The organism is Burkholderia cenocepacia (assembly GCF_900446215.1).
GTDB lineage: Bacteria > Pseudomonadota > Gammaproteobacteria > Burkholderiales > Burkholderiaceae > Burkholderia > Burkholderia cenocepacia.
On the sequence record NZ_UAQZ01000001.1, the window covers coordinates 1094162 to 1150670 of the forward strand.

General features: G+C 67.2%; 54 protein-coding genes (2 of these 54 cut by a window edge). 21 read left to right on the top strand and 33 right to left on the bottom strand.

The genetic code is table 11. The features are described 5' to 3' along the window. From shc to DTA15_RS05110, 4 genes are all read right to left on the bottom strand, one after another. On the bottom strand, positions 1 to 866 hold the 5' end (the start) of the coding sequence (gene shc, locus DTA15_RS05095; RefSeq protein ID WP_006482092.1) for a squalene--hopene cyclase. Its footprint begins 1108 nt before the window's first position; 866 of the gene's 1974 nt are visible here — the first part of the coding sequence; its start codon is at positions 864 to 866; its stop codon lies beyond the left edge, outside the window. A 12-nt stretch (positions 867 to 878) separates the two neighbouring features. Next, the gene (gene hpnE / locus DTA15_RS05100) at positions 879 to 2132 is read right to left on the bottom strand and encodes a hydroxysqualene dehydroxylase HpnE (protein WP_012493654.1); all 1254 of its coding nucleotides are present in this window, start codon (positions 2130 to 2132) and stop codon (positions 879 to 881) included. A gap of 13 nt (positions 2133 to 2145) precedes the next feature. Continuing rightward, complete coding sequence (gene hpnD, locus DTA15_RS05105) at positions 2146 to 2994, bottom strand: presqualene diphosphate synthase HpnD (RefSeq protein ID WP_006485179.1); 849 nt, start codon at positions 2992 to 2994, stop codon at positions 2146 to 2148. 258 nt (positions 2995 to 3252) lie between these two features. Next, positions 3253 to 3585 carry a hypothetical protein gene (locus DTA15_RS05110; RefSeq protein WP_006480205.1) on the bottom strand — a complete coding sequence of 111 codons (333 nt, stop codon included), beginning with the start codon at positions 3583 to 3585 and terminating at the stop codon, positions 3253 to 3255. A 191-nt stretch (positions 3586 to 3776) separates the two neighbouring features. On the opposite strand from DTA15_RS05110, the gene DTA15_RS05115 reads away from it, so the two are divergent. Next, positions 3777 to 4661 (top strand): alpha/beta fold hydrolase, encoded by an 885-nt coding sequence (locus DTA15_RS05115; RefSeq protein ID WP_006485162.1) that lies wholly within the window; start codon positions 3777 to 3779, stop codon positions 4659 to 4661. A 19-nt stretch (positions 4662 to 4680) separates the two neighbouring features. On the opposite strand, the gene DTA15_RS05120 is transcribed toward DTA15_RS05115, so the two are convergent. From DTA15_RS05120 to DTA15_RS05130, 3 genes are read right to left on the bottom strand one after another with little or no spacing between them, the layout of a single operon-like run. Beyond that, the gene (locus DTA15_RS05120; RefSeq protein WP_006485173.1) at positions 4681 to 5619 is read right to left on the bottom strand and encodes a GGDEF domain-containing protein; all 939 of its coding nucleotides are present in this window, start codon (positions 5617 to 5619) and stop codon (positions 4681 to 4683) included. Beyond that, the gene (locus tag DTA15_RS05125; protein WP_006496234.1) at positions 5616 to 6242 is read right to left on the bottom strand and encodes a chemotaxis protein CheC; all 627 of its coding nucleotides are present in this window, start codon (positions 6240 to 6242) and stop codon (positions 5616 to 5618) included. Before DTA15_RS05125 ends, DTA15_RS05120 begins: the two co-directional genes overlap by 4 nt. After that, complete coding sequence (locus tag DTA15_RS05130; protein ID WP_011548759.1) at positions 6235 to 6603, bottom strand: response regulator; 369 nt, start codon at positions 6601 to 6603, stop codon at positions 6235 to 6237. Before DTA15_RS05130 ends, DTA15_RS05125 begins: the two co-directional genes overlap by 8 nt. 470 nt (positions 6604 to 7073) lie before the next feature. On the opposite strand from DTA15_RS05130, the gene DTA15_RS05135 reads away from it, so the two are divergent. Beyond that, positions 7074 to 9323 (top strand): hybrid sensor histidine kinase/response regulator family protein, encoded by a 2250-nt coding sequence (locus DTA15_RS05135; protein ID WP_012493655.1) that lies wholly within the window; start codon positions 7074 to 7076, stop codon positions 9321 to 9323. Positions 9324 to 9383: 60 nt separating this feature from the next. Here the strand turns inward: DTA15_RS05135 and DTA15_RS05140 are convergent, their stop codons facing one another. Continuing rightward, on the bottom strand, positions 9384 to 9938 hold the full coding sequence (locus DTA15_RS05140; protein ID WP_006485152.1) for an NADPH-dependent FMN reductase: 555 nt from the start codon (positions 9936 to 9938) through the stop codon (positions 9384 to 9386). Between the two features lie 368 nt (positions 9939 to 10306). Between DTA15_RS05140 and DTA15_RS05145 the strand changes: the two genes are divergently transcribed. Both DTA15_RS05145 and DTA15_RS05150 read left to right on the top strand, forming a co-directional pair. Beyond that, entirely contained in the window at positions 10307 to 10906 is a 600-nt protein-coding gene (locus tag DTA15_RS05145) for an RNA polymerase factor sigma-70 (protein WP_006485145.1), read from the top strand. Beyond that, positions 10884 to 11099 (top strand): zf-HC2 domain-containing protein, encoded by a 216-nt coding sequence (locus DTA15_RS05150; protein ID WP_006485156.1) that lies wholly within the window; start codon positions 10884 to 10886, stop codon positions 11097 to 11099. Before DTA15_RS05145 ends, DTA15_RS05150 begins: the two co-directional genes overlap by 23 nt. A 137-nt stretch (positions 11100 to 11236) precedes the next feature. Here the strand turns inward: DTA15_RS05150 and arsC are convergent, their stop codons facing one another. Continuing rightward, the gene (gene arsC, locus DTA15_RS05155) at positions 11237 to 11593 is read right to left on the bottom strand and encodes an arsenate reductase (glutaredoxin) (protein ID WP_006485155.1); all 357 of its coding nucleotides are present in this window, start codon (positions 11591 to 11593) and stop codon (positions 11237 to 11239) included. A gap of 1021 nt (positions 11594 to 12614) precedes the next feature. On the opposite strand from arsC, the gene parA reads away from it, so the two are divergent. Beyond that, positions 12615 to 13277 carry a ParA family partition ATPase gene (parA, locus tag DTA15_RS05165; protein ID WP_006480195.1) on the top strand — a complete coding sequence of 221 codons (663 nt, stop codon included), beginning with the start codon at positions 12615 to 12617 and terminating at the stop codon, positions 13275 to 13277. Positions 13278 to 13300: 23 nt separating this feature from the next. Further along, entirely contained in the window at positions 13301 to 14362 is a 1062-nt protein-coding gene (locus DTA15_RS05170) for a ParB/RepB/Spo0J family partition protein (protein ID WP_006485146.1), read from the top strand. Positions 14363 to 14454: 92 nt separating this feature from the next. Here the strand turns inward: DTA15_RS05170 and DTA15_RS05175 are convergent, their stop codons facing one another. After that, complete coding sequence (locus DTA15_RS05175) at positions 14455 to 15822, bottom strand: replication initiation protein (RefSeq protein ID WP_006480193.1); 1368 nt, start codon at positions 15820 to 15822, stop codon at positions 14455 to 14457. A 1804-nt stretch (positions 15823 to 17626) separates the two neighbouring features. On the opposite strand from DTA15_RS05175, the gene DTA15_RS05180 reads away from it, so the two are divergent. After that, positions 17627 to 18808, top strand: a complete 1182-nt coding sequence (locus DTA15_RS05180; protein ID WP_006485168.1) for a DNA-binding protein — start codon at positions 17627 to 17629, stop codon at positions 18806 to 18808. A 136-nt stretch (positions 18809 to 18944) separates the two neighbouring features. On the opposite strand, the gene DTA15_RS05185 is transcribed toward DTA15_RS05180, so the two are convergent. The 3 genes from DTA15_RS05185 to DTA15_RS05195 all read right to left on the bottom strand — a co-directional run bounded on the left by DTA15_RS05185 (position 18945) and on the right by DTA15_RS05195 (position 21197). Then, positions 18945 to 19964 carry a tyrosine-type recombinase/integrase gene (locus DTA15_RS05185; protein WP_006485171.1) on the bottom strand — a complete coding sequence of 340 codons (1020 nt, stop codon included), beginning with the start codon at positions 19962 to 19964 and terminating at the stop codon, positions 18945 to 18947. 102 nt (positions 19965 to 20066) lie between these two features. Next, positions 20067 to 20444 carry a DUF2471 family protein gene (locus tag DTA15_RS05190; protein WP_006485149.1) on the bottom strand — a complete coding sequence of 126 codons (378 nt, stop codon included), beginning with the start codon at positions 20442 to 20444 and terminating at the stop codon, positions 20067 to 20069. A gap of 141 nt (positions 20445 to 20585) precedes the next feature. Next, on the bottom strand, positions 20586 to 21197 hold the full coding sequence (locus DTA15_RS05195; RefSeq protein ID WP_006496226.1) for a helix-turn-helix domain-containing protein: 612 nt from the start codon (positions 21195 to 21197) through the stop codon (positions 20586 to 20588). Positions 21198 to 21355: 158 nt separating this feature from the next. Here DTA15_RS05195 and DTA15_RS05200 point away from each other — a divergent pair, with 158 nt between their 5' ends. Together DTA15_RS05200 and tdh are read left to right on the top strand one after the other, a co-directional pair. Next, on the top strand, positions 21356 to 22555 hold the full coding sequence (locus DTA15_RS05200) for a glycine C-acetyltransferase (protein ID WP_006485176.1): 1200 nt from the start codon (positions 21356 to 21358) through the stop codon (positions 22553 to 22555). A gap of 13 nt (positions 22556 to 22568) precedes the next feature. Beyond that, complete coding sequence (tdh, locus tag DTA15_RS05205) at positions 22569 to 23597, top strand: L-threonine 3-dehydrogenase (RefSeq protein ID WP_006480187.1); 1029 nt, start codon at positions 22569 to 22571, stop codon at positions 23595 to 23597. Between the two features lie 397 nt (positions 23598 to 23994). On the opposite strand, the gene DTA15_RS05210 is transcribed toward tdh, so the two are convergent. Together DTA15_RS05210 and DTA15_RS05215 are read right to left on the bottom strand one after the other, a co-directional pair. Further along, positions 23995 to 24411: a hypothetical protein gene (locus DTA15_RS05210; protein ID WP_006493628.1), complete on the bottom strand. Its 417-nt coding sequence runs from the start codon at positions 24409 to 24411 to the stop codon at positions 23995 to 23997. After that, positions 24408 to 25046, bottom strand: a complete 639-nt coding sequence (locus tag DTA15_RS05215) for a GNAT family N-acetyltransferase (protein WP_006485174.1) — start codon at positions 25044 to 25046, stop codon at positions 24408 to 24410. Before DTA15_RS05215 ends, DTA15_RS05210 begins: the two co-directional genes overlap by 4 nt. Positions 25047 to 25228: 182 nt before the next feature. Between DTA15_RS05215 and DTA15_RS05220 the strand changes: the two genes are divergently transcribed. Both DTA15_RS05220 and DTA15_RS05225 read left to right on the top strand, forming a co-directional pair. Then, positions 25229 to 25834 carry a TetR/AcrR family transcriptional regulator gene (locus tag DTA15_RS05220; protein ID WP_006485172.1) on the top strand — a complete coding sequence of 202 codons (606 nt, stop codon included), beginning with the start codon at positions 25229 to 25231 and terminating at the stop codon, positions 25832 to 25834. Positions 25835 to 25898: 64 nt separating this feature from the next. Further along, a complete protein-coding gene (locus DTA15_RS05225) occupies positions 25899 to 26378 on the top strand; it encodes a nuclear transport factor 2 family protein (protein WP_006485164.1) in 480 nt (159 codons plus the stop codon). Between the two features lie 463 nt (positions 26379 to 26841). On the opposite strand, the gene DTA15_RS05235 is transcribed toward DTA15_RS05225, so the two are convergent. Beyond that, a complete protein-coding gene (locus tag DTA15_RS05235; protein ID WP_006485169.1) occupies positions 26842 to 27927 on the bottom strand; it encodes a tartrate dehydrogenase in 1086 nt (361 codons plus the stop codon). 115 nt (positions 27928 to 28042) lie between these two features. Between DTA15_RS05235 and DTA15_RS05240 the strand changes: the two genes are divergently transcribed. After that, the gene (locus tag DTA15_RS05240) at positions 28043 to 28966 is read left to right on the top strand and encodes a LysR substrate-binding domain-containing protein (protein WP_006485150.1); all 924 of its coding nucleotides are present in this window, start codon (positions 28043 to 28045) and stop codon (positions 28964 to 28966) included. 65 nt (positions 28967 to 29031) lie between these two features. Here DTA15_RS05240 and argC read toward each other — a convergent pair whose 3' ends face one another. Beyond that, positions 29032 to 29973 carry an N-acetyl-gamma-glutamyl-phosphate reductase gene (argC, locus tag DTA15_RS05245; RefSeq protein ID WP_006485160.1) on the bottom strand — a complete coding sequence of 314 codons (942 nt, stop codon included), beginning with the start codon at positions 29971 to 29973 and terminating at the stop codon, positions 29032 to 29034. 121 nt (positions 29974 to 30094) lie between these two features. Between argC and DTA15_RS05250 the strand changes: the two genes are divergently transcribed. Next, complete coding sequence (locus DTA15_RS05250) at positions 30095 to 30979, top strand: LysR family transcriptional regulator (protein ID WP_006485167.1); 885 nt, start codon at positions 30095 to 30097, stop codon at positions 30977 to 30979. A 50-nt stretch (positions 30980 to 31029) separates the two neighbouring features. On the opposite strand, the gene DTA15_RS05255 is transcribed toward DTA15_RS05250, so the two are convergent. Genes DTA15_RS05255 through DTA15_RS05270 form a run of 4 tightly spaced genes read right to left on the bottom strand, consistent with a single transcriptional unit; the run spans position 31030 to position 34347 of the window. Beyond that, positions 31030 to 31494, bottom strand: coding sequence for a hypothetical protein (locus DTA15_RS05255; protein ID WP_020979719.1), 465 nt, complete (start codon positions 31492 to 31494; stop codon positions 31030 to 31032). A gap of 60 nt (positions 31495 to 31554) precedes the next feature. Beyond that, the gene (locus DTA15_RS05260; protein WP_006496219.1) at positions 31555 to 32772 is read right to left on the bottom strand and encodes a patatin-like phospholipase family protein; all 1218 of its coding nucleotides are present in this window, start codon (positions 32770 to 32772) and stop codon (positions 31555 to 31557) included. Continuing rightward, positions 32769 to 33554: a 3-hydroxybutyrate dehydrogenase gene (locus DTA15_RS05265; RefSeq protein ID WP_006485158.1), complete on the bottom strand. Its 786-nt coding sequence runs from the start codon at positions 33552 to 33554 to the stop codon at positions 32769 to 32771. Before DTA15_RS05265 ends, DTA15_RS05260 begins: the two co-directional genes overlap by 4 nt. 52 nt (positions 33555 to 33606) lie before the next feature. Beyond that, complete coding sequence (locus tag DTA15_RS05270) at positions 33607 to 34347, bottom strand: acetoacetate decarboxylase (RefSeq protein ID WP_006485181.1); 741 nt, start codon at positions 34345 to 34347, stop codon at positions 33607 to 33609. A 434-nt stretch (positions 34348 to 34781) separates the two neighbouring features. Between DTA15_RS05270 and DTA15_RS05280 the strand changes: the two genes are divergently transcribed. Next, on the top strand, positions 34782 to 35363 hold the full coding sequence (locus tag DTA15_RS05280; RefSeq protein WP_006485151.1) for an undecaprenyl-diphosphatase: 582 nt from the start codon (positions 34782 to 34784) through the stop codon (positions 35361 to 35363). A gap of 24 nt (positions 35364 to 35387) precedes the next feature. On the opposite strand, the gene DTA15_RS05285 is transcribed toward DTA15_RS05280, so the two are convergent. From DTA15_RS05285 to DTA15_RS05295, 3 genes are all read right to left on the bottom strand, one after another. Beyond that, entirely contained in the window at positions 35388 to 35621 is a 234-nt protein-coding gene (locus DTA15_RS05285) for a hypothetical protein (protein WP_006485180.1), read from the bottom strand. Between the two features lie 151 nt (positions 35622 to 35772). Then, entirely contained in the window at positions 35773 to 36594 is an 822-nt protein-coding gene (locus DTA15_RS05290; RefSeq protein WP_006485177.1) for a siderophore-interacting protein, read from the bottom strand. Between the two features lie 38 nt (positions 36595 to 36632). Then, positions 36633 to 37340 (bottom strand): PadR family transcriptional regulator, encoded by a 708-nt coding sequence (locus DTA15_RS05295; protein WP_012492994.1) that lies wholly within the window; start codon positions 37338 to 37340, stop codon positions 36633 to 36635. Between the two features lie 446 nt (positions 37341 to 37786). Between DTA15_RS05295 and DTA15_RS38205 the strand changes: the two genes are divergently transcribed. From DTA15_RS38205 to DTA15_RS05320, 6 genes are all read left to right on the top strand, one after another. After that, complete coding sequence (locus tag DTA15_RS38205) at positions 37787 to 38026, top strand: hypothetical protein (protein ID WP_127837581.1); 240 nt, start codon at positions 37787 to 37789, stop codon at positions 38024 to 38026. A gap of 123 nt (positions 38027 to 38149) precedes the next feature. Continuing rightward, complete coding sequence (locus DTA15_RS05300; protein WP_034178667.1) at positions 38150 to 39151, top strand: FHA domain-containing protein; 1002 nt, start codon at positions 38150 to 38152, stop codon at positions 39149 to 39151. After that, positions 39148 to 43200, top strand: a complete 4053-nt coding sequence (locus tag DTA15_RS05305; protein ID WP_034178666.1) for a TOMM system kinase/cyclase fusion protein — start codon at positions 39148 to 39150, stop codon at positions 43198 to 43200. The genes DTA15_RS05300 and DTA15_RS05305 overlap by 4 nt, the downstream gene beginning before the upstream one ends. Positions 43201 to 43233: 33 nt before the next feature. Further along, positions 43234 to 43578 (top strand): BMA_0021/BMA_0022 family TOMM bacteriocin, encoded by a 345-nt coding sequence (locus tag DTA15_RS05310; protein WP_006488524.1) that lies wholly within the window; start codon positions 43234 to 43236, stop codon positions 43576 to 43578. 16 nt (positions 43579 to 43594) lie between these two features. Further along, positions 43595 to 43957: a BMA_0021/BMA_0022 family TOMM bacteriocin gene (locus DTA15_RS05315; protein WP_006488518.1), complete on the top strand. Its 363-nt coding sequence runs from the start codon at positions 43595 to 43597 to the stop codon at positions 43955 to 43957. 93 nt (positions 43958 to 44050) lie between these two features. Further along, positions 44051 to 46291: a TOMM precursor leader peptide-binding protein gene (locus DTA15_RS05320; protein ID WP_006493354.1), complete on the top strand. Its 2241-nt coding sequence runs from the start codon at positions 44051 to 44053 to the stop codon at positions 46289 to 46291. Positions 46292 to 46358: 67 nt separating this feature from the next. On the opposite strand, the gene DTA15_RS05325 is transcribed toward DTA15_RS05320, so the two are convergent. From DTA15_RS05325 to DTA15_RS05345, 5 genes are all read right to left on the bottom strand, one after another. Beyond that, complete coding sequence (locus tag DTA15_RS05325) at positions 46359 to 47450, bottom strand: porin (protein ID WP_006488526.1); 1092 nt, start codon at positions 47448 to 47450, stop codon at positions 46359 to 46361. A 177-nt stretch (positions 47451 to 47627) separates the two neighbouring features. Beyond that, positions 47628 to 48350, bottom strand: a complete 723-nt coding sequence (locus tag DTA15_RS05330) for an SDR family NAD(P)-dependent oxidoreductase (protein ID WP_006494091.1) — start codon at positions 48348 to 48350, stop codon at positions 47628 to 47630. Next, positions 48328 to 49449 carry a 2,3-butanediol dehydrogenase gene (locus tag DTA15_RS05335; protein WP_006488527.1) on the bottom strand — a complete coding sequence of 374 codons (1122 nt, stop codon included), beginning with the start codon at positions 49447 to 49449 and terminating at the stop codon, positions 48328 to 48330. The genes DTA15_RS05330 and DTA15_RS05335 overlap by 23 nt, the downstream gene beginning before the upstream one ends. Position 49450: 1 nt before the next feature. Next, positions 49451 to 50755 (bottom strand): MFS transporter, encoded by a 1305-nt coding sequence (locus DTA15_RS05340; protein WP_006488522.1) that lies wholly within the window; start codon positions 50753 to 50755, stop codon positions 49451 to 49453. Between the two features lie 18 nt (positions 50756 to 50773). Continuing rightward, a complete protein-coding gene (locus tag DTA15_RS05345) occupies positions 50774 to 51307 on the bottom strand; it encodes a 2,4'-dihydroxyacetophenone dioxygenase family protein (RefSeq protein WP_006488523.1) in 534 nt (177 codons plus the stop codon). 179 nt (positions 51308 to 51486) lie between these two features. Between DTA15_RS05345 and DTA15_RS05350 the strand changes: the two genes are divergently transcribed. Continuing rightward, a complete protein-coding gene (locus DTA15_RS05350) occupies positions 51487 to 52467 on the top strand; it encodes a helix-turn-helix domain-containing protein (protein ID WP_006488519.1) in 981 nt (326 codons plus the stop codon). Between the two features lie 95 nt (positions 52468 to 52562). Here DTA15_RS05350 and DTA15_RS05355 read toward each other — a convergent pair whose 3' ends face one another. The 4 genes from DTA15_RS05355 to DTA15_RS05370 all read right to left on the bottom strand — a co-directional run. Beyond that, on the bottom strand, positions 52563 to 54128 hold the full coding sequence (locus DTA15_RS05355; protein ID WP_006494090.1) for a GMC family oxidoreductase: 1566 nt from the start codon (positions 54126 to 54128) through the stop codon (positions 52563 to 52565). Positions 54129 to 54286: 158 nt separating this feature from the next. Then, positions 54287 to 55255 carry a helix-turn-helix domain-containing protein gene (locus DTA15_RS05360; RefSeq protein WP_006482346.1) on the bottom strand — a complete coding sequence of 323 codons (969 nt, stop codon included), beginning with the start codon at positions 55253 to 55255 and terminating at the stop codon, positions 54287 to 54289. A 203-nt stretch (positions 55256 to 55458) separates the two neighbouring features. After that, positions 55459 to 56325 carry a hypothetical protein gene (locus DTA15_RS05365; RefSeq protein ID WP_006482321.1) on the bottom strand — a complete coding sequence of 289 codons (867 nt, stop codon included), beginning with the start codon at positions 56323 to 56325 and terminating at the stop codon, positions 55459 to 55461. 100 nt (positions 56326 to 56425) lie between these two features. Further along, positions 56426 to 56509: the end of an aldo/keto reductase gene (locus DTA15_RS05370; protein ID WP_006482302.1), read on the bottom strand. It continues 864 nt past the right edge of the window; only the last 84 of its 948 coding nucleotides appear in the window; its start codon lies beyond the right edge, outside the window; the stop codon is at positions 56426 to 56428.

Genomic DNA, 56509 nt, shown 5'->3' on the forward strand with positions numbered 1-56509 from the left:
AGCGCGGCGTACATCATCACCGAGTTGGCCATCGCCGGATAGATCGCACCGAGGCCGTCCTCGCCGTTCAGGCGCTCGTCGACGAACGACACGGCCTGGCGGATCGCGCGTTCGCGCGTGTAGCTCGGGAACAGCCCGTCGACCGCGCGCAACGCATGGTCGACCACGCGGAAGAACGCGAACCAGCCCGGGCTCTGATGCCCTTGGCGCGGCAGCAGCCCGGCGTTGACCGGCGGGTCGATGAACAGCTCGTCGATGCGCACGCCGCGCGGGTTCTTCGCAAGCGGTCGCTTCGCGTTCAGCACGAGCAGCGGCACGATCACGGTGCGCGCCCAGTACGACACCTTCGACAGGTGGAACGGGAACCACTGCGGCAGCAGCATGATCTCGACCGGCATCATCGGCACCGCGCGCCACGGAATCGCACCGTACAGCGCGAGCTGGATGCGCGTGAACACGTTCGACATCTCGGCGCCGCCCATCGCGTGGATCGCGCGGCGCGCGCGCTGCATGTGCTCGGCATTCTCGTCGTCGCCGATCACCTTCAGCGCGAAGTAGGCCTTCACGCTCGCGCTGATGTTCGGCGCACCGTCGGTGAACAGCGGCCAGCCGCCGTCGGCCTGCTGGATGCGGCGCAGATACTTGCCGATCTTCTGTTCGAGCTCGAGGTTCGGCGTCTCGCCAAGATAGTGGACGAGCAGCACGTATTCGGCGGGAATCGTCGAATCCGCCTCGAGTTCGTAGACCCAGTGGCCGTCCGCTTGCTGCGCGGCCAGCAGCGCGTCGGTCGCCCGCGCGACGGCCGCGTCGACGCCAGCCGGCACCGCGCCGGCGGACAAGGTAGCCATTTCGGTGAGATCGTTCATCGGTCCCTCTCTTTATTGCGTCTGGAGCACGTCCGCGGCCAGCTGGCCGGAACGGATCGCGCCCTCGATCGTGGCGGGCAAGCCGGTGGCAATCCAGTCGCCCGCCAGTACAAGATTGGTCCAGCGCGTACGCACGGCCGGACGTTTCATTTCCTGCGACGGCACCGCCGCAAAGCCCGCGCGCGGCTCGACGACGAGCTGCCACGCGGGGATGGTTTCCGGGTTCGCGCCGGTCACGCGCGCGACGTCTTCCCAGATGCGCCGCGCGAGCGTGTCGCGCGGCATGTCGAGCCAGCGGCCCGCATCGCGGATCGTCGCCGCGAGCTGGCCGTCGCCGCTCCGCACCGCATCGACGACGCCGTTGACGACGGTCGTCTGCAGCGGATGGCCGGCCGACGCTTCAACCGCGAAATACGCGGTCACGACCGCGCTGAACGTGTCGGGCGCGGCGAGTTCCGGCACGAGCGGCTGCGCGACCTCGGGCGGCACGGCCAGCACGACCGCGTCGCCCGGCGCGAGATCGATGCGCTCGCCGCCGATCGACACCGCATCGACCGCATTGCCGTGCGCGCCGAACTCGAACGCGTCGAGCCGCGAATTCAGGCGGATCTGCGCGCCGCCGTACTGCAGCATCCGCAGCGCCGGTTCGACGAACGCGCTGCCGAGCCCGCGGCGCGCGACGCGCGGACGGCAACCGGGGCCGCCCGCGGCGAACGTGCCGCACAGCGCGGCGCGCGCGAGCTCGGCGCTCGCGTGGCGCGGCTCGATATTCAGTACCCCGAGGAAGTACGGCCGCAGCCAGCGATCCCACAGCACGCCGTCGCATCGCATCGTCTGCGCGAGCGAGCGGCCCGTGCGGGCGAGCGCGAGCGGCGCAAGCGCGAGGTAGTCGAGCGGCGTCGTGCCCGGCGCGCGCGACGCGGCATCGAACAGCCACGACGGCCAGCGGCCGTTGCCGAAGCGCAGCGTCCAGCGCTGTTGCGACGCGATGTCCATCACCGGGAATTCAGCCAGCGCGGGCCCGGCGAGCTGATCGGCCGCGCCGATCGCGCGCAGGTAGCGCTGCGTCGCCGGCTGCCCCGCGAAAACCGTGTGCAGCCCGCTGTCGAGCGTCGTGTTCAGCGTCCCGTCGAACCACGACCGGCAGCGGCCGCCGGCGTGCGCATGCGCATCGTGCAGCACGATGCGCCGCCCGCGCCGTTGCAGCTCGACCGCGGCCGACAAGCCCGCGAGTCCTGCGCCGATCACATGGACGGTTCTGGGCATCGCGTCGGTCGACTCAGAACAGCGCGTAGCGCGCGGCGATCATCAGCATGCGCGCCTTCGGCTTGCGCAGCGGGGCGCGCGGCGCGGCAAAGCCGCGTGCGATCGCGGCCTCGAGAATGCAGCGATACGCGCCCGACATGATGCGCGGCGCCTTCACCTGCGCACGCGGGCAGGTATCCATCACCGCGTCGGCCTGGCGGAAATGCTCGAGCGCGCGCTCGACGAGCGTCGCGCACACGCGCGGCAGCGCCGGATCGCGCACGATCGTCGCCGGATCGGTGATCGCGATGCCTTCGCGCGCGAGCAGTTCGCGCGGCAGGTAGCAGCGGTTGATCGCCGCGTCGTCGTCGATGTCGCGCAGGATGTTCGTCAGTTGCAGCGCGCGGCCGAGGTGGTGCGACAGCGTGATCCCTTCGGCTTCCGGCATCCCGAAAATCCTCACCGACAGCCGGCCGGCCGCGCTCGCGACGCGGTCGCAGAAGAGGTCGAGCGTCGGCTCGTCGGGCGCGCAGATGTCTTCCGCCGCGTCCATCGCCATCCCGTCGATCATCGCGTGGAAATCGTCGCGCTGCAGGTTGAACGCGCGGATCTCGCGATCGAGCGCGGCCAGGTGGCGCGGCGGGCGGCCGGCGAAGCATGCGTCGATGTCCGCGCGCCAGCGATCGAGGCCCGCGTTGCGCTCGGCGCGCGGCAGGTCGCTGTCGGCGATGTCGTCGACCGCGCGGCAAAACGCGTAGACCTGGAACATCGCATCGCGCTGCACGGCCGGCAGGATGCGCATCGCCAGATAGAAAGAACTGCCCGATGTGACGGCAGCGGCGTCGGTTTCTTGTTCGTCCACGACGGAATGGGAAACGGCCAAGACGAGCTCCACGGAGACACCCACGCGGGGCGATTGAAGAAGCCATGCCCGGCTGGGATGGTCAGGGCGTCGAATGCGTGCGAGATATGCGAACGATCGACGCAGACAGGCACAAATTACCGGCCGGAAGCCGGAATTGGCCGAAAGTATAGCAATCTTTGAAGTTCGATGGCGGACACGCGCCCTGTCTGGCGGGGCGTTCAGCGCTGTCGGGAGGCCCGCACAGCCGGCCTAGGCGAACCGGCGCCGCGCGGTGCGTCAGCCGTAGACGATGTCGCGCTGCAGATCGAGCGCGATGAGTCCCATTTCGCGCGTGAGCTGCAGCATCGAGCGGCGCTCGAGGCGCGAGCCCATGAAGCTCGTCACGCGGCCGTCGGGCTCGGCGGTGAACTGGAAAACCGCGCCGCCGGTGCCGAACCACGCGCCCGGCACGTCGGGCGATTCCTGCCAGTCGATCTGCTCGAACACGCGCGCGATGCCCGCCCGCACCAGGTCGCCCGGGCCGATCGGCGGCGCGATGTCGCCCAGGTCGTCGAGCGAATAGGGGCCGGGTTTGTTCGGCTTCCGATAGAAGAGATAGTCGACGTTCATGGGGCGCAATCGCAGGTAAAGCAACAAATTAGCGCGCTTCGGCACAAATTCAAATCGGATCCCGACGAAATGTGGCCTGCGCGACACAAAGGGACGGATCGTTGCCGGCATCGAAACGCGCCGCGCGATCGCGTCTCGATGCCGGCCGGTTCGTCTAAGATGACACCTTTCCCGCAAAAAATACGGACACCATGGAGACGCACGACACCGCCACCCCGCAGGCCGATCATCCCGTTTTCGTGCTCGTGCACGGCGCGTGGCATGGCGCGTGGTGCTACGCCCACGTCGCGGCCGCGCTGGCCGCGCGCGGTTACCTGTCGATCGCGCGCGACCTGCCCGCGCACGGCATCCATGCCCGCTTTCCCGCGTCGTATCTCGCCCGGCCGCTCGACCAGGACGCGTTCGGCGCCGAGCCGTCGCCGGTCGCGAACACCACGCTCGACGAATACGCGACGCAGGTGATGCAGGCCGTCGACGACGCGTACGCGCTCGGCCGCGGCAAGGTCGTGCTGGTCGGGCACAGCATGGGCGGCCTCGCGATCACGGCGGCCGCCGAACGCGCGCCGGAGAAGATCGCGAAGATCGTCTATCTCGCGGCGTTCATGCCCGCGTCGGGCGTGCCGGGCCTCGACTACGTGCGCGCGCCGGAAAACCAGGGCGAGCTGCTCGGCCCCCTGATGCTCGCGAGCCCGCGTGTGGCTGGTGCGCTGCGCGTCGATCCGCACAGCGGCGACGCCGCATATCGCGAACTGATGAAGCGCGCGCTGTACGAAGACGTGCCGCAGGCCGATTTCGATGCGGTCGCGAACCTGATGAGCTGCGACGTGCCGGCCGCGCCGTTCGCGACCGCGATCCCGACGACCGCCGCCCGTTGGGGCGCGCTCGACCGTCACTACATCAAGTGCCTGCAGGATCGCGTGATCCTGCCCGCGCTGCAGCAGCGCTTCATCGACGAAGCCGACGCGTTCGCACCCGGCAACCCGACCCACGTGCACCAGCTCGACAGCAGCCACTCGCCGTTCGTGTCGCAGCCGGCCGTGCTGGCCGGCGTGCTCGCCGACATCGCGAAGGGTTGAGCAGGGCGGGCGCGGCCCGTCACGCGTACGCGACCGACCGATCGCGCCCGAGCCGCTTCGCGCGATAGAGCGCGGCGTCGGCCTCGTTGACGAGCACGTCGCAGGTCAGCGCGCCGGCTTTCGCGCACGCGCCGCCGACGCTCGCCGTGACCGGCACGCTGACGCCCTCGGCGTCGACCGGCAGGCTGCCGATCGCGTCGCGCACCTTGTCGGCCACCCGCATCGCCTCGTCGAGATTCGTGCACGGCAGCAGCAGCGCGAATTCCTCGCCGCCGAACCGGCCGAACGTATCCTGTCCGCGCACGATCGACGCGACGCGGCGCGCGGTTTCGCGCAGCACGGCGTCGCCCGCCGCATGCCCGAAGCGGTCGTTGATCGTCTTGAAGTGGTCGAGATCGAACAGCAGCACCGACAGGTCGCCGCCGTAGCGCTGCCAGCGCGCGAATTCGTCGCCGAGCCGCGCCTCGAAGAAGCGCCGGTTCGCGATGCCGGTCAGCCCGTCGCGATTCGCGTGTTCGCGCAGCTTCGCGACCGCTTCCTCGCGCTCCCGTTGCATCACGCTCACATGCGTGACGTCCGAGATCGTCACGCACACGGCCTCGACGTCGCGGCCGCGCGTGAGCGGCATGAACGTGCAGTCCTGCTGCATGTAGTCGACGCCGCCCGTGATCGGCCGGTCGTGCTCGAAGCGAAACAGGTAGGGCCGCTGCTCCCACGAACTGAACGCGAAGCTGCCGAGCTGGAACACGCTCTCGAGCTTGCGCGACAGCCACGCGTGCGGCAGGTCCGGAAAGCAGTCGAACAGGTTGCGGCCGATCACGTCGGCGGCCGGGATGCCGCTGTGGTCCTGCATGAAGCGATTCCACATCAGGACGGTCATCGAACGGTCGAGCACGAACAGGCCGAAGCCGACCCGCTCGATCACGAGGTCGCTCAGCGACGGGGCGGCGGCCGTCATAGCGCGGACAGCAACGCGTCGAGCGCGTCGCCCATCAGCCGGATCGAATCCTCGGCCATCAGCATCACGAAATGCGCGCGGAACGTGTGGTCCTCGAGCCCGAAGTTCACCTCCAGCAGCAGCGCGACGCTCCACCCGAGTTCGTTCGGCTGGAACACGTCGTCGAACGACACGTTCGCGCCGAGCAGCCCCGGCGGAAAGAACACGGGCTTGCGGCCGAGTTCGTCGAGGATCGACGCGACGCACGCGCCCATCAGCACGTTGGCGACGTCGAACACGAGCTCGTCCGGCGTCGCCATCCCGCCGTACACGCCGTCGCCGAACGTGCGGTCGACGACCGACATGAGCCGCGCGACGCCCGCCGTGCGGCACAGCACGATCGCCTCGCCCTTGATGTCGGAACGGAAGCCCTGGCGCACGGCGGTCACGTTGTCGTGGATGCCCGTCATCTCGCGCAGCGCGTCGCCCGCGTCGGCCGCTTTCACGACGCGCACGCGCGGCACCGACAGCTCGATGAAATGCCCGAGCAGCAACGCCAGCCGCGCGGCGGCGCGGCCCATTGCAAGGTTGGCGATCTCCTGCAACGCGTCGCGTTGCTCCGCCGTGAACACCGATTCAGGCATACAACCCATACTCCTTGAGAATGGGCAGCAATGCCTCCGACGTCACGGGCTTGGCAACGAATGCGATCGCGCCCAATTCACGCACGCGTGCTTGCGCCTGCGGCTGGATATCGGCGGATACCACGATCACGAACGTGTTCAGATCTTCGTGGCGCAGTGTTTCCAGGACCTGATATCCGCTCATGTCGGGCATCGTCAGGTCCAGAAACATCACGGAAGCTTTGCCGTCACGATAGAGCGCCAAGGCCTCGCGACCATTCGCTGCATACGCGACGTCAACGTCCCAGTCTCCCGGCAGCGCCTTTGTCAGAAGTTTGCGAGCGAGCAGCGAATCGTCGGCAATTACAATCGGCAAAGGCATGGGGCGATGCGGTATACGGAATGGTCTCTCTCGCGTTAACGACCGCGCGGCGCACTTCTTTAGTGCCATGCGTTTCGGGCGCGGGCAACCGCCTTGCGGCCGCGCACGGGCGCCGCGACGCAGATGCGCGCGACGCACCGCGCGGCATCGCCGGCGGGCGCATATATCTGTCATAGGGAAAGCAAGGCGCGATTCTCGGAGTAAACCGGAGGCGATGCAACTCGCCATTTTCACCATTTCGAACAGAATCGATCCGATCGCGGGCCATTCCGAAAACAGCCGCGACCATTTTCGAGATAAGCACGCAAAATTTTTCCTTGTGTACGTTTGCGCTGCCGGATTCGTCGCGTTTTCAATCTGACGGTTTACCGCTGTCACATACGACGGGATGACGCCCGTACGGCGCCGCGCGGCGGGCCGTCGCAACTCGTTTATGATGGCAGACACCTCTGCCTCACCCGCTTTCCTCGATGACGTCCGAACGGCCTGCCGACTCCCGCGCCCCCGCCCCCCCTCCCGCCGACGACTGGCAGGACGACGGCAGCTACGCGTCCGGCGCACCGGAGCACGATTTCGCGGTGCGCCGCGTCACGCTGATCGTGCTGCTCGTCGCGGCGATCGTGCTGCCGTGCATCTACGTGGTGGTGATGGCGTACAACGACCTGAAGGCGCGCGAGGCCGCCGCGAGCGACGTGACGATGCGCACGGTGCGCGTCGCCGAGGAGCATGCGCTCAAGGTGTTCGACCTGAGCGAAACGCTCGATGCGCGCATCGTCGACCTCGTGCAGGACATGGACGACGCGACCGTGCGCAGCAGGGAATCCGACATCCACGAAGCGCTGAACACGATCGGCGGCGGTTATCCGCAGGTGGCGGCCGTGTCGATCTTCGGCGCGAGCGGGATGCTGCTCGCCAACAGCCTCTACTATCCGGCGCCGTACGCGTCGATCGCGAACCGCGACGACTTCGCCGGCATTCGCGACGGCAAGGTCATCGAACACATCTCGCGGCTGATGATGGGGCCGCTCAAGCTCGAGAACATCCCCGTGTTCAACACGGGCGTCGCGCGGCGCCATAGCGACGGTTCGTTCGCCGGCATGGTGTCGATCGCGCTGAAGTCGTCGTATTTCAACGCGTTCTACCGCGACCTGCTCGGCGGCGCGAGCACGCCGATGACGATGGCGCTCGCGCGCTCGGACGGCGCGGTGATCGCGTCGTATCCGCCGCCGCCGTCGCTCGCGCACACCGATCGCTCGATCACGTTCGGCAATGCGCGCAACGATCCGCGCGCCGGCGTCGTGCGCGTGCGCCACGACGGCGCGAGCAGCGAGATCGTCGCGTATCGCCAGGTCGGCAGCTATCCCGTCTACGTGAGCTGCGCGTACCGCACGTCGGCGATCTGGCATGAATGGTACGAACACCTGAGCGTGCTGTTCCTCTCGATGTTCGCGCCGTCGGTCGCGCTGTGGTCCGTGATCTGGCTGTCGCTCAAGCGGCTGAAGGCGGAAGAAGAGGCGTGGGACCGCTGGCAGGCCGAAGCGTCGATGCGGCGCTCGATCGAATCGGCGTACCGGCAGTCGCGCAAGATGCAGGCGCTCGGCAATCTCGTCGGCAGTGTCGCGCACGACTTCAACAACCTGCTGATGATCATCTCGAGCAACGTGCAGATCGCGCGGCGGCGCGGCGTCCAGCATCTCGACAAGGAGCTCGGCGCGATCGAACGCGCGCTGAAGAACGGGCAGTCGCTCACGCGCCAGCTGCTCGGCGTCGCGCGCAAGCAGCCGCTGCACAACGAGACGATCGACGTCGGGCAATGGGTCGGCACGTGCCGCGAACTGCTGAAGACGTCGCTCGGGTCGAAGTCGTCGCTGGTCGTCGCGATCGAGCCGGGCGTCTGGCCGATCCGCGTGGACGTCGCGGAGCTCGAGCTCGCGGTGATCAACCTCGCGGTCAACGCACGCGATGCGATGGCGACCGGCGGACGCTTCACGGTCGGCGCGCGCAACGTCACGCTGCGCCGCGAGGACGGCTTCCCGCTGACCGGCGACTTCGTGCAGATCTCGCTCGACGACACGGGTTCGGGCATGGCGCCCGACGTGCTCGCCCGCGCGTTCGAGCCGCTGTTCACGACGAAGGCGCAGGGGATGGGGACGGGGCTCGGCCTGCCCCAGGTATTCGCGTTCTGCGAACGCTCGGGCGGCCTCGCGACGATCGACAGCGCGGTCGGCGCGGGTACCTCGGTGCGTCTGTACCTGCCGCGCGCGCGCGCCGAGGATGTCGTCGCGCGGCCGGCGGCCGTCGCGCACGATGCGGGGAGCGGCGCGCTCGCCGGCCTGCACGTGCTGCTCGTCGAGGACAACGGCGAAGTCGCGGCCGGCACGGAGGCGCTGCTGTCGCTGCTCGGTCATCGCGTGACCTATGCGCCGACTGCCGACGACGCGTTGCGCCTGATCGAAGGCGCCGCCGCGAACGATGCGTTCGATCTCGTGATTTCGGACATCCACATGCCGGGCCGCCTGAACGGCATCGATCTCGCCGAAGCGATCGAGAAGCGGCCGGGGAAACTGCCCGTGATTCTCGTCACGGGTTATGCGGAGGAACTCGACCGCACGCGCACCGTCAACGTCCGCGTGCTGTCGAAGCCGTTCGACATCGCGCTGCTCGACGAGATCCTGCTCGGCATCCGCGAAGCGCGCGACGCACGCCACGCCGGCGCGTGACCCGCTGCGGGCGGGCCGGCGCCGGCGGCGTGAACGGGGGTGGCGATCAGGCCGGCGACATCACGCCGACTTCAGCAGGCGCACCCAGCTCGCGTAGCGATCGACGAAGCCTTGCAGGAACTTGCGCGTGTCCTCGCTGACGATCTGCCCCTGGTCGTCGATGCGCGCCGGATCGTGCTTGATGAACATCTCCGGCTGACCGAGCGTCTTCACGTCGAGGTACGCGAGCACGTTGCGCAGGTGCTGCTGCGCGAGCGCGGTTCCCACCGCGCCCGGCGACGTGCCGAGCACCGCGCCCGGCTTGCCCGACCAGGAGTTGGAACCCCACGGGCGCGAACCCCAGTCGAGCGCATTCTTCAACACGCCCGGAATCGACCGGTTGTACTCGGGCGTGACGAACAGCAGCGCGTCGGCGGCTTCGATCGACTGCTTGAAGCGTTTCGCGACGTCCGGGAAATCCGCGTCGTAGTCCTGGCTGTACAACGGCAGCTCGCCGATCTCGACGAACTCGAACGAGAAATCGGCGGGGGCGAGCGAGATCACGGCGTGCGCGAGCGCACGGTTCGTCGACGCGCGACGCAGGCTGCCGACGACGACCGCAATACGATAGGACATGGCATTCTCCTTCCGGTGAGTGAGGAATCGGATCGATTGCTTCCGAATGAGCGACAAAGGTCTGTTTATAGGCAAGCCAGCCCGCGAGCCGTCCCACGGGGCCGTCCGGCCGACTTTCCACAAGGTTTTCCACAGAAATTGTGGATAACTCGACCGTTATGTTCTGACGTTACAGATTGCCCGCCGCGTGTCGGCGTCGACGCGCGCGACAGGGTTCGGCAAGCATAGCGCAGCGCGGCGACCGGCTTCGTGAAATCGTGACGGAACATTGCGTTGCAGGCCGGCACCGCGTCCAGTAAGCTGCTCGCACCGCGACGCGCCCGCTCCGTGACGCACGCGCGGTCGCCTCGAGACACTGCCGCCCAGACATGCCGTCCGCATACGACGACCCCACCTATCTCGCGCAACTGCGGCGCGACCTGCTGCGCTTCGCGCGACTCCAGCTCCGCGACGCCGACGCGGCCGAAGACGCCGTGCAGGAAGCGCTGGCCGCCGCGTGGTCGCATGCCGGCGATTTCGCCGGACAGTCGGCCCACAAGACCTGGGTGTTCGGCATCCTGCGCAACAAGTTGATCGACGTGCTGCGCGCACGGCAGCGGATGGTGAGCCTGACCGCGCTCGATGCGGAACTCGACGGCGAATCCGTGCTCGATCGCGAACTGTTCAAGGACAACGGTCACTGGGCCGCGCACGCGAAACCGCGTCCGTGGCCGAAGCCCGAAACGCTGTTGCAGCAGCAGCAATTCTGGACGCTGTTCCAGGCGTGCCTCGACCAGCTGCCGGAGCAGATCGGACGCGTGTTCATGATGCGCGAATTCCTCGATGTCGAGATCGTGGACATCTGCAGTGAATTGACGCTGACGACGAATCATTGCAGCGTGCTGCTGTATCGGGCGCGCACGCGCCTGCGAACCTGCCTGAGCGAAAAAGGACTGACGACCGAAGATGCTGCCGGGGAAATGTACTGACGTGACGCGACTGCTGTCGGATGCGCTCGATCGGCGTCTGACGCTGCACGAGCGCCTGCAGGTGCGCGTGCATCTGCCGACCTGCAGCGGATGCCGCGCCTATCGCGGACAGATCGCGCTGTTGCGGACGGCGGCGAAAGCGGCGGCCGGGCGGGAGCCGGACGGTGACGATGGATCGTCCGGTGGGGGCTAGGCGTCGCGGTGCCTGCCGACGCATCGTTCCGGTGGTGGCTGGCGGGTGCGGCCCGGCGAGCGCGTCGGCGTGGATTGCCGTTGCGCGTGCCGGGCTGGAGCGCGTTGATGCAATAAGAAAAATACGCGCGGCAAGAATTATTCGAACAGCGCCTTCACCGACTCGGGCGGGCGACCGATAGCCGCCTTGCCGCGATACACGACGATGGGGCGTTGCAGCAGAACCGGATGAGCGACGATCGCTCCGTAGGCTTCGGCGTCGGTCAGATCCGCGCGGGCCAGATTCAACGCCTTGTACGGCTCCTCACCGTCGCGCAGCATGTCGCGGACCGGGCGGCCGAGCTGCTTGTGCAGCGTGTCCAGTTCCTCGACAGTCGGCGGCGTCTTCAGGTACTCGACGACATTCAGCGGCGCGCCGGCGGTATTCAGCGACTCGACCAACGCAAGCGTCTCGCGGGATTTCGAGCATCGGGGGTTGTGGTAGATCGTGATCATCGTTCAAGGCAGGAGGGGTGAGGCCTGTATTGTAGCGAGTCTGCATCGAGGGGCCTGATGGGGGGCAATCGAGATCGGTGTGGGGTTCCTCTTGATAGGTCGCTGAGGCGGTTTCGGTTTGGCGATGCGCAGTGATCGCGAGAGGGGAGTGTCCTGTGTTCGGCGACGCGTCGAAGAGTGGTTGTTTATGCGCATAAAGTCGGGCGGGTGGCTTCGCGGGGCCGACGACCGGCGCAGCCGATGTCTCGTGAGGGCTGTCTCGTGAGGGCTGTCTCGTGAGGGCTGTCTCGTGAGGGCTGTCTCGGGTCGCGAAAGGGGTATGCGATTGCGGAACACGCCGGCTAGGTTTATGCGCATAAAGCGCGCGATTGCCGGGCGAGGTACAGCGTGGCTCGTGGCATGGACATATGTCGACACGCAACGGCACTGCGCGATGGCTATATCGATAGACCGTCGTCCCCGACATGACGTCATTGCCCGCCTGACTCAGGCGTAGTCTCTGTCAACGGCGCTTCGTCGCGGCCTATCGTTGCCTCTGGTTTATGCGCATAAACACTACGGCCCGGCAGGACATTGCCTCCATGCACGTCCATTCAACGACGCACCTCGTGATCTACGCACCTGACTACGACACGCAGCTCACGCCGGACGCTCGCGAGTGAATACCATGCGCTCTAGCGACGAAGCCCATCGATCGGCCTCCGCAGTCTTTATGCGCACAAACTCGCGGCTCGCAGGCAACGCGGCTCGTCCCGCGAAAGGAGAGAGCGTCGAGATATCTCTGCCACGAACGGCCCCGACGATACGCCCATGAAGACGTAATCCTGAGCAGGGCATCGATCACTCGGCATCAGCCGCTTCCTCTTCACCACACCGTCCAAACGAGCCATCGAACATCCACCGCTCGTTTATGCGCATAAACCGATCGTCCGAATGGCCAACGCGTAGTTGTCGAACGACAATTTCATTGAAATTCAAATATCGTCCTGTAGAATTCCAACGACCAAAACAGGAGTGAAAATTGGCCGCGGAAATCATTGCAGTCACTCAACAAAAAGGTGGCGTCGGCAAAAGCACGATTGCCATGCATCTCGGCGCCGCGTTCCATGAAAAAGGGAAGCGCGTCCTCGTCATCGACGCAGACCGTCAAAACACGCTCGTTCACTGGTCGAGCGCATCCGGCGACAGCGACAACGGCATCCCGTTTCCGGTCGTCAACCTTGCCGAGGCCGACGGCCAGATCCATCGCGAGATCAAGAAGTTCATCAACGACTACGACATCATCGTCGTGGACTGCCCGCCGTCGATCACCGAGAAAGTCTCCGGTGTCGTCCTGCTGGCCGCGTCGATTGCCGTGATTCCGACGTCGTCGTCGCCGGCCGACTACTGGTCGAGCGTCGGGCTGGTCAAACTGATTCAGCAGGCGCAGGTGATGAACGAAGACCTCCGCGCGGTCTTCCTGCTGAACAAGACCGAAGAGAAGCGCATGCTGACCCGTGAGCTCAAGCGTGCGCTCGAGGAACTCGGCTTCCCGCTGCTGAAGACGCAGATTCCGACTCGGGAAGCGTACAAGCAGGCGATGGCGCTCGGTCAGACCGTGCTGCAGATGAACGATCGTGGCGGCAAGCTGGCCGCCGCCGAAATTCGCGCATGCGCCGACGAAATCGTCGCCATGCTGCCCTGACTTTATGCGCACAAAGGAGTCACATGAAACCCTCCCAATTTGCCAAAGGATTCCAAGCGCGCCCGGATATCACGACGAGCGAGAAGCGCACGGCGCTTGATCGGCTCAATGCGATCGACGGCATCGTCAAGTCCGAGACGCCGACCCCGGCGCCGACCAAATCCGCGAAGAAGGACATCGCACCGCCGCCTGCTCCGGAATTCACGATCGATCCGTCGATCGACGAATCGCAGCAATATCGCGCGTGGCGTCTCGAGAATCGCTATGCACCCGGGCAGGTGATCGAGCTGCCGCTGAAGGCGATCAAGCACAGCCCGTTCAACCCGCGGCACTTCTATCTGAAATCGTCGATTGCCGAACTCGCGGTCAACCTCGCGAAGCAGGGACAGCAGCAGGCGATCCACGTGATTCCGGATTACGACAACCCGGGCACGTATTTCGTCAGCGATGGCGGGCGTCGCGTGCGGGCGCTGAAGGAAGCGAACAAGGAATCGGTCAAGGCGATCGTGATCGATGTGCCGATCGGCATCCAGAGCTACAAGCTCGGCTACGACCTGAACGTTCAGCGCGATTCGCAGACGGTGTTCGACAACGCCGTCGTGTGGCGCCGCTTCCTCGACGACAAGCATTTCCAGAGCCAGAAAGAACTCTCCGAGCATCTCGGCCTCGACGAGTCGACGGTGGCCGTCGCGCTGTCGATCGGCAAGTTGCCGGAAGCGATCATGCAGGAAATGGTCGCACGCCCCGATCGCTTCGGATCGAACATGGCGTATCAGGTCGGCCGCTATCACAATGCGCGCGGCACCGAGGCCACGCTGCGGCTGATCAACAAGATCGTGTCGGACGATCTCAGCACGCGCCAGGTGTCGGACATCGTCAAGGGTCGCGTCGCGGCACAGGAGACGCCGAAGCCTGCGGGCCGTCAGCGCTATGCGCAGCGTCTCGAGATCAAGCTCGGCGGCAAGTCGGTCGGCGACCTGAAGTCGTATGGCGAAGACCGCATCGAATTGCGCCTGCGCGGCCTCCCGAAGGACAAGCGCGACGCGATTCTCGAGCAGCTCGAGCGGATGCTGTTGTCGGAGTGAGGGAAACGGCCCGCAGGGCCTATTGAGGGTGCCGGTCCCGCCCGATCAGGGGGCGGAGCCGGCGGCGGCCCGTCAACGGGCCTGAGCGGGCCTCAAGCGGCCCGCGACTGGTTCAGCGTGAACGACAGCAGGTCGCCGTCCGTCGGCTCGCCCCAGGTCTTCTGGGCCAGCCAGTCGAAAAAGGCCGTCTCGGCCAGCTTGGAATCGAGGCCGCGCTTGCGCCAGTCATCGCGCAGATGCGAGCCCATCGTCGGCAACGCCTCGGATTCGAACGACTCGCGCGCCACTTCGCGCTCCGCGTCGCCCTGCTCTTCGTACAGCACTTTCGCTTCCTTGCGGCGGAACGCCGCGAACTCGCTCAGCAGGCGGGCCTTCAGATCGTCCGGCTGGGCAGCCGCGACCTTCGCGGACGGCGTGCCGGCAGGCAGCGCATCGACCGATTCGACCGGCGGCGCATACCCCTTCTTCAGCGCATCCTTGAACAGCGCCGGCGCGCTGCGCACCGGCGGGAGCGTCGTGCTGCGCATCCGCTGCTCGGTCATCTGCAGTGCGGCGCGAATCCGGTTTTCCTCGCTGTCCGCGTAGAGCGTCTGCGCTTCCTTCAGCGGGATCCCGAGCTTCACCATCCGGTCGACCAGCGTGCTGTCGAACACGTTCGGATGTTCGTCGAGCGCGAGCATCGGCTGCTTGCGCTCGGTCACGCGGAACTGGATCTCGGCAACCCGGCGCCCTTCGCGGTGCTCGATCAGCTCGACGAAGATGTTCGTGACCGCGTTGACTTCCGCGATCGCCGGGCGCAGGTAGTCGCGCTTGAAGTACTTGTACTCGCGCTTCGCTTCGTCGCCGGCTTCCGTGTCGGGTGTGCCCGACAGGATCGGCCGCCACCATTCCCACGGCTCGCGCATCGTCAGGTGGCTCGGGTTCGTCAGGTAGCGCACGCAGATCTCGTACAGCGCGAGACCCGCGCTGCTGCGCAGCTGGCTCTGGAACTGCAGGCTCAGACGCGCGTACTGGACCGGGTCGAGCAGCTTCTTCTTGATCTTCGGCGCGAACGAGAATTCGACCCACACGCGGCGGGTGGTCGGATCCTCGAGAATTTCCGCATCCGCGATCAGCGTGGAGATCCCCCACTTGCGGCCCGGCTTCTGGCTCGACGTCCCCGTGCTCCATTCGACCTGCACCGACACCATGCGGCGCAGGTGTTCCTTCACCAAGGCGGTGTCGTTCGAATCGAAAGCGGAGTTGGCGACGATGTCCGACAGCAGTGCGCGATACGTATCGCCCGAGTCGTCGGCCTGCTGCGCGACGGCCAGCAGGACATTGAACAGCTTGCGAGTGAGGAGCGTGATCTTGCCGCTCTTCGGCTGAATGGCGATCGCCTCGACGGCCTTTCGCAATTCGGCTGAACTGGCACTCACCACATCCACATCGGTTTTCTTGGCGCGCTTCGTCGTGGCCATACGTCGGGTCGGAGGAGAAGTTTCCCGGAAGGATAGCGCCTGCGGTGATGTGCGTCCAGAACGACATGCTCACCATAGCCGGTGAAGCGCGCCGGCAAAACGGCACTCACCCGAACGGCTCCCGAAAACGCTCACCGGTCCGCCGTTGCGGCGTTCCGGACTCTTCCAGACGTGCCGCGGCATGCGCCGATTCACAGAATTTCACCTGTGCTCGACACGTGCGGAATTGGCTCCCGTATCGGCTCACCTTTCGATTTGTCGTAATTTTGCGACTGCGCAGCCGTGAGTTCGACACCGGCTCGCGATTGCACCTCACCGGATCTCGTCGACCGCCGCCCAGCGGGCCTGTATGCATGTACAGGCGTGGCGCGCCGGGAGATCGATTCGGCTTCGTCGAAACCGGCACGCGCAGCCCGATCAGCGCGTGTTTGGCCAGCCCGGGCGCGCATTGTACAGCGCGCAAATCGTATCCGGTCCCGAAAATACTCACCTCAAGCACAGCCTGCTGATTCATCCGGCTACCGACGAACGCCCGACCCGCGCGGGATCGGCTGCCAACGACTCCTGAAAACGCTCACCTTACCGACGAAATGCGGCACAGCAGCGGGCACGGAAAACGCTCCCGAAAAACCTCACCGTAACCGGCGCGGTATCAAAAACTCCAATCTCTTCCGATACTTATGCACAGTAGGCATTTGGCTGTGCCGCGCCAGGATCCCCCGAAAAACCTCACCTTTGGACCGGAATCCTTCATACGACAACCGTATGTCAGCCCCCGAAAAATCTCACCTGTGCCAAAAAGTGGCACAGCAAAAACGAGATTTCTTCCAGTCCTGGCGGGCTTTTCAGCGAATTTGGCCGGCAACAGGTCCCGAAAAGCCTCACCTTTGCCCATTTTTTCAGCACCTCCGGCTCCCGGAAAATCTCACCTGTAAGCCGGATCACGGTCTGTGATCCATGCCCCGAAAAAGCTCACCTTAACGGGATCGGGGCAGGAAAACCCGGATTTCCCTCCCGAAAAACCTCACCTTTGGGGCATCACAGGCCCCCGAGAGCACTTTTGCTGTGCAAAATGGCGTTCGCTTCCCGGAAATCCTCACAGCAAATTCCCGTGGAGTCCCGTGAAACCTCACCTTTCGCCAAATCTGCCCAAAAGATGGGCAAAATCGGGGCGTGAAGCGGGTCCTGCAAATTCTCACCTATGTCTGCACAGGCAGAAAACTGTGCAGTCAGGCACAGCGCGGGTTCCATGGCTGTGAGGCCCCGAAAACCCTCACCTTTGGGAAAACGCGTGTTTTACTGTGATCCCGAATCCGCTCACGACCCTTCCTGCAACGGCTCACGCAGCTCCCCGAACCCCATCACGTCAGCTCCCGCAGAAGGTCACCTTGGCTCCCGTAAAACTTCACCTTGTCGGCCGGAAAGCCTTGCTCCATAAGGCTGTGCCGTGGCGTTAACGTTTTTAACTAAGGGTTCAAGGGTGTTTACTTCTAATACTCTCAAGACATCGGCTGACGAGTTTTCCACAGACACCCCAACCCCTGAACACCGACCGGCAACCGGATCCGGTGTCATGTGAAACAAAGGCCGAAATTCGCGGTTCGCTGGAAAATGCTTGCAAGACAAGGACTTGGCTGACTTTCTTCGCTTTGTTTCACGGAATTCCGAGCTTCCTTCGACCAGATGGACTCATGGATCCGATTTCTGTGCAAAACGACGTAAATTCACAACGGACCCTCGAAAAAGTATCAATAAATACGTATTTCGTTATGATTACAACATTTCATAGTCTGCGAGTGTGGTCATGACCCTGGACGAAATGCGTCAAGTCATTCGGGAAGAACTGGAATCGCTGCGCGCAAGCGGTGCACGGCGCCAGGAACTGTCACTGCATGCGTGCAAACGCTTGTTCTTCGATCTCGGTATCCGGCCCTCGGCCGCCAACGTCCGCGATCTCACCCAGACCGGCAGCGCCAGCGACATCCCGAAAGACATCGACCATTTCTGGGAGCGCATTCGTTCCGCGTCCAAGATCAGGCTGGACGGCGCGGCGATCCCGAAAGCCGTCGAGGAAAAAGCCGGCGCGTTGCTGGGCGCACTCTATGAAGAAGCATTGAAAGCGGCGCGCGACAGCCTCGATGGCGACCGCGAGCAGGTTCGCGCCGACATGGCCGAAGCCGAACAGCGGTTGCGTGACGCAACCGTCCGCCAGGAAACGCTCGAAGGGGCGCTCGCGCGCGGGGAAGCGAGAAACGAACAATTGCAGGCGCGGGTAACCGAACTCGAGGTTCAGCTCGCGTCGCAAACGACTCACGGTTCGGCAAGCGAAGCAACGTTGCTCACCACAGTCGCACGACTGGAAAAGGAACTGGCCGCGGCTGCCGGCCGGATCGAAGCCGAACAGGCACAGAACGCCGCCCTGCGCGACCGCATCGATGCGCTGCAAGCCGAATTACAGCAGCGTACCGAGCACTATGCGCAGCAAATCAAGGATGCGGTGGCCGAAGCCGAGCGTCGCGTCAAACCGATGCTGGTCGAACTGGACTCGTTGCGCAGCATGGCGTCGACCTACCAGAGCGGGTTGCGCGACGTCCAGCGCAAGGAGTTCGATTTCCTGCAGCAATTGAGTTCGGCCAAGGCGCGCGCCGACCGGCTCGAAGAACAGCTGCGTACGCAGAGCGACGAACTGGAGCGCGCAACGCGTGACGTGAGTTCGTTGCGCGCGAACCGCGGAATGAATCCGGAAATCGCCGCGCTGATCCGGCGCCTGGCCGAGGCGGGACAACTCGACGCGGATGCGTATGCCGCGATCGGCACCGCGCTGGATCACGAGATTCCGGCGCCGACCCAGTGCCCGCATTGCGATGGCGAACCGGAACTGTCGCACGGCGACGAAGGTTTTGAAGTCGCGTGCCCCGAGTGCGAGCACGCTTCCGGCACCTGGCCGTCCCGCTTCGAAGCCGTCGCGCGTTTTGCGCACACCTGACCGGGAGGCCAGCGGCGCCGCACAGGTGAGATGATCCGGGAAGCTTGAGGTGAGATTTTTCGGGAGCTGTGAAACGGTGAGGCTGCGCCACACAAGGCTGCTCACGGATCGGTTCGCGTGAGCAGCCGGTTCCCGATCAGTGAGTTTCGTCGCGGTCGGACGCGTCACCGTTGTGGTCGGCCAGCCCGTCGCGCCAGTTTTTCCACGCGCGATGCAGGCGATTCGACGAGATCGGCCGCATGAAGCCCAGCCATTTGCCGACCCGCTCGGGCGGCACGTCGTGCTCGAACAATTCCGCCGCATAGGTGTTGCGCAATGTTTGCGGGCTGGCGCGCGCGGTGCGTGACGACGTGAGCCCGGCCGATTCGACGATCGCATCGATCGCGCGCAGCATCGTCGCCTTGTGCATCGGTCGCCCGGCATGCGATGCGGGGAAGACGAGTTCTCCAGGAATCTCCTGGCGCTTGCGCTCGGTGAGCCAGGCTTCGAGCAAAGCGATCGCAAACGAGGCCAGATGGGTCTCCCGCGAATAATCCGGATGCGTCGACTCGATCCGCAGCGACGTGCCACTCGTATTGATGCAACTAATCGTAAGTGAGCGCGCTTCGCCGGTTTTGATGCCGGCGCCGAGAAATGCAGCGACGAGCGCGCGGTCGCGACGCTCCTTCCAGTATGCGGAACCCGATACGCCGATCGGCGAAAACAGATAGGCGAGCAACGTCGCGCGCTCTGCCGGCGTGAGGAAACCGGTCGGCTCGTTGTCGCGCGCCTTGCGCCAGTTCGCTTCGCCATCCTGAGCAATGAAGCGGGCCGGATTGGTCGACGCGTACTCGGTGCGGCGGATATGGTCGAGCACGCGCTCGATCAGCCGGAGATAGCGCATCCGCTGCGTTTTCTTGATCGGCAACTCGCCGACGAAGTTCGCGATGGTCGGTGTATCGACCGTCGCCAGGTTCTTTTGATGCGCGCGCATCCACGCGAGAAACGCGCCCCACTGTGCGCGATAGACATCGGCTGACGAGCGGCGATAGTCCTGCATGGCCAGCCATGCGTCGAACGCAGCTTCGGGCGACGCGACCCAGTCGGACGCATCGCGGTCGAACAGATCCTTTTCTTCCGGGTGTGCGGCAGTGTCGGGAGCGGCGGGAAGGGACATGGTATTAATTCCGTTAGTTGCGTATATGGTAGCCCTTTCCGCAACGTCTCGGGCATCGAACGGGTGAACCGGCCGCCGTGCGGCTCGGCCGGGGCTGGGCCATCAGTCTCCCCACGCCTTGGACGGGCGCAGCGCGCGCGCGGGACGCGCGGTGTCGTGCGCCGTTGCCGCGGCTTCATAGGCGAGAACGGCGAACGAAAAGACCGCGGGCAGCGCATTCGAGCGCCCGAAGTCGATCGGATCGTCGGTTTCGGGAAACGTCATGTCCGACGGCCGTTCGAACAACTGGCGCATGCCCGCGTCGTGCCGGCTCGCAAAGCCGAGATCGGCGAGCGCTTCGGCTTCGATCGCGTGCAGCAGGCGCCACGTCAGCGGCACGCGCTGACGGATGTAGCGCCCGGCGATATGGCGGACGATCAATTCGAGGTCGTGCGCGGCAGCCTTGAAGCTGAGCGCGGCCAAATCTTGTTCTTCTGTCATTGCAGGCTCCTGTCGACCAGGGCGGGCGCCTCGGTGCGCCGGCTCCGGCCCGTGCATGGCGGAATGTCCGTATACTGTACAAACATACAGTGTTTTCCGCAACAGGCCTGCGATTGGCCTTTTGGCCGACTATCCGCGCCGTCAGCGATGGATCACGATCAGCAGTGCCCGCGCTTCGGCCTTGCCGGGATTGCGGATCGCATGCGGCTCGTCGGCCGGGTAGCGTGCGGTGTCGCCCGTCTTCAGGCGTCGGCTGGCGGCGGCGGCCTCGATTTCCATCGCGCCCTGCAGCACAGTGAGATGTTCGCGCGTGCCCGGTTCGTGCGCGTTCGATACCAGTGCGCCGCCGCCGGGCAGCGTCAGCTCGTACCACTCGAACTTGCCGGCGAGGTCGATCGGGCCCCATACGCGCAGCTGGTACCGGCCGTCGTGGCCGGCGAGCGTCGGAATGTCGTGCGGGCCGTCCACGCGAATCGTCTCGGGCGCCTTCGGCTGCGAGAACAGTTCGTCGAGCGTGATGCCGAGCGCGTTCGTCAGCCGCCACGCGACGGCGATCGTCGGGTTGGCCTTGTCGCGTTCGATCTCGGAGAGCATCGATTTCGATACGCCGGCCGCGCGCGACAGGTCGTCGAGCGTCAGCTTGCGCTCGTTGCGCAGTCGCTGGATCTGCTCGCCCACGCGCGGCGGGGTCGCGGCCGGCGGTTGCGGGGCGGCTGCGGCGGGCGGGCGCCGCGATCCGGAGGAACTTGCCATTTGGATTCCGTTCGCTTAGAGTTGTTCGATATTTCGAATTCCAGTTCGGAATATCGGATAAGTGCGGTCAACCGAACGACCGACTATAACAGTAGCAGGCCGTTGCGCCGCCACGAGCAGTGCGCTGCGGAATGCGAAACCCTGTCAGGAGCTTTGCGATGCGTGATGCCTTTCTCGCCCAGGTGCGCGGGACGCTCGACCAGATCCGCGCGGACGGTTTTTACAAGACCGAGCGCGAGATCGCGAGTCCCCAGGCGGCAGCCGTGCGGCTCGCCGGCGGTGCCGGCGTGCTCAATTTCTGCGCGAACAACTATCTGGGTCTGGCGAACGATCCGCGCCTGCTCGACGCGGCGAAGGCCGGCCTCGACCAGGACGGCTTCGGCATGGCATCGGTGCGCTTCATCTGCGGCACGCAAACCGTCCACAAGCAACTGGAAAGCGCGCTGGCCGCGTTTCTCGGCACCGAGGACAGCATCCTCTATTCGAGCTGCTTCGATGCGAACGGCGGCCTGTTCGAAACATTGCTCGACGAGAACGACGCAGTGATCAGCGACGAGCTGAACCACGCGAGCATCATCGACGGTATTCGCCTGTGCAAGGCGAAGCGTTTCCGCTACAAGAACAACGATCTCGCCGACCTCGAGGCGAAGCTCAAGGAAGCCGATGCCGCGGGCGCGCGGCACAAGCTGATCGCCACCGACGGCGTGTTCTCGATGGACGGCATCATCGCCGATCTCAAAGGCATCTGCGATCTCGCCGATCGCTACGGCGCACTGGTGATGGTCGACGATTCGCATGCGGTCGGCTTCATCGGCACGCACGGCCGCGGCACGCCCGAACACTGCGGCGTCGAAGGCCGCGTCGACATCATCACGGGCACGCTCGGCAAGGCGCTCGGCGGCGCCTCGGGCGGTTATGTCGCCGCGCGTCACGAGGTGATCGAGCTGCTGCGCCAGCGCTCGCGTCCATATCTGTTCTCGAACACGCTCACGCCGAGCATCGCCGCGGCGTCGCTGAAGGTGCTGGAACTGCTCGGCAGCGACGAAGGCGCGAAGCTGCGCGAGCGCGTGCGCGAGAACGGCGCGCGGTTCCGCAAGCAGATGACCGAAGCCGGCTTCACGCTCGTGCCCGGCGCGCATCCGATCATCCCGGTGATGCTCGGCGACGCGCAGCTCGCGACGAACATGGCCGACAGGCTGCTCGGCGAAGGCGTCTACGTGATCGGCTTCTCGTTCCCCGTCGTGCCGCGCGGCCGTGCGCGCATCCGTACGCAGATGAGCGCCGCGCATACGCCCGAGCAGATCGACCAGACGGTCGCCGCGTTCGTGCGCGTCGGCAAGTCGCTCGGCATCATCTGACGGAGGCGCGACCATGAAAGCACTGGCAAAGCTCGAACGCGGCCCCGGCCTCACGCTCACGCGGGTGAAGCGCCCCGAAGTCGGCCACAACGACGTGCTGATCAAGATCCGCCGCACGGCGATCTGCGGCACCGACATCCATATCTGGAAGTGGGACGACTGGGCGCAGAAGACGATTCCGGTGCCGATGCACGTCGGCCACGAATACGTCGGCGAGATCGTCGAGATGGGGCAGGAAGTGCGCGGCTTCGCGATCGGCGATCGCGTGTCCGGCGAAGGTCACATCACGTGCGGTTTCTGCCGCAACTGTCGCGCCGGGCGCCGGCATCTGTGCCGCAACACGGTGGGCGTCGGCGTGAACCGCGAAGGCGCGTTCGCCGAATACCTGGCGATTCCGGCATTCAACGCGTTCAAGATTCCGCCGGAGATTTCCGACGATCTCGCGTCGATCTTCGATCCGTTCGGCAACGCGACGCACACGGCGTTGTCGTTCAACCTCGTCGGCGAGGACGTGCTGATCACCGGCGCGGGCCCGATCGGCATCATGGCCGTCGCGATCGCGAAGCACGTCGGCGCGCGCAACGTCGTCATCACCGATATCAACGACTATCGGCTCGAGCTCGCGCGCAAGATGGGCGCGACGCGGGCGGTCAACGTCGCGCGCGAGTCGCTGCGCGACGTGATGGCCGACCTGCACATGACCGAAGGCTTCGACGTCGGTCTCGAGATGTCGGGCGTGCCGAGCGCGTTCACGAGCCTGCTCGAGGCGATGAACCACGGCGGCAAGGTTGCGCTGCTCGGCATCCCGCCCGCGCAGACGGCGATCGACTGGAACCAGGTGATCTTCAAGGGGCTCGAGATCAAGGGCATCTACGGCCGCGAGATGTTCGAGACCTGGTACAAGATGGTCGCGATGCTGCAGAGCGGCCTCGACCTGTCGCCGATCATCACGCACCGCTTCGCGGCCGACGATTACGAGCAAGGCTTCGCCGCGATGCTGTCCGGCGAAAGCGGCAAGGTGATTCTCGACTGGACCGTCTGAGTCGACTGAGTGTCGAGACGGGGCAGCGCGGCGCGATCGCCGCCTGCCCCGTTTTCGTTTGCACGCGCACCGTCACACGTCGAAACGCGTGACGCAGCGCTTGAGGTGAGATTATTCGGGAGCTGTGTTTGCGTGCCGAATCGCCGCACGATCCCGCATCGGTGACCGGCAATTGCACGTTCGCTTCACCGGTCGGCAGCTGCTTCGCTTCTCTCCCGTCACGCCATCCGGCGCCTGTTTCTCCACTTCCCCGCAGTTCCCCGCTTCGCTTGGCGTGCACGCGTTCGCCCGCCACCCTATGCGACATCATGCCGAACCGAAACCTCAACCGTGAGCCGCACCCCGCGTTGCGACTCACTGATGCGCGGGCGATCGGCTTCGATCGGTGCGCCGACCGCTACTTGATCCGTTCACCATTCGATCCGCGCGGGTCGAGCTGAAGGCTCAACACGACGAGCCAGCGCTTCGGACACTGCGGCGCAACGTCGAGCGGATCGCCATGCGCGCCGGGAGCCGTGACGAACCCGTGTTGCGCCGCGTACCGGTACGCGCGCAACGCATCCGCCTGCAGCCAGAAGCTCACGAGCGCGCACGTCGCGAAGCGGAACAGCAGCACGGCCGCCGCGTCCGGTGCGAAACCGGCTGCGGCCAGCACGCCTTCGAACGCGAACGTCAACACGTGCGCCACCGCGATCGTGACGATCGTCAGCTTCATCACGCCACGCAGCCTTAGCGCCGCCCGCACGCGTGCCTGCCGGATGGCGAGCCGTGCGCGATCGTCGTCGTCATCGCGCTTGCGCACATCGGGTTTCACGATGCCGCACCGGCTTGCCGCGCGACGTCGATCTGCATCGTGCCGTGCGCGCGCGTGCTGCCGTCGGCGCCGCCGACGGCCTTGCACAAGATCGTGCTGTCGTAGTTGTGCCCCGGAAAGCGCACCACGTCGACCGGCTGAAATCCGTCGCGACGATAGAACGCGATGAGCCGAGCCGCCGCGTACGGCGCGTCGAGCGCGAGATGCGTCGCGCCGCGCGCGGCGGCCCGACGTTGCGCGAATGCGAGCAGCGCGCGGCCGATGCCGCGATCCTGCCAGACCGGATCGACGGCCAGCTGCTCGAGCGTCGCGACGCGCCGGCTGCGATACGGATCGCAGCGCGAATCGGGATCGTGCGAGCGCATCGTCATCGTCGCGACCAGATGCGCGTTGCCGAGCGCGACGAAGCACTCGCCGGTCAGCACGCGTTCGCGCGTCGCCGCGGCCGGCTGATCGACGCACGGGCAATTGAAGCCCAAGGCGCCGAGCGGCGCGAACGCGCGATGCAGCAGCGCGGTCAGCGTGTCGTACGAATCGCTGCACGGGTCGAAGCGCCGCACGATGACGCGGCCGTCGAGCCGTTTCGCATAAGCCGCATAGGCGCGCGCGGGGCGCGCGGATTCCGGTCGCTGCATGATGTCCTTTCGCCCAGACAGGGTGACCGAAGTGTAGTGAGCGTCGTGTCGCCGCTTCAAGAAAAAATGTCGTAAACGCGGCCGGCCTCGACGTCTCGGCCAGGACACGACGAGGCCCTCTCGCCGGCAGGGCTTTTCACATGAAGGTTGACGCCGGAGAACGATCGTTCTACCGTAAACCCATGAACACACTTCTCGACTCCTCCGGCGAACCGGGCGTGCGCGACCGGCTGCTCGACGCGGCCGAAGCGCTGATCTATTCGGGCGGCATCCATGCGACCGGCGTCGATGCGATCGTCAAGCGATCCGGCGCGGCACGAAAGAGCTTTTATTCGCATTTCGAATCGAAAGAGGCGCTGGTGGTCGCCGCGCTCGAACGTCGCGACGAGCGCTGGATGCGCTGGTTCGTCGACGCCACGCTGGCGCGCGGCAAGACGCCGCGCGCGCAACTGCTCGGCATGTTCGACGTGCTGTGCGACTGGTTCGGGCAGCCGGACTTTCATGGCTGCGCGTTCCTGAATACGGCGGGCGAGATACCCGACGCCGACGATCCCGTGCGCGTCGTCGCCCGCATGCACAAGGCGCGTCTGCTGGCGTTCGTGCGCGAGCGCTTCGACGCCTGTGCCGACGAAACCGGCATCGAGCGCCGCGGGCTCGCGCGCATCGCGCGTCAGTGGCTCGTGTTGATCGACGGCGCGATCGGCGTGGCGCTCGTCAGTGGCGATGCAAACGCCGCGCGCGATGCGCGCGCGACGGCCGAACTGCTGCTCGATGCCGTGTCGCGGTAGCCGACGCAGCGAACCCGAACCGGCTGCGTGCGTTCGCGGCCACAACCCTGAACAGGAGCAACCCATGTCCGCTTCCCCCGAAGTTCGTCCGCCCGTTCCGCCCTTCACGCTCGACACGGCGCGCCAGAAAGTGCGCGCCGCCGAGGACGCGTGGAACACGCGCGACCCGCAACGCGTGTCGCTCGCCTATACGCCGCAAAGCCGCTGGCGCAATCGCGCGGAATTCGTGACGGGCCGCGACGAGATCGTCGGGCTGCTGCAGCGGAAGTGGGCGCGCGAACTCGACTACCGGCTGATCAAGGAGCTGTGGGCGTTCGACGGCAATCGCATCGCGGTGCGTTTTGCGTACGAGTGGCATGACGATGCGGGTAACTGGTTCCGTTCGTACGGCAACGAGAACTGGGCGTTCGACGAGAACGGCCTGATGGCGCATCGCCACGCGAGCATCAATGATCTGCCGATTCGCGAGGCGGACCGCCTTTATCACTGGCCGCTTGGTCGTCGTCCGGACGATCATCCGGGGCTGTCCGACCTCGGGCTGTGATGCCGCGCACGCGCTCAACGGAGCGGCGAACGCGTCCCCGCGGTTCAATGGTGAGGAAATTCGGGAGCCGTCCGTTGAAGGTGAGATTTTTCGGGACGAGGTGAAATGCTGCGTCGGACTGTGTGCTTCGACCCGGTCGACGCGGCCTTGCGCCCGATGAAGCGGCGGATGTCTCGACGTGCTGCGGTGTGCGTCGTCGCGTGATGCATCTCACCGATCGCGTCGAAGCGAACGTGTGTTGACGATCGGTGGGTGCGAGCGCGACGTGCAACTCACCGATCGAATTGATTTCGACGTCAACGAAGATCCGCGCAAACAGTGCGCGTTGCGATGTGCCGTCGCTCACCGCTCGACTTCACCGCGACGTATCGGCGGAGTCTGCACAAGTGCGCAACCGCATCGCGTGCCGCTCACCGCAGACTATTCACGCAGTGCCGCCCGGCGCGAACGCCGGACGCGCCCCTCAACCGGCAACCCGCGCGGCGATCGCCTCGCCCACTTCCTGCGTGCCTGCATGGCCGCCGAGATCGCGGGTATGCGGCCCCGTGCGCAGCACGTCCTCGATGGCGGCGACGATCGCATCGTGCGCGTCGCGTTCGCGGCCCGTGCCGTTGCCGAGGAAGTCGAGCATCATCGCCGCCGACCAGATCATCGCGACCGGATTCGCGATGTATTGCCCCGCGATGTCGGGTGCGGAACCATGCACGGGTTCGAACAGCGACGGGAACGTGCGGTCGGGGTTCAGGTTCGCCGACGGCGCGATGCCGATCGTGCCCGTACACGCCGGCCCGAGATCCGACAGGATGTCGCCGAACAGGTTCGACGCGACGACGACGTCGAAGCGGTCCGGTTGCAGCACGAAGCGCGCGCACAGGATGTCGATGTGCTGCTTGTCGACCGCGATTTCCGGATAGCGTTCGGCCATCTCGGCCGCGCGCGCGTCCCACCACGGCATGCTGATCGCGATGCCGTTGCTTTTCGTCGCGACGGTCACGCGCTTCGCGCGCCGCTGCGCGAGCTCGAACGCGAATTTCAGCACGCGCTCGGTGCCGTGCCGCGTGAAGACCGACTGCTGCATCACGACTTCGCGTTCGGTGCCTTCGAACATCGTGCCGCCCACCGACGAATATTCGCCCTCGGTGTTCTCGCGCACGATCATGAAGTCGATGTCGCCGGCGCGGCGGCCGGCGAGCGGCGACGGCACGCCGTCGAACAGGCGCGCGGGCCGCAGGTTGATGTACTGGTCGAATTCGCGGCGGAATTTCAGCAGCGAGCCCCACAGCGAAATGTGATCGGGCACGGTCGCCGGCCAGCCGACCGCGCCGAACAGGATCGCATCCATGTCCGACAGCTGCGCTTTCCAGTCGTCCGGCATCATCTTGCCGTGCCGCGCGTAGTAGTCGCAGCTCGCCCAGTCGATCTCGACGAAGTCGAAGCGCACGCCGAAGCGCGCGGTCACGGCGGCGAGCACGCGCAGCCCCTCGGGCATCACTTCGCGGCCGATGCCGTCGCCGGGGATCACGGCAATCCTGTAAGTCCTGTCGGTCATGCAAATCTCCTTGGCTGGTCGGCCAGCTGCCAGGAAGGCAACGGCCCGTCACGTCATTCTATTTATTTCCATCCGGATTAAAATCACGCAAAAGTTAATCGACTTTCCACGAATCGTGAATAAATCGCCGAACCTCGACGACCTGCGCGTGTTCAGCCTGGTCGTCCGCCTCGCGAGCTTCAGCGCGGCCGCCGAGCAGCTCGCGGTATCGCCCGCGTACGTCAGCAAGCGCATCGCGATGCTCGAGGCGCAGCTCGGCACGCGCCTGCTGCATCGCTCGACACGCCGCATGACGGTCACCGAAGCCGGCGAACGCGTGTTCGCGCGCGCGGAGAAGATTCTCGACGACGTCGATCATCTCGTCGAGGACGTGTCGACCACGCGCACGGTGCCGCGCGGCACGCTGCGCCTGTCGAGCAGCTTCGGCTTCGGCCGGCACGTCGTCGCGCCGGCGCTGCTCGACTTCAGCGCGCGCTATCCGCAGTTGAACGTGCGGCTCGATCTGTTCGACCGGCTCGTCGACGTGGCCGGCGAAGGCTACGACCTCGACGTGCGCATCGGCGACGAGATCGCCGATCACCTGATCGCGCGCCGCCTCGCCACGAACCATCGCGTGCTGTGCGCGTCGCCCGACTATCTGGCCCGCCGCGGAACGCCGCGCTCGCTGGCCGATCTGGCCTCGCACGACTGTCTCGCGATCAAGGAGCGCGATCATCCGTTCGGCGTATGGCGGCTGACCGTGCGCGGCGAAACGGCCACGGTGAAGGTCGGCGGCGCACTGTCGACGAACCATGGCGAGGTGGCCGTGCAATGGGCGCTGGCCGGGCGCGGCATCGTGCTGCGCTCGATCTGGGAGGCCGGGCCGCTGATCGAACGCGGCGCGTTGTGCCGCGTGCTGCCGGACGCGCTTCAGCCCGCGAACATCTGGGCCGTGTATCCGGAACGCGTCGCGGCGTCGGCGAAGGTACGCGTGTGCGTGGATTTCCTGGTGGAGACGCTGGCCGGCCTGAATGCCGTCGCGAGCGACGATACGGCCTGAAACCGGCTAAAGGTGAGCTTTTACGGGGGCGTGCGCAGGCGCCGTCGACGGCGCCTGCGGGCGCGTTACGCGGCGCTCGACGCACCGAGCATCAAGTCGAGATTCTGCACGGCCGCGCCGGATGCGCCTTTGCCGAGATTGTCGAACACCGCGGACAGCAGCACCTGGCCGCGCGCTTCGTTGACGAACACGCCGAGCCGCAGATCATTGGTGCCGTTCAGCGCTTGCGGATCGAGATGCGTTGCCGCGGCGGCGTCCGCGAGCGGTGTCACGTCGACGTGGCGCGCGTCCGCGTAGTGGTGCGCGAGACACGCATGCAGCCGCTCACCCGTCACGCCGGCCGGAAGCAGACGCAGCTCGATCGGAATGGTGAGCACGATGCCTTGCCGATAGGCACCGTAGGCCGGCACGAAGAACGGGCGGTGCGCGAGCCCCGCATGCTGCCGGATCTCGGGCACGTGCTTGTGTTCGAGCGCGAGGCCGTACACCTGCAGCGGCAACGGGGGCGTGGCGGCGTCGGCCGATTCGAATGCGTCGACGGCCGCCCGGCCGCCACCCGAGTAACCGGACACCGCGTGGATGCTCACCGGGTAGTCGCGCGGCAGCAGCCCGGCCTGCAGCAGCGGGCGAAGCAGGCCGATCGCGCCGGTCGGGTAGCAGCCGGGATTGGTCACGCGCTTCGCATGTGCGATGTCCTGCGCGTGTCCGTCGGCCATCTCGGGAAAGCCGTAGACCCAGTCGGGCTGCGTGCGATGGGCCGAACTCGCGTCGATCACGCGTACCGCCGGGTTCCGGATGAAGCCGACCGCTTCGCGCGCGGCCGCGTCGGGCAGGCACAGGACGGCGATATCGCACGCGTTGAGTGCATCGGCGCGGCGCGCGGGGTCCTTGCGTTCGGCGGCGGGAAGCGTGAGCAGCCGTACGTCGGTGCGGTCGCGCAGACGCGCGTGAATCTGCAACCCGGTCGTGCCCTGGTCGCCGTCGATGAAGACAGTGGGGAAGCTCATGATGGTCGTGTGCGTCGCGTTCGGTCGTCGGGGGAAACCGTATCGTCCACCGAACGCCTAGAATAGGAAAAGTTGAATTTGCTGATCGTATGATTCAGCTTTCCTGAACGAGAGGGATGCGATGCGCGAGATCAGTCTGGACCGCCTCCGTACGCTGGTCGCGATCGCGGACCAGGGTTCCTTCGTGGCGGCGGCGCAATGGCTTCACCTCGCCCCGCCGACCGTCAGTCTGCATGTCGCCGAGCTGGAAAGCCGCGTCGGCGCGCCGCTGCTGTCGCGCACACGCGGCAACGTGCGCCCGTCGGTGATCGGCGAAGTGCTGGTGGAGCGGGCGCGGCGCCTGCTGGCCGAGGTCGAAGCCACGCTGGACGACGTGCAGCGACAGGTGCAGGGGTTGAGCGGGCGCGTCCGGCTCGGCGCATCGACCGGCGCGATCGCGCATCTGTTGCCGCAGGCGGTGGCCGGATTGCGCGCGCAGCATCCGGATATCGACGTGCAGATCGCGGTGCTCACGTCGCAGGACACGCTGGCGCGCATTGCACAAGGCACGCTCGATGTCGGGCTGGTTGCGCTGCCGCAGGCGCCGGTCGCGGGGCTGTCGATCCGGCCGTGGCGTCGCGATCCGGTGATGGCTTTCCTGCCTGCGGACTGGCCGCTTCCGGCCCGTGTGACGCCGGCGTATCTGGCCGCGCGGCCGCTGATCCTCAACGATGCGACGACGCGCCTGTCGCGGCTTACGACCGAATGGTTCGCACTGGGCGGCCATCGGCCCGAGCCGCGGATCGAACTGAACTACAACGATGCGATCAAGAGCCTGGTCGCCGCGGGGTACGGCGCGACGCTGCTGCCGCACGAGGCGGGCGCCCCGCTGCCGGATGCGCGCATCGTCATGCGGCCGCTACGTCCGGCGTTGTGGCGCGAGCTGGGGATTGCCCATCGTGCCGGCCCGGTCGAACGGGCGACGCAGCACGTGCTCGACGCGCTGTGGGCGCTCGGTGCGCGATAGCCGATCATTGTGCGATCGGCCCGTGCGAGCCATGCGGCCCGCACGCGCGTTCAGAGCCGGTTGTCCTTCGCCAGCGTGAGCACGCGCGCCCAGCGCTGCGCATCGCGCTTGTCCATCATCGGCAGCTTCCATTCGCCGCGCACGGCGTCGCGCACGCGCACGACGAGATGCCAGCGGCCGTCGATCGGCGCGGCCTCGCAGCCGTCGAGCTGCGACAGCGTATAGCGGCCGTCCGCGCCGTCATGCGACAGCCACAGCAGCCCTTGCGTCGCGGACACGCGCAACTCGCCCCACGCGCGATGCACGACGTGCGTCCAGCCTTCTTCCTTCGTGTTCGGTGCGATGTCGCGGCGACGCTTGAGCCACCACGCGATCAGCGCGACCAGGAGCGCGGCGGCCAGCACGGCGGCCGCGATCGCGACCGGCTGGCCGAACTGCGCGGCGATGACGTGAAACAGGTGAACGGCGCCCCATCCGAGGGCGATGAGCGCGAATAGCGCAATGAAAATCGACATGTCGAATCGGAAAGGAGGACGGGCCGGCGCATGCAGCATGCCGGCCCGTTGCACACGGCATTACCGGCGGCGGTGAATGTCGTGCGTGACGAAGCCCGCGTCGTTGACGGGCAGCGCGAGGCCGTCCTTCACCGCGAGCGTCTTGCGGATGTCGTCGAGACCCGCGGACCAGTGGTCGCGCATCGTCGACAGACCGAACTGATAGTCCTTGTAGTGATGCTCGTACGCCTTCTGCTGATAGATCAGATGCTGGATGTTGTACTTCTTCCCGCTCGACATTGCTTCGGCCTCGACGCACCACGGGTCGTTCTTGCGCTGCTCTTCCGGCACCTGTTCGAGCACGTGGCGCAGCACGTTGCGGTAGCGCTGTTCGCGCTGCAGCGTGTCGGTGACGAAACGCGTGCGGCTCGAGTACTGCACGTCCTTCGTGCGCTCGGCGACGTCGGCCATCGTGCGCGGCAGCGGCCCGCGCGCGCTCCACAGATCGACCTGGAACGCGAGCGTGTCGCGGCGCGGCCGGGCGCGGAGCACTTCCATCAGCGGCGTGTTCGACACGACACCGCCGTCCCAGTAATACTCGCCGTCGATCTCGACGGGCGGGAACGCGGGCGGCAGCGCACCGGACGCCATGAAATGCTCGGGCGCGAGACGGATGCGCGAGTTGTCGAAGTACACGAAGTTGCCGGTGCCGACGTTGACCGCGCCGACCGACACGCGCGTCTCGCCCGAATTGATCCGGTCGAAATCGCACAGTTTCAGCAGCGTCGCGCGCAGCGCCGACGTGTCGTACCAGCTGATTTTTTCAGGATGGTCGGACACGCCCGGCAGCGGCGGCGGAAAGCGCGGCACGAAGAAGCCCTGCTGGCCCTGCATCATCGCGCTGGCGGCCTGCGACGCGGTGAAGAACGTGCGGACCTGGTCGATGCTGTTGAACAGCGCGAATTCGAACGCGGCCGGAATCGTCGGAAAGAACGCCGGCTGGCAGATCGTTTCCCAGAATTCGCGCAGGCGCTCGACGCGATGCTCGGGCGCATTGCCGGCGATCAGCGCGGTGTTGAGCGCGCCGATCGAGATGCCCGCGATCCAGTCGAGCGGAATGCCCGCCTCGTGCAGCCCTTCGAACACGCCGGCCTGGTACGCGCCGAGCGCGCCGCCGCCCTGCAGGACGAGCGCGATCGTTTCGTACGGCAGCGACCGTGCGGCCGCCGGCGCGCCGGCTTCGTGGTGCAGGTCCGCCGCATCCACAGCCTGCTTTTCGGTGCGGGCGTGCGGCTTCATTGCATGAACCAGCCGTGGCTGACGATGAACGACTGACCCGTGAGCGCGGCGCTCGGGAACGCCGACAGGAACAGCACCGTCTGCGCGACGTCCTGCACCGTCGTGAACACGCCGTCGACCGTGTTGCCGAGCATCACCTTCTTGATCACTTCCTCTTCGCTGATGCCGAGCTCCTTCGCCTGCTCCGGAATCTGCTTGTCGACCAGCGGCGTGCGCACGAAGCCCGGACACACGACGTGCGAGCGCACGTTGTGCTTCGCGCCTTCCTTTGCCAGCACGCGCGCCAGGCCGAGCAGACCGTGCTTGGCCGTCACGTACGCCGACTTCAGCGGCGACGCTTCGTGCGAGTGCACCGAACCCATGTAGATCACGACGCCGCCGCGATCGTCCTTGTACATGTGCTTGAGCGCGGCCTTCGTTGTCAGGAACGCGCCGTCCACGTGGATCGCCTGCATCTTCTTCCAGTCGGCGAACGAGTAGTTCTCGATCGGGTTGACGATCTGGATGCCCGCGTTCGACACGAGGATGTCGACCGAGCCGAACGCTTCGGCCACCTTGTCGATGCCGGTGTTTACGGCTTCCTCGTTGGTCACGTCCATCGCGACGCCGATCGCCTTGCCGCCTGCCTTGTTGATCTCGTCGGCGACCGCGTTCGCGCCGTCCTGGTTCAGGTCGGCGATCGCGACGGCCGCGCCTGCCTTGGCGAGCTCCAGTGCGATTTCCTTGCCGATGCCGCTCGCGGCGCCCGTGACGACTGCGGTCTTGCCATTCAGGTTGCTCATGTTCGAATTCCCGTGGTGAAAGGATTGACAGGGAGAAAGGACTGCGGACGTGTTACTGAGCCAGGTAATCGTAGACGACTTCGCCGAGGCCCAGCGTCAAATCCGCGACGAGGTGGCGCGCCTCGACGATCTCGAGCACCGGCAGATCGGCCACCGGCGCGAGCGCGTGCGGCGCCAGCTCCAGCGATGCGGGACCCGTCCATGCGCCCTTCATCTTGATGTCCTGCATGTAATAGCGCACCAGTTCGCAGACGCGCGCGGTGCCGTCGACGTGCGGGATGATCTTCAGCAGGAAATTGGGGCCGGCGAGCCGCTTCGTCTGCTCGTCGATGTCGAGTTCCTTGTGCTTGTAGCCCATCGTGCCGGTCGCGACGCGCACCTTGCCGTAGTCGAGCGTGCCCAGGATGTGATCGGTGTTCACGTGCAGCGTGGGCGACGCGAGCTTCTTCGGGAAGCCCCACAGCTCGCGGCCGCCGGCGATCGGCGGATGATCGTCGAGATACATCGCGAGCGTATAGCCGCCCGCCTGACCGTTGTATTCGACCGGGATCACCTGGCCGCTTTCGGTGTAATCGCCGAAGCCGGTCGAATCGGCCATGCGAATGAATTCGTAGTGGACGAGCGGCTCGGTGACCTGCAGCGGCTCGGGGACGATTTCACGGAGGCGGTCCGGATCGGTGCGGTACGTGATGATCAGAAACTCACGATCGACGAAACGGTACGGGCCCATCGGGAACGCAGGGCTGGTCAACGGCATCGCAAACGCTTTCGATCGGACATCGCTGGGTTTCATGCGGACTCCTTGTTGTTGATCGCTTCGTGGATGAGTGGACGTAATCGTATGCCTGTGCGTTGCCGTTGTGCGATGCCGCATCTGGAATTAATTGTTGCCGATTTCGAATAATTTGCGGCGTAAATATTGAGATGAATGAGACAAACGGCCTGGACGGCGTGCCGGCCGGGCCATGGTCGCACGCATCGATGACGCCATCGTGTGAAAACGGTGAGTCTTTACGGGAGAGAGGGTGAGCCTTTACGGGAAACGGTCGCGCGGGAATATGACAATTGTGTGAACTTGTGTTGCAGTGCAGGCTCTAAGTGCGTTCGCCGCGCGGGCCTTGTCCGGGCGGCTGCCGCATTAAGCACCGCTTAAGCGGCGACGCTCTAGCATCGTTCGACTCGGGCCGGGCAACCGGCCGATCCTTGACGCCCCACGCAACCGGATTCATGCAGAACCTCAATCTCGCCCTCTTTTCCGCCATCAACGCCGGCGGTGCACCGCACCCGGGCGTTGCCCGCCTCGCGATCTTCGCCGCCGACTGGCTCGTCTATGCGCTGCCCGCGATGCTGCTGCTGACCTGGATCTTCGGCGCACGCCCCGCGCGGCACCAGGCGATCGAAGCCGGCGTCGGCGTCTGCGTGGCGCTCGTGCTCGCGCAGATGCTCGGGCATGTCTGGTTCTCGCCGCGCCCGTTCATGGCCGGCGTCGGCACGCAGCTGATTCCGCACGCGCCGGACAGTTCGTTTCCGAGCGATCACATGACGTTCGCGTGGAGCATGGCGGTCGGCCTGCTGCTCGGTGGCACGACGCGGGTCACCGGTTTCGTGATGGCCGCGATGGCCGTGGCGATCGCATGGGGGCGCGTCTATGCGGGCGTGCACTGGCCGTTCGACATGGCGGGCGGGGTGCTGGTCGGCACGGTGGGCGCGCTGGCCGCGCACCTGTACGGGCAACGCGTGACCGCGCTGCTCGAACGGCTCGGCGATTCGGTGCATGCGGTCGTGATGGGGCGCCGGCAGGCGCCGTAAGCAGAAGGAAGCGGCGGAACGCCGTCAGCCGGACGAGCCGGATGTGCGGGCCGATTCGGCCGAGGCGGACGGGCTGCCGCCCGCATCGTGCAGTTCAGGCGTATCGGCCGGATGCCGCGCGGCATCGCGGTCGAGGGCGCTTTCCTTCAGGATCGCGCACATCGCGACGAACAGCGCGAGGACGACCGCGGCGAGGCCGCAATAACCGGCGATCTTCAGGTGGCGAAGGAAAGGCGAAGCGTGGCTTTCTTTTGTCATGACCGGGCGCTCCTGGGCGGGCTGCGGCGGCTGTCGCCCGACAGCGGCGTCGCAGACATACATATATACCCGCCGCGATGCCGGTGCCAAGCCCGTTGCTGCGCCGGCGCCACGATTGTTTCAGCCGCCGGTCGAGCGGTATCCGCCCCGCTCAGTCTTCCAGCGTTTCGTGCACGGCCGCCGCGCCGCGCTTCCAGTAGGCCGCCGCGCGGATGCGCGACTTGTCGACGCCGCGCTCGCCGGTCAGGTGCTGGCGCACCGCGCGCATCGACAGCGCTTCGCCGGCCGCCCACACGTAGCCGTCGCCGGACGACGGCAGCGGCAGGTCGCGCACGGCATTCAGCAGCGCATCGCCGTCCGCCGCGTCGGCTTCGGCGCGAAAGCGCCAGATTTCATGCACGTCGGCGCGCGTATCGAACGAGATCTGCGCGGTGCGATCCGCGACTTCCAGCACGACCGCCGCGCGCGCGCCGGCCGGCAATTCCGAGAGACGCCGCGCGACGGCCGGCAGCGCCGTATCGTCGCCGATCAGCAGATGCCAGTCGAAACCGGTCGGGACGACGAACGAACCGCGCGGGCCGCCGATGCCGAGCCATTGGCCGACGCGTGCCTGCGCGGCCCACTGCGATGCCGGGCCCGGATGGTTCAGCACGAATTCCAGATCGAGTTCGCGGGCGGCGCGGTCGAAGCGGCGCGGCGTGAAGTCGCGCGCGACCGGCTTCGGTTCGCCTGCCGGAAACTCGGGGCCGTTCGCGCCGAGCGTCGGCAGCGCGGGGCGTTCCGCGCCCGGCGGCGGGAAAAATATCTTCACGTGATCGTCGAACGACGCAGATTCGAAATCCGCGAGATCGGGGCCGCCGAGCGTGACGCGCAGCAGATGCGGCGTCACGGGATGCACGCGCAGCACTTGCAGCAGGCGGAACTTGAGGGGGTGGCGCACGCGGGTGACGGTGCGCTCGGATGTGTTCTGCATCGATCCGTTCTCCTTGGGTGGTGACGGGACGGCGCGGATCACGCGCCGGCGCCGCCTTCGATTTCGGCCGTCGCGCGGCGCATGATGGCCGCGATGCGGCGTTGTTCGTCGGCGTCGGCGGCGCTCTTGTGCAGCAGCGCGCGCTTGAGCGCGAGACGCGCCTCGACGAATTCCGGCAGCCAGCCGGCTTGCGATTCGTCCTGCGCTTCGTTGCCCGCCGATTCCCCGGCGAACGCGCGCCGCATGAACTCCATCTTGCGGGCGAGGTGCGTGAGGCGCGCGAACAGCGTGTCGACGCGTTCGCGCTGGGCGTCGAGATGCGCGCGGCCTGCGTCGGTCAGCGCATAGCGCTTGCGGTTGCCTTCCGCTTGCGACGCGACGAAGCCGACTTCCTCGAGATAGGTGAGCGCCGGATACACCATGCCGGGGCTCGGGCTGTAGAAGCCGTTCGAGCGTGTGTCGAGCGCCTTGATCAGTTCGTAGCCGTGGCTGGGCTGTTCGGCCACCAGCGCGAGCAGCAGCAGCTGGAGATCGTCGGAGCTGAACTGGCGGCCGCGCGGCATGCCGTCGTCGCCGAAATCGCCGAAGCCGCGCCCGCCACGGCCGCCGAACGGGCCGCCGCCGAATGCATCGTGGCCGCGACGGTGGCGACCGATCGCGTACCAGAGACCGGCGAATCCCTCGGGGTGGTCATGCGCACCATGACCGTCGCATCGGGCATGGCCGCGGAAGTGATTGTGTCGCATGATCGTGTCCTGTATGTCGTAAAACATATCTAAAGATATATATCGAAAGATACAGCGTCAAGGGGATTATTGAGGGCGGGATGGTGGGGCGGGGCGTGCGACGAGGCGGCCGTTGGGGGCGTTCCTGCGATGTCGTGGGTGAATCGATCCCGGCGACCGGGCGGGCGCGATGCCGCATCCGGTGTCGCGGCCGTTCGATCGACGCCTCCCGATGCATGGTCGTGCGGATACACCTGCGTTTGCCGACTACCCCGCGAGACATTCGCCGCGATGCGGTGGGATTCATGAATAAGTTAAACAGGGAAGATTATAAAAACGCCGAATAAAACTATTTTAAAAATCGAAACGGTTTTATTTTATTTTCCATCGTGCAAACAAGAATTCCGCGTTGGCAAAGGTCATTAATCCGACTCCGTCATTCAATGTCATCGTGTCGGCCATGGCGCATGGATCACGGCAGAGCGAGCCACGATGAAGAATTTCGACCCTTTATCCGTCACCCGAAAATTCATCGAAAAGGTAAAGCATTGCAATATAAAATCGTTATCCAGGTATGCCGGTTGCGGAGCACGATTTTATTTGGCAGGATTTTCATCGGGATGCCAGACTTTAAAACAACAAAGCGATCGACCATTCAATTTGCCGAAATAACGCGCGACGCTTGGGCGACCCTTGCAGGAAGCTGACCAGAAAAACAGGTAACGAGGCGGCGAACGGGCGGCACTGTTCGCGATCATTGAAGCAATCGCTTGCCCGGCAGCGTCGATGCGTCACTCGAACGATCCGGGCGAATCCGACACGGGGCGGCCATGGCGATACTCAAGAACGACGCTTCCGGAGACGCATGCCTGCTCCGCGCGTATCACGTGTTCGGCCGCGACGACGCGCGCTGCGACACGGTCATCCGGGACGGCTCGGTGTCCCGCGTCCACGCCCATATCCGCTGGGTCGGCGGGCTCTGGGAGCTCCACGATCACAGCAGCAACGGCACGTCGGTATCGGGCGTCTCGCTGCGCGACGGCGAGCATGCGGTGCTGCAGCAAGGCGACGTGATCCGCTTCGGCAGGGCCGGCATCGCGCCGTGGCGCGTCGAGTCGCTCGACGATCCGGCCGATACGCTGTGGCCGATCCGCGGCGCCGCCGCGCCGATCGTGCTCGCGCCATGCCAGATCCTGCCGGCGCCTGCCGCGCAGCCGGTCACGATCGTTCGTTCGCCGGCCGGCGAATGGCTGTGCGACGACACGTTGCCGCCGCGCGCGCTGCATGACGGCGACGAAGTGTCGACCGGCGACTTCGCGTGGCGCCTCGCGCTCGCGCGCCACGGCTCGACGGTGATGCTCGCCGCTCCTGCCGATCCGGCCGCGCCGGCGCAATTGCTCGAATTCTTCGTCAGCCGCGACGAGGAGCACGTGCGCATGCTGCTGCATGTCCGTGGCGGCGTGGTCGACCTCGGCGAACGCGCCCATCACTACAGCCTCGTCACGCTTGCCCGCGCGCGCTCGGCCGACATGCAGGCCGGCTACGACGCCGCCACGCAAGGGTGGATCGAACTCGACCGGCTCGCGCGCATGCTCGGCATCGACGCGTCCCATGTCAACGTGCAGATCCATCGCGCCCGGAGCCAATTCGCGGCGCTGCCGGGGTTGGGCGCGAGCCAGCTCGTGGAGCGTCGGCGCGGCAGCGTCCGCTTCGGCGATGTGCCGTTCCGGATCATGCGCGGCGAGCATCTCGAATGCGAGTCGGTGCCGGCCGTCGGGCCGCGTCTCGGCGTGCCGCGCGCGGTGCCGGGCCCGGTCGTCCATTGCCCGTGAACGCGGGAGAACCGGCCGTGCTACCGACCGCGTCTCACCCCGCCGTCCGCCCGGACGCACCAGAACCGTCGAAGCGCGCGGCGCCTTTCGCGACGCTCGCCGGCAAATGGCATTACCGGCTCGGCGCGCTGCTCGGCGAAGGCGGCAACGGCGTGGTGTTTCGGGCGACCTGCGACGAGACGGGGCACGCCGTCGCGCTCAAGCTGATGCGCGACGACGCCGCGCTGGTCGCGCCGGAGCGGATGCGACGGCGGGCACGCTTTCGGCGCGAGACGAGCCTGTGCGAGGCGCTGCGGCATCCGAACATCGTGGCGCTGCTGGACCAGGGCGAGGCGCCCGACGGGCGGCTGTTCGCCGTATTCGAACTGGTCGAGGGCCGGACGGTGCGCGACCGGCTCGCGGCGGACGGGCCGCTGTCGGCCATCGACACCGGGCGGCTGATGACGCAGGTGCTCGACGCGCTCGCGGCCGCCCATCGGCGCGGCATCGTGCATCGCGATCTGAAGCCGCAGAACATCGTGATCGCGATGGCCGACGACGGGCCGCACGCGAAGCTGCTCGATTTCGGCATCGGCGCGTTGCTGCCCGGCACCGAAGACATCGCGCGCCAGACCGCGACGCTCGCGACCGAGGTGCTCGGTTCGCCGCCCTACTGCGCGCCCGAGCAGTTGCGCAACGAGCCGCCGACGCCCGCCAGCGACCTGTATGCGTGGGGCCTGATCGTGATCGAATGCCTGACGGGCGAGGTCGTCATGCAAGGCGCAAGCGTGGCCGAGATCCTCTATCAGCAACTGAGCCCGGTGGATGTGGCGCTCCCGCCGTCGATCGCGGCGCTGCCGCTCGGCGCGGTGCTGCGGCATGCGCTGAACAAGAATCCGCGGCAGCGCGCCGCGTCGGCCGAGGCGCTCGCGGCGCAGTTTCGTGCGCTCAACTTCGCCGCGCTCGTCGGCCAGTTCGACGCCGGTCGCGCCGGCCGGCACGCGCGTTCGCGACCGCTTGCGCCGCGCGGCGAGACGATCGCGGAGGTGGGCGAGTACCGGCAGATCACCACCCTGTGCTGCTGCGTGACGATCGCCGGAGAGGGCCGCCGGCGCCATGCCGGAACCGAGCACGGGATGGTGCTCGACGGCTACGAGGAACAGTGGCTGACGAAGTGCGCCGATATCGCCGTCGGTTACGGCGCGCATGTGGGCGGACGGCTCGGCGACACGCTGCTGTTCCATTTCGGCCTGCAAGGCGACATCGACCGGCCCGCCCGCCGGGCAGTGCGGGCGGCGCTCGACATGGTGCGCGTCGCCGAGCGCGCGCGGCTGCCGGTGCCGCCGGCCGCCGGCGGCCGTGCTGCTGCCGGCGCGGAAGAAGGCTGGCGGGTCGAAGTGGCCGCCGCGATTCACGTCGGGCAGGTGCTCGCGCAGGCGTCGCACATGTCGGGCGTGTCGACGCCCGCCGCGGCATCGCGGCTGTTGCGGCTGGCCGGTCCGGGACAGATTCTGATCAGCGACGATGCGCGGCTCGTGCTCGAACGGCATGCCGATTCGCGGCCGACCGCGTTGCGGCTCGCGCGCGCGGGTGTCGTGTCGCAGCCGGTTCATGAACTGCTCGGCGAGCGGCACGCCGATACGCCGTTCGATTCGCTCGATGCCGGCAGGCGCACGCCCATGGTGGGCCGCGCGCGCGAGCTCGACGCGTTGCTGCGCGCGTGGCAGGACACGCACGAGCGGCATCGTCGCGCGAGGCGCGGCGAGCCGGCGCCGCCCGGCGTGCCGCGGCTGGTGATCGGCGATGCGGGCTTCGGCAAGTCGCGGCTCGTGCACGAGCTGTGCGAGGCCGTGCGGACCCGCGGCCATGCCTTCGCGCAGTGCGGCTGCCTGCCCGAACGCGAGAACCACGCGTTGTTTCCGGTCCTGCGGTTCATCGCCGCGCACTGGCAGGTCGACGCCGATCGCGCGCCCGGCGCGGCGCTCGCGGCGATCGACGCGATGATCGCGCCGCTCGATTGCGACCATGCGGCGGCGCGTGTCGCGCTCGCGACCTGGCTCGGGCTGCCCTGCGATGCGAACGGGCTGCTGTGGTCGAGCGCGCGCGAGCAGCACGCGCTGTTCGACGTCCTCGAGCAACTGATCGTGTCGCTCGGCAACGGCGCGCCGGTGCTGCTCGTGATCGAGGACGTTCAGTGGCTCGATCGCTCGACCGAGGAGTTTCTCGCGTATCTGCAGCACTCGCCGCGCGCAGCGGCACTGTGCATCGTGCTCACGTCGCGCCCCGACAAGCTCGCGCGCTGGCGCGGCGCGACCGATCGCGTGGTGCTGCGCCGCCTGCCGCGCGACGACGCACAACGTCTGATGTCGGCGCATCTGGGCCCGGGCGCGTTCGATCCGGTGTGGCTCGACCGGCTCGCCGATCGCACCGCCGGCATTCCGCTGTTCATCGAGGCCGTCGCGCGCGAGCTGAAGGTGAGCGGCGCGGACGGTCCGCTCGCGGGGCCTGCGGCAACGGACCCGTATCCGCTGCCGCTCAGCCTCGGTGGCATGCTCGGCCTGGCCTTCGACCGGATCGACGACGCGCGCGACACCGCGCAGCTCGCCGCGACCATCGGGCTCGAAGTGGATGCGCAATTGCTCGCCGACGCGTCGCCGCACGATCGGGTCACGCTCGACGCGCATCTGCGGCTGCTGCTCGAGGAGCGGATCGTGTATGCGCAACATCGGCGCGACCGCGTGTTCTATGCGTTCCGCCATGCGCTGATTCGCGACGCCGCATACGAATCGATGCCGCCCGCGGTGCGGCGCGGCAACCACGCGCGCATCGGCCGTGCGCTGCTCGCGCAGGCCGATCGCGGCGCCGGGGCGCATGCGTTCGGCGTCGCCGGACATTTCGCACGCGCCGGCGCGTGCGCGGACGCGATCGCGCACGGCATCGACGCGGCGCGCCGCGCGCTCGAACGTTCGCGATACGACGATGCGATCCGTTACGGGCAGGCCGTGCTCGATTGGCTCGCCACCGCCGATCACGCGCAGCGCGAGCACGACCGCGCGCGCATCCGCGCCACGTTGACGCACGCGACGATGGCGCGCTTCGGCTGGGCCGATGCGCAGGTACGCGAGCATGCGGAACAGTTGCTGCGGCAGACGCAGACGCTCGACGACCCGGAGCTCGAGATCAGCGCGTTGTGGACGCTGTCGACCTACTACCACGTCGCCGGCGACCGCGCGACCGTGCGCCGGATCGGCAAGCGGCTCGACACGCTCGCGACCGAGCGCGGCGAGGCGGGCGTGCAGGTCGCGGCGGACGCGATGCGCGGCATGAGCCTGTGGGTCGACGGCGACTATGCGCGCGCGCGTGCCGCGTTCGACGCGGTGCTGGCCGGTTACGACGTGCGACGCGACGCGGGGCACCGGCGCATCCTGGGGCTCGATACGCGCGCATGGACGATGGCGTCGCTCGCCAGCGTGCGCTGGTGCATGGACGACGATCCTCAGCCGGCGCTCGCGATGGCGCACGAAGCCGTGTATCGCGCGACCTGCCTCGATCATCTGCCGACGCTCGGCGTCACGATGATGTACCTCGCGCGCACGCATCAGCTCGCGGGCGATCGCGACGCGGCGCGAGCGGTGTCCGAGGCGATTCTCCGCCTCGCGGACGCGCACCGGCTGCGCGCGGTCGGGCACTACGCCGCGATCATTCACGCGTGGACGCAACGCGATCGCGCGGGCGTCGTCGCGCATCTCGACGCGCAGCGGCAGTCGGGCGGCCTGCTTGGGCTGACCTACTACGCGTCGCTGCTGGCCGAACTGGATGCCGAACGCGGCGACCATGACGCGGCGCTCGCGCAGATCGGGCAGTGCCTCGCCTGGTGCGAATCGAGCGGCGAACGGTATTACGAAGCACAACTATTGCTGAAACAGAGCGAGTACTTGTGCCGGGCCGATCCGCGTTGCGGCGGCGTGGCCGCGCTGGACGCATGCCGGCGCGCAGTCGAAATTGCAACGACGGCGGGCATGGGCCGCATCGCCAGGCTCGCCGAAGCGACGTTGCAGTCGTTGCCGTAAGCAGTTCAAACCGTCATTCAGGAGAGCAGACCGATGAGCAAGGATCTTCGATTACCGACGTACGAACAGTTTCTCGAATACCGCGCGACCGTCATCCGGGCGATCGCCCTCGCGTGGCATTCGCCGGCGTTTCTCGACAAGCTCGAGGCCGATCCGGTCCACGCATTGCGCGAGCAGTTCGACTATCACTTCCCGTTCAAGCTCGACCTGAAGGTGCAGCTCAAATCGTCGGAATGGACGCCGACCGTCAACGGCGACTGGACGGCCGGCCAGAAAAACAGGCTCACGCTGTACCTGCCGCCCGCGCCCGCCGACGAGACGCAGTTCGCGCAGGCGCTGGCCGCGTACAACGCGGACCACATCACCATCATGGAATGACTCCGGGGAAACCGACATGGCAAAGGACAACGCGAATCCGACGCTCGAATCGATGCTGGAGTTTCAGAAGGTCTATCTGCGTGCGATCGCGCTTTCGTGGCGCGACCCGGCGTTCAAGACCGAATTGCTGGACCGGCCGCTGGATACGCTCGCGAAATACTTCGGCTATCAGTGCCCGTGGATCATCGACATCGACATCGAGAAGACGGGCGGCGATCATGGCTGGACGAGCGACGGGAAAGGCGGCGGGAGCTGGAACCTGCCGCGCAACGTGATGACGGTCGGCATACCGGAGCAGCCGGCGCACCTGGACGAGGAGGCCGTAGCGCTCGCGGCCTACTGCGACGCGGGGCCGTGTTACCTGTTCACCTGCTGTTGACCGGGCGCGGCCGACCCGCGCACCGTCACGCGGCCCGGAGCGGTTGCCCGGGCCGCGCGACGTTTGTCCGACCCGTCGCACGGAGCCCGACGCATGCTCGATGACCTTTCGCGCGTATTGCGCTTCAAGCCGCACTTGCTCGTGCTCGATGCCGGGCCCGATACGCTGTTCGTCGTCGACGAATTCAAGCGCGCGATGCTGTCCGGCGCGATCTTCGTGCGGATCGCCGCGTGCCTGCGGGCCCGCATGACGATTGCCGAGATCGTGGCGTCGCTGGCCGGCACGTTCGGCGAATGGGACGTGCTCGCGCGGCTCGACCATCTGGTGCGGCGCGGCTACGTGCGCGCCGATCCGCCGCACGGCGACGATGCGGCGCGCGGCTATTTCGAGCGCGCCGGGCTCGACGGCGACGCGGCGTGCGCGCGCGTCGCGCAACTGCGGGTCGCGGTGGAGACGTTCGGTGCGGACGGCGCGCCGCTCCGGCGCGCGCTCGACACGGCCTGTATCGGCATCGCCAAGGAAGCCGAACTGACCGTCGCGATCGTCGATACGCACGACCGCGACGATCTCGCCGCATGCGCCGCCCGCGTGGCGGCGCGCGGCGGTGCGCTGCTCGTCGTCGCGGCCGGCGGTGTGCAGACGCTGATCGGGCCGTTGCTGGCCGGCGGCGTCGACGCGCTTGCCGATGCGCCGTGCGTCGAATGCGTGCGCTACTGGATTCGCGTTAACCGGCCGGTCGAGGCGCTGCTGGCGCGCCATCATGGCCGCGACGCGAAGCACGTGCCGCCGGCAGCCTCGCGAGCCGGGGCCGCGGCGGCGGCCGCGCTCGTGGCCGCGACGGTCGAGCAGATCGCGGTCAACCGCGCGGTCGCGGAGCGTTCGCAAACGCATATCGTCGCGCAGCGCCTCGATACGCTGACCGTCGAACGGCACCGCGTGGTCAGGCGGCCGCAATGCCCGTGCTGCGGCCATCCCTTGTGGATGCGCGAGCAGGCGGCGCGTGCGCCGCGGCTCGCCGCGCCTGCGCCGCTGGCGCGCGCGGACGGCGGCTACCGGACCGCCGATCCGCAGCAGGTGTTCGCGCGCCACGCGCACCTGATCTCGCCGGTCAGCGGCGCGATCGCGTATCTGCATCCGATGCCGAAGCGGCACGCGGGCCTGCGCAAGGTCTATGCGTCGGGCTTTCTCGTGTGCCCGGCCGCCGTACCGGACAGCAACCGGTTCGACAGGCTCTGCTCCGGCAAGGGGCGCACCGACGAGCAGGCCCGCACCAGCGCGCTGTGCGAGGCGCTCGAACGCTTCAGCAGCGTGTATCAAGGCGACGAGGCAACGGTGACCGGCAGCATCGACGGCCTGCGCGCCGATCCGGCTTGCGACGCCGAGCCGATCCACGTGAACGCGCTTCAGCAGTTCAGCGAACGGCAATTCGACGCGCGCGACGCGATCAACGCATTGACGCGCGATGTCCGCAAGCAGGTGCCGCCGCGCTTCACGTCGCGCGACGTGATCGACTGGACGCCTGCGTGGTCGCTCGTCGACGGTCGGCGCCGTCTCGTGCCGCTGAGCTATTGCTACGCGGAAACGCCCGACAGTGCGCGGGCGCCTGCCGCCTGCGTGCACAATCCGAACGGCTGCGCGGCGGGATCGAGCCTCGACGAGGCGATGCTGCAAGGCATGCTCGAGCTGATCGAGCGCGATGCGGTCGCGATCTGGTGGTACAACCGGATCGAACGCCCCGGCATCGAGCTTGCGAGCTTCGCCGATCCGTACTTCGACGCGCTCGTGCACGAATACGCAGCGTTCGGATGGCGTGTGTGGGCGCTCGACATCACCACCGATCTCACGGTGCCGACCGTGGCCGCGCTCGCGGAAAATCTGCAGGACGGACGTTTCTCGATCGGTTTCGGTTGTCATCCTGATGGCAGGATCGCGGTGCAGCGGGCGCTGACCGAGGTCAACCAGTTGCTCGATATCGCGGCGGATGCGCCCGATCCGTGGGATCGCGACATGCTTTCGTCGACGGGATTTCTGTATCCGGCGCCAGGCACGCCCGCCACGACGCATTCGACGTGGCAGCCGCTCGATATCGCGTCGTTGCCGGCGGCGATCGCGCATTGTGTCGGGCGGATCGCGGCGGCCGGGATGGACGTGCTCGTCGTCGACAAGACGCGGCCCGACATCGGGTTGTCCGTGGTGCAGGTGATCGCGCCCGGGCTGTGCCATTTCTGGCCGCGTTTCGGCGCGCGGCGGCTTTATTCGGTTCCGGTGGCACTGGGTTGGCGTGCGCGGCCGTGCGACGAAACGGCGCTGAATCCGGCGCTGCTGTTTCTGTGACCTACGCGCGCAATCGTGTTGTCGGCGAACCGCGCGGGCTGCCTGAGCGTCGACAGCCCGCGCCGGATCAGAACCGCGTACTGAACCCCACCCGCGCGATCGACTGCAGCGCGCCGCTCGATGCGCCGTTCGCATCCATCACGCCGTTGATCTGCGCATTGCTGCCGTGGCTCGCGCGTTGATGCACGCCGGCCACGTACACCATCGTGCGCTTCGACAGCCAGTACTGGACGGCGGCGAGCAACTGGTGCGCGTGCGCGTTGTCGAGCGTGTCGTTGCCTTTCATGTACGTGTAGCTCGCGCCGATCACCCATACCGGGGACGGCCGCCACGCGGCACCGGCTTCCGCCGACCACGCCCCCGCGCCGTTCCGCGCGTTGTGCACGGTCGTGACGAGCGCCTTGCCCGTGACCGTGCCGACCGTGTAGTGCACGCCCGCGCCCCAGTTGCGCACGCTGGTGGGCGGCAGCCCGCCGGCCGCGCCGTATTTCTGGTTCGTATAGGCGGCGCCCGCGCCGAACGGGCCGCGATCGTAGCTTGCGCCGATGCTGACCGTGTTGTTCGCACCGATCGAGCCCGCGACGTTGCCGAAGCCGTACAGCGCGCCGACAGTCAGGCCCGACAACGACGGGCTCGTGTACTTGACCGAATTCGCGACGCGATTGCTGCCCGCGACGCGGTCCCAGTCGAATGCGCCGGTCGGGTTGTTCGGCAGCGCGAGCCGGTCGAACGGCCCGTTGCGAAAGCCGTACAGGCCGACGAGATCCTGCGCGATCTCGCTGCCGCTGGCGGCCAGCGCATCGACCATGAATTCGTACTGGTTGCCGAGCGTCAGCGTGCCGTACCGGTCGTTCTGCAACCCGACATAGGCCGTGCGCGCGAACAGCCCGCCGCCGATGATCGAGCCGTTGCCGAGCGAATACTGGTTGACGAGCCGGAAGATCGCGCGCGTGCCCGCGCCGAGATCCTCCTTGCCTTCGAAGCCGAGCAGGTTCGGAAAGAAGATGTTGTCGTCGAATTTCGCGGCGCCGTGGCCGCCCTGGTTGCTGACGTAGCTGATGCCGGCATCCATCAGCCCGAACATCGTCACGCTGCTCTGGGCGAATGCCGCGGCCGGAAGCGTGCAGACCGCGAGCGCCAGAAAGGTCTTTTTCGTCATCTCCAAAGTGCTCCTCACATGATCCGGTCGAGCCGGATATTTTTTAATGGGACTACTGATTGATATGAAGAAACGGGAACCGGGCGAACCCGGTTCGGCGACGGTCACGGGAAGCCGTGACGTGCAACGCGCCTCGGCAGGTCCGCGTCGATCCGTCGATGCGCGGCGTGTCGAGCGCTAGACCGTCGAATACCCGCCGTCCACCGGCACGACCGCGCCGGTGACGAACGACGCGCCGGGCGAGCACAGGAACAGGATCACTTCCGCGACTTCGTCGGTCGTGCCCCAGCGCCCGAGCGGCGTGCGCTCGACGATGCGGCGCGACGCCTGCGTGTCGGCCATCAGCGTGCTGCTGAGCGGCGTGTCGATCCAGCCCGGCGCGACCGCGTTCACGCGGATGCCGTGATCGGCCCACGCCTGCGCGAGCGAACGCGTGAGCTGCGCGATGCCGCCCTTGCTCGCGCTGTACGCGGGCCGGTCCTTGCTGCCGAAGTACGTGTACATCGACGCGATATTGACGATGCTGCCGCCGGTGGCCGCCAGCGCGGGCAGCGCGGCGTCGGAGGCCCGCATCACCGACGTCAGGTTCACGTTCAGCACGTGCTCGAACTGGTCCATCCGGTATTCGTCCGCGTGGCGGCTGATGCCGACGCCGTTGACGAGCGCGCCGAGCCGCGGCAGCCCGGCGATCGTGCGCGTCAGTGCCGCGCCGTCGGCCACGTCGAGTTCCACGCACCGGATGCGGTCATGCACCGGCGCGTGCGGACCGGCGGCGTCGAGCCCGAGCGCGACGACCGACGCGCCGGCCTGCGCGAACCGCAGCGCGGTGCGCGCGCCGATGCCCGACGTGCCGCCCGTCACCACGACGGACTGCCCGTCAAACGCCCACTGACGATTCATGTTCGGCACTCCCGATGGTGGTGGCGCGGCGGGCTGGCCGCTGCGCGGGTGAAACGAGGATCTTGATCTGCGTGCGATCGGCGAGCAGCGCGTCGAAGCCGTCGGCGACGGCGTCTTCGAGCGACACGGTGCGCGTGACGATCGACGTGAGGTCGAGCGCGCCCGACGCGACGATGCGCAGCAGGTCTTCGTACGCATGCCGATAGCCGACGCTCGCGGTGAAGGTCAGTTCGTCGTTGACCGCGCGGAACGCGTCGAAACCCGCGTGCGGCATCAGGCCCACCATCACGACGCGGCCGCCCTTGCGCAGTGCCCGCATCGCTGATTCGAACGTGGCCTGCAATCCGGCGGCCTCGAAGCTCGCATCGACGCCGAGCCCGCCCGTGGTCGCGCGGATCGCGTCCTGCAGCGCGGACGCATCGAGTCCGCGCGCATCGAACGCATGCGTCGCGCCGAAGCGCGTGGCGGCCGCGAGCCGTTCGGGCGACACGTCGACGGCGACGATCGTCGTCGCGCCCTGCCGCTTCGCGAGCATGATCAGCAGCAGGCCGATCGGGCCGAGCCCGAACACCGCGCAGGTCTCGCCGAGTCGCAGCTCGCCGCGTCGCAGCGCGTGCAGCGCAACGGCGGCCGGCTCCATCACCGCGGCCTGTTCGAGGCTCACGCCGTCGGGCAGGCGATGCAGCATGTAGGCGGGCACGACCGCGAAGTCGGCCATCCCGCCGTCGCCCATCAGCCCGGCGAAGCCCATCGACACGCACAGGTTGTACGACCCCGCGCGGCAGTACGCGCACTGGCTGCAGCGATACTCGGGCTCGACCGCGACGCGGTCGCCCGCGCGCAGCGTCGTCACGCCTGCGCCGACTTCGACGACGGTGCCGCAGAACTCGTGGCCGAGCGTCAGCGGCGCGGTGCGGCGCGACAGCGGATGCGGCACGTCGACCGGAATCGCGTGCGGGCCGTCCGCATATTCGTGCAGGTCGCTGCCGCAGATGCCGCAATATTCGACCGCGATGCGCACGTCGCCGGGGCCGACGTGCGGCGTGTCGATTTCCACGAGACGGACGTCGCGCGGGCCATGCCATTGAAGTGCGCGCATGTCAGCGTCCTCCGAGGTTTTGCGTATCGAGGCGGCCGGCCGCGGCGCCGGCGAGCGCGCGCTTGCGCAGCACGGCCGGCGCGGTTTCGACGAGGCCGAACGACAGCACGCACGCGAGGATCGCGCCGGTGGTCGACGTCCACATCGCGAACTGCAGGCCGTACTTGTCCGCGGCGAAGCCGGCGACGGTCGGTGCGACGAAGCCGCCGATCAGCTCGCCGGCGCCCATGATCAGCCCGAGCGCGCTCGCGATCGCGCGCGGCGGCACCGTCTCGGCCGGGATCGTCGCCATGAACAGCGTGAAGCAGCCGAGGCCCGTGTACGTGACGAACACTAGCGCGCCGAGCGCCCAGACGGAGCCGACGTGGATCAGCACGACCGGGCACACGGCCGCGATCAGCGCGAACGCGATCATCGTCGGCTTGCGGCCGATCCGGTCGGAGATCGCCGGCACCGCGAAGCCCCAGAACACCCACGCGGCGCCGAGGCAGGTCATCACGACGCCCATGTCGGCCGGCGACAGGTGGCGGCTTTCCACGAGGAATACCGGCGCGAACGAGATGATCACGACGAACCACGTGAGGAAGAAGCAGCTGATCAGCACGCAGAGCAGGATGTTGCGCTCCTTCAGCAGCGCCCAGCGGCTGACCGTCGCACCGCCGGCGGCCGGTGCCGCGGTGGTGTCGGCCTGCGCGTGGCGCACGCCGCCGGGCGGCACTTCGCGCACCCAGCGCCAGATGCAGAACGCGATCAGGAAGCCCGGAATGCACGACACGTAGAACGCCTCGCGCCAGCCGTACGCGGTGGCGATGCCGATCACGACCGGCGGGCCGATCATCGCGCCGAGCAGGCCGGCGGCCGAGCCCTGCAGCAGGCCCATGTTCAGCCCGCGGCGGCTCGGCGTCGAACTTTCGACCATCAGCGATTGCGACAGCGGCAGCACCGGCCCTTCGGCGATGCCCATCAGCGCGCGAAACGCGATCAGGCTCGCGAAGCCGCCGACGAGGCCCGACAGCGCCGAGCACACGGAAAAGCCGAGCACGGCCGCGATCAGCAGCGGCTTGCGGGTGCCGCGCGCGTCGGACCATGCACCCGTGGCGGCGCCCGACAGCGCCCATGTGAGTGCGAGCGCGGACGACACCATGCCGAGCTGCGTGTTCGTCAGGTGCAGCTCGGCCGACATGAACGGAAACAGGAACGACAGCGCGAGGCGGTCGAAGAACACGAAGCCGAACGTCATGAACAGGATCAGCAGCAGCCTGTTCTCGTACGTCCAGGCGGGCCGGGAGGAGGACGGGGAAGTCATCGTGAGCCTCGCCGCGCGTCAGCGGAACAGCTTCTCGATCGCTTGCGCGCCGAGGCCGACCTTCTCGTAATGCGCCTTGCACATCGCGATGTACGAGTGCACGTCGAAGTAGCCGTCGGGATTGCCTTCGTCGTCGAGCCAGATCAGCGGGCCCTTGACGATGAAGAACGCGCGCATCGGCTCGGGGTGATCGAACGCGACGAGCGTGTGGCCTTCGCCCGGCGTCTCGTACACGAAATCGCCGCGCGTCGCGGTCCATTCGTGTTCCAGGTAGCCCCATTTCCCGGACAGCGTGTACGCGAACACCTCGTGCGGGTGATAGTGCCGGTTCACGAGCCCGGCTTCCTTCGCCATCAGGATGTCGCACCATTTGTTCTGCGACGGCGAGATCCACAGCGGCCGCGACGAAACCGTTTCGGTGAACGGAACGTAATAGCGCTCGTCGTCGGTGGCCGCGTTCGGGATGTAGGCTTCGGGCAGCGCATCGGGCTTGAACGGATTGGCAATCGCCGGGATGTTTTGCCAGAATTCGGATACGGCTTTGTCGACCACGGTGTGTCTCCTTGTATGTAGGGGTGTCGTGGGCTCGACTTTAGCCAGCCGGTGCGCGCCGCTCTTGACTGGGCTGGACGAATTGCTTGACCGCGCCGGACATTGCATCGCACCAGGATCCAGACGAACCATCCCCCAATCCGTGCCGCTCCGCACGACAGGCGCCAGCAGGAGGCGACGTGACGAATTCGACCGTTTTTTCACGCACGCGAGGTTCGACGGCCGACGTGCCGGCGCGCGACAGGATGGCGTACTGGGATGCGTTCAACGCGGCGACGCTGGTCGGCCTGCGCTGCTCGTCGCTGTCGCCGGCCGGGCTCGAAGTGGAGAAGACCGACATCGCGCTGCCGGGCCTCGGCATCGCCGACATCAGCGGGCAGGATCACGTGATCGAGCGCAGCCCAGCGCTGGTGCGCCAGTTGCCGAAGGAATCGCTGTTCGCGTGCCAGATCCTGAGCGGGCGCGCGTATTTCATCCAGCGCGACCGGTGCCTGCTCGCGGAAGCCGGCGATGTCGTCGTCTACGACACGCGCGTGCCGTATCTGTTCGGATTCCTGACGCCGATGCGGCAGTTGCTGATCGATATCCCGATCACGACGCTCGACGACCGCCTCGATGCGGAGCTGGCCGCGCTGCCGCTGCGGATCGCGCCGAAGCCGGGTGCGGGCGCGATGCTCGGCGCGACCTTGCGCGCGAGCGTCGAGCGGTTCATGAAGGCGCCGGTCGAGCGCGACGCCGCGCGGTTCGCCGAGCACACGCGCACGCTGATCGCGGCGCTCGTCGATGCGGAGGTGAACGGCGTGGGCGCATCGCGCGCGTCGCTGTCGTACCTGCTGACCGCGAAGCAATACATCGCGACGCATCTCGGCGAACCGGAACTCGGGCCGCAGGCCGTCGCCGATGCGGTCGGGCTGTCGCTGCGACATCTGGGGCGCCTCTTCGCGGCCGAAGGCGAGTCGATCACGCAGCACATCTGGTCGGAGCGGTTGTCGCACGCGCATCGCGAACTGACCGACGCGCGGCTACGCAAGACGAGCATCGGCGAGATCGCGTTTCGCTGGGGGTTTTCGAGCCAGGCGCACTTCAGCCGCGCGATCCGCGAGCGCTACGGCGCGTCGCCGATGGCGCTGCGCGACGCGGCGCGTGACGCCGCGGGCTGACGCCGGTTTTCCGACAGGTCGACGGCGGCGCACGCATCACGCGCCGTCTGCGTTTTCGGCACGGCGTGCTGCAGCGCACACGCACGTGCATTGCGTCACGCCGTCAACATGAACGCCGCGCAGCGCTCCGCGATCATGATCGTCGGCGCGTTCGTGTTGCCGGACACGATGCGCGGCATTACCGATGCATCGCAGATCCGCAACCCGTCGACGCCTTGCACGGCGAGACGCGGCGTGACGACCGCGTGCGCGTCGCTGCCCATGCGGCACGTACCGGCCGGGTGATAGACGGTTTTCGCGCGACGCCGCACGTAGTCGGCGAGCGCGGCGTCGGTCAGCGTCTCGGCTTCGCGAACAAGGCGGGCGAGCGACGGCGCGCGGAGAATCTGCCGCGCGAGCCTGACGCCGCGCACGAGGCCCTCGACGTCGGCCGGGTCCGACAGCGCGCCGCTGTCGAACAGGATCGGCGCGGCCGGATCGTTGCCGCGCAGTTGCACGGCGCCGCGCGAGCGCGGCCGGAGCAGGCACGGGTTGATCGACAGGCCGTGGCCGGGCAGCGGGGCGCGATCGACGTCGCCGACGAGCGTCGGCAGCACGTGGAACTGGATGTCCGGGCGGCCGCCGCCGGTCGTATCGACGAACGCGCCCGATTCGACGACGTTCGACGTCAGCAGGCCGGAGCGGCACAGCATCCATTGCAGCCCGTGCCGCAACGCCCGCCACCCGCGATCCTCGCCGAGCAGGCTGACCGGTGCCTGGGTGCGGCCGTAGATCGATACCTCGAGGTGATCCTGGTAGTGCGCGCCGACGTCGCGGCTGTCGTGCAGCACGTCGATGCCGTGCGCGTGCAGGTGCGCGCCGGGGCCGATGCCCGACAGCATCAGCAGCTTCGGCGTGCTCAGCGCGCCGGCCGCGAGCACGACGTCGGCGCGCGCGACGGCCGCTCCCGTCGCGCCGCTCGCGGTGCGCCATTCGACGCCGCTCGCGCGGCGCCCGTCGAACCGGATGCGCGTCACGCGGCAGCCGGTCAGCACGCGCAGGTTCGGATCGGCGATCGCGTCGGCCAGATAGGTGGCCGCGGTGCTGCCGCGCTGGCCGTCGAAGATCGTCGTGTGATAGAAGCCGACGCCATGCTGCGCGGCGCCGTTGAAGTCGTCGTTGTACGCGATGCCGGCTTCCTGCGCGGCCTTCACGAACGCGAGGCTCAGCGGATGCCGGAAGCGCGTGTCGCCGACCTTCAACGGCCCGTCGGTGCCGTGGAACGGCTCTGACAGCCGCAGATGCGATTCGGCGCGCTTGAACACCGGCAGCACGTCGTCCCAGCCCCAGCCGGTGCAGCCGAGCGCGGCCCAGTCGTCGTAGTCGTCGCGCGTGCCGCGCACGTACAGCATCGCGTTGACCGAGCTGCCGCCGCCGAGCGTGCGGCCCTGCGGCACGTAGGTCTTGCGTCCCGCGGCGCCCGGCTGCGGCTCGCTCTCGAACGTCACCGTCCGTTGCGTGCCGAGCACGCGGATGAACGTCGCCGGAATCCGGATGAACAGGCTGTCGTCCTTCGGGCCGTCCTCGAGCAGCAACACGCGCCGGCCGGCCTTCACCAGCCGGTGCGCAACCGTGCAGCCGGCCGAACCGCCGCCGACGACGATGTGGTCGTACGTCTCCATCCCGCTTCTTCTCCTTGCTGTCGGGCGGCGGAACGAATGCCGCCGCGCAGGAAGCCAGCTTAGCGAGCGGGTTGCGGCCCGATTTGACCGACGCGGACGCCGTGCTTGCCTCGGCGGGACATGCGGCGAGCGGCGGTGCGAGGAGCGGGTGGCAGCGGTTAGCGCGTGTCGGCCGGCGCGCGCGTGTCGCTTGGCGTTTCGCCGAACCGCGCGCGATAGCTGCGGCTGAAGTGCGCGCTGTTGTTGAAGCCCCAGCGGAACGCAATTTCGCTGACCGTCAGGTGCTTCAGCGACCGGTCGCGCAGGTCGGCGCGGCAGCGTTCGAGCCGCCGCGCGAGGATGTAGCGCGTGAGCGGCGTGCCTTCGATCTCGAACACGCGGGCGAGCTGGCGCGGCGACAGGTTGATCGCGCGGCTGACCGACCGGCTGTCGAGATCGTCGTCGGCGAGATGGCTGTCGATGAACGCCTTCGCGCGCGACAGCGTGTGGACCGTCGACTTCGTCGGCGACGCGTCGCCGTCGCGCAGCCGCAGCATCGACTGCACGAGCTCGAGGATCGCGGCGGCGCGCCGTTCGCGCGCGTCGGGCGTCGGCTCCTGCGGCGCGGCGAGCAGCGCAACCACCTGCCGCACGGCCCACGACGCGACCCCGTCGTCGCGATCGATCTTGACGAGGCTGCGGTAGCGCCACGGGCCGACGCGGGCTTCGAACACGTCGCGCGGCACGTCGAGCACGGTCATCGCCATGTCGGCGGGAAAGCCGTGACCGTACGGCATCGACGTGTCGTACAGCACGAGGTCGCCGGGCCCGTGCTGCATGCAGTCGACGTCCTGGAACGTATAGCCGTGCCCTTCGTGCATCAGGCAGATGAACACGGCGTCGCGCTGGTCGGCGTGGATGTTGTGCGACGTGCGCACGACCGCGTGCCGGTTCGCGACGATGTCGCACGCGCGGAACAGCCCGAGATCGCGTTTGCGCAGCGACGCATCGATCCCTTCGGACGACTTTCCGCTGCATTCGATCCGCACGAGCGTGCGTGCGACGTGGTCGACCCAGAAGTCGACGCGCTCGGCGCCGCGTACGGCGCGCGTCGAGATCGTGGCGATCTCCGTGCTGGTGTCCGGCATGACGTTCTCCCGATGACGGCCCGAGCGGCGCAGTCTCGGGCACGCCGAACGTCGCGGTCAATCCGTGAAAGACCCGGGACGTGCGCGTGACGCGCTTGCAGCGGGGCGCGGCGCGCGATTGCGCGATCGATGGCCGTCCGGGTCAACGAAAGCGGCCGTGCGAGTCAAGACACGTATGCGGCTTTGGGGTAGGCGTGGCCGGCTTACTTCGGCTTCGACGAGGACGACGGCAGCCCGAGCGACACGTCCTCCGCGTAGCCCATCTTGCCGTCGCGGAATTCGACGCTCACGTGGTCCGCCCAGTGCGCGCCGGTGACGTTCGCGTAGATCGACGTCATCACCATCCCCGCGTCGCAGTCGAGCGCGATGGTGCGATCGACGCGCCCCGTCGCGATGTTCACGGCCCGCAGCGACTGCATCGCCACGCCGCACTTGTCGGACAGCGCGTAGACGCCGACCAGCATGTGCGTCTTGGTGCGATACCACATCGGGATATCGACGCTGCCGTCGAGTTGCGGATGCGGGTCGTCGGTGTCGTTCAGCCGCCCGACTTCGTTCAGCGTGATCGGCAGCGTCTTGCGGCCGTCGTCCCACGTGCCGGTCGCCGCTTTGCCGCTGACGGTCAGCGCGATCGGGCAGGGCTTCGGTCGTGACGGCGAGGCGGCCGGCACGACCGGCGCGTCGGCGTTCGATGCGGGCGACGACGCTTCGCACAGCGTCAGGCGGCCGTCGGGCTCGCGCTGGCCGCGCAACGGGATCGGCTTGCGATGCGCGTCGTAATAGTAGCTGCCGTCGACGCGCCAGCGGCCCGCGTCGTTGTGGTTGATCGCGTCGTAGGTCTGCAGCGACACGTGCACCGGCGCGTTGCCGATCGTGCCGGTGTAGTTCGCGATTTCGTACCAGCCCGCGAACGATACGGCCGGTGCGCAGGCGAGCAGCGCGGCGATCGTCGTGGCGAGCGGACGGACATGACGGGCAGCACGGGAGCGGCGGGCAAGGTGGATCATCGGCGGTTTCTTATGCGTGGCTTTGATTCGGCGCGAAGAAGCCCGGTCGAGCCCCGCGGCCATCGGATGCTCGCCATTGTATCCATCCGCCCTGCGCGAATCGCGGGCAGGCCGTGGAGCCGCCTGCCCGTGCGATTCCATCGGCTTGCCGCCGCGGCGGACTTCAGGGGGCGCTGGCTTCGTCGATCCGGCGGATGTCGTCCTGATCGAGCGTGACGCGGATCGCCTCGCCGAGCAGCGCGAGCTG

Coding starts and splice junctions, on each gene's coding strand:
- hpnE (WP_012493654.1), bottom strand. CDS start 2,132: ATGCCCAGAACCGTCCATGTGATCGGCGCAGGACTCGCGGGCTTGTCG.
- DTA15_RS05110 (WP_006480205.1), bottom strand. CDS start 3,585: ATGAACGTCGACTATCTCTTCTATCGGAAGCCGAACAAACCCGGCCCC.
- DTA15_RS05115 (WP_006485162.1), top strand. CDS start 3,777: ATGGAGACGCACGACACCGCCACCCCGCAGGCCGATCATCCCGTTTTC.
- DTA15_RS05120 (WP_006485173.1), bottom strand. CDS start 5,619: ATGACGGCCGCCGCCCCGTCGCTGAGCGACCTCGTGATCGAGCGGGTC.
- DTA15_RS05125 (WP_006496234.1), bottom strand. CDS start 6,242: ATGCCTGAATCGGTGTTCACGGCGGAGCAACGCGACGCGTTGCAGGAG.
- DTA15_RS05130 (WP_011548759.1), bottom strand. CDS start 6,603: ATGCCTTTGCCGATTGTAATTGCCGACGATTCGCTGCTCGCTCGCAAA.
- DTA15_RS05135 (WP_012493655.1), top strand. CDS start 7,074: ATGACGTCCGAACGGCCTGCCGACTCCCGCGCCCCCGCCCCCCCTCCC.
- DTA15_RS05140 (WP_006485152.1), bottom strand. CDS start 9,938: ATGTCCTATCGTATTGCGGTCGTCGTCGGCAGCCTGCGTCGCGCGTCG.
- DTA15_RS05145 (WP_006485145.1), top strand. CDS start 10,307: ATGCCGTCCGCATACGACGACCCCACCTATCTCGCGCAACTGCGGCGC.
- DTA15_RS05150 (WP_006485156.1), top strand. CDS start 10,884: ATGCTGCCGGGGAAATGTACTGACGTGACGCGACTGCTGTCGGATGCG.
- arsC (WP_006485155.1), bottom strand. CDS start 11,593: ATGATCACGATCTACCACAACCCCCGATGCTCGAAATCCCGCGAGACG.
- DTA15_RS05170 (WP_006485146.1), top strand. CDS start 13,301: ATGAAACCCTCCCAATTTGCCAAAGGATTCCAAGCGCGCCCGGATATC.
- DTA15_RS05175 (WP_006480193.1), bottom strand. CDS start 15,822: ATGGCCACGACGAAGCGCGCCAAGAAAACCGATGTGGATGTGGTGAGT.
- DTA15_RS05180 (WP_006485168.1), top strand. CDS start 17,627: ATGACCCTGGACGAAATGCGTCAAGTCATTCGGGAAGAACTGGAATCG.
- DTA15_RS05185 (WP_006485171.1), bottom strand. CDS start 19,964: ATGTCCCTTCCCGCCGCTCCCGACACTGCCGCACACCCGGAAGAAAAG.
- DTA15_RS05190 (WP_006485149.1), bottom strand. CDS start 20,444: ATGACAGAAGAACAAGATTTGGCCGCGCTCAGCTTCAAGGCTGCCGCG.
- DTA15_RS05195 (WP_006496226.1), bottom strand. CDS start 21,197: ATGGCAAGTTCCTCCGGATCGCGGCGCCCGCCCGCCGCAGCCGCCCCG.
- DTA15_RS05200 (WP_006485176.1), top strand. CDS start 21,356: ATGCGTGATGCCTTTCTCGCCCAGGTGCGCGGGACGCTCGACCAGATC.
- tdh (WP_006480187.1), top strand. CDS start 22,569: ATGAAAGCACTGGCAAAGCTCGAACGCGGCCCCGGCCTCACGCTCACG.
- DTA15_RS05215 (WP_006485174.1), bottom strand. CDS start 25,046: ATGCAGCGACCGGAATCCGCGCGCCCCGCGCGCGCCTATGCGGCTTAT.
- DTA15_RS05220 (WP_006485172.1), top strand. CDS start 25,229: ATGAACACACTTCTCGACTCCTCCGGCGAACCGGGCGTGCGCGACCGG.
- DTA15_RS05225 (WP_006485164.1), top strand. CDS start 25,899: ATGTCCGCTTCCCCCGAAGTTCGTCCGCCCGTTCCGCCCTTCACGCTC.
- DTA15_RS05235 (WP_006485169.1), bottom strand. CDS start 27,927: ATGACCGACAGGACTTACAGGATTGCCGTGATCCCCGGCGACGGCATC.
- argC (WP_006485160.1), bottom strand. CDS start 29,973: ATGAGCTTCCCCACTGTCTTCATCGACGGCGACCAGGGCACGACCGGG.
- DTA15_RS05250 (WP_006485167.1), top strand. CDS start 30,095: ATGCGCGAGATCAGTCTGGACCGCCTCCGTACGCTGGTCGCGATCGCG.
- DTA15_RS05255 (WP_020979719.1), bottom strand. CDS start 31,494: ATGTCGATTTTCATTGCGCTATTCGCGCTCATCGCCCTCGGATGGGGC.
- DTA15_RS05260 (WP_006496219.1), bottom strand. CDS start 32,772: ATGAAGCCGCACGCCCGCACCGAAAAGCAGGCTGTGGATGCGGCGGAC.
- DTA15_RS05265 (WP_006485158.1), bottom strand. CDS start 33,554: ATGAGCAACCTGAATGGCAAGACCGCAGTCGTCACGGGCGCCGCGAGC.
- DTA15_RS05270 (WP_006485181.1), bottom strand. CDS start 34,347: ATGAAACCCAGCGATGTCCGATCGAAAGCGTTTGCGATGCCGTTGACC.
- DTA15_RS05280 (WP_006485151.1), top strand. CDS start 34,782: ATGCAGAACCTCAATCTCGCCCTCTTTTCCGCCATCAACGCCGGCGGT.
- DTA15_RS05285 (WP_006485180.1), bottom strand. CDS start 35,621: ATGACAAAAGAAAGCCACGCTTCGCCTTTCCTTCGCCACCTGAAGATC.
- DTA15_RS05290 (WP_006485177.1), bottom strand. CDS start 36,594: ATGCAGAACACATCCGAGCGCACCGTCACCCGCGTGCGCCACCCCCTC.
- DTA15_RS05295 (WP_012492994.1), bottom strand. CDS start 37,340: ATGCGACACAATCACTTCCGCGGCCATGCCCGATGCGACGGTCATGGT.
- DTA15_RS38205 (WP_127837581.1), top strand. CDS start 37,787: ATGGATCACGGCAGAGCGAGCCACGATGAAGAATTTCGACCCTTTATC.
- DTA15_RS05300 (WP_034178667.1), top strand. CDS start 38,150: ATGGCGATACTCAAGAACGACGCTTCCGGAGACGCATGCCTGCTCCGC.
- DTA15_RS05310 (WP_006488524.1), top strand. CDS start 43,234: ATGAGCAAGGATCTTCGATTACCGACGTACGAACAGTTTCTCGAATAC.
- DTA15_RS05315 (WP_006488518.1), top strand. CDS start 43,595: ATGGCAAAGGACAACGCGAATCCGACGCTCGAATCGATGCTGGAGTTT.
- DTA15_RS05320 (WP_006493354.1), top strand. CDS start 44,051: ATGCTCGATGACCTTTCGCGCGTATTGCGCTTCAAGCCGCACTTGCTC.
- DTA15_RS05325 (WP_006488526.1), bottom strand. CDS start 47,450: ATGACGAAAAAGACCTTTCTGGCGCTCGCGGTCTGCACGCTTCCGGCC.
- DTA15_RS05330 (WP_006494091.1), bottom strand. CDS start 48,350: ATGAATCGTCAGTGGGCGTTTGACGGGCAGTCCGTCGTGGTGACGGGC.
- DTA15_RS05335 (WP_006488527.1), bottom strand. CDS start 49,449: ATGCGCGCACTTCAATGGCATGGCCCGCGCGACGTCCGTCTCGTGGAA.
- DTA15_RS05340 (WP_006488522.1), bottom strand. CDS start 50,755: ATGACTTCCCCGTCCTCCTCCCGGCCCGCCTGGACGTACGAGAACAGG.
- DTA15_RS05355 (WP_006494090.1), bottom strand. CDS start 54,128: ATGGAGACGTACGACCACATCGTCGTCGGCGGCGGTTCGGCCGGCTGC.
- DTA15_RS05360 (WP_006482346.1), bottom strand. CDS start 55,255: ATGCCGGACACCAGCACGGAGATCGCCACGATCTCGACGCGCGCCGTA.
- DTA15_RS05365 (WP_006482321.1), bottom strand. CDS start 56,325: ATGGCCGCGGGGCTCGACCGGGCTTCTTCGCGCCGAATCAAAGCCACG.